We start from the raw sequence: 55,118 nt of genomic DNA, 5'->3' as shown, positions 1-55,118 counted from the left end.
CGTCATCGGCCCGTTCAAGGGCGAGCTGTCGCTGATCGGCGGTCGTGACGGCGGCGGTGGTGGTGGCGGCATGGGCGGCGGCGGCGGCCGCGGCAGCGATGATTACGGCGGCGGTGGTGGCTATGGCGGCGGCGCCCCATCGGGCGGCGGCTTCGGCGGCGGCTCCGCTGGCGGCGGCAAGCGGCCGGGCGCGTTCGACGATGATCTGGACGACGACGTGCCGTTCTGATCGCCGGCCTCAGCCCTTTTTCAGCACCGCAAACGGGCTGCGCGCCGCCACCGCTTCGGCTTCGCTGATCAGGCCGGGCACCTGCACGGCGCTGCGCGGATAGGGATCAAGGCCGAGCGCGAAGGCTTGCGCCGCGATTTCGCCCACATCGACAATATCGCCGATCAGCGGTTCGACATCCAGATCGGCGGAGGCCAGCTCGATCTCGCCGCCGCCCGGCACCTCGAACACCAGCCGCAGATTGATGCGTTCGGTGATCAGGAACGGCACGGGTTCGCCGCTGGCGACGCAGGGCTGGCTGCCTTGGCCATGCACCTGGCCCGTCACGCCGATGCCGGCAGCATCGCGCTTCACTTCCAGCGCGGCATTCAGCACCTCAAGCTCGATAAGGCCAAAGCGCGCCGCCAGCGCCGCCCGCTGCGGCGCGTCGGCTTCCAGCATCAGGCGCTTGGTCGCCGCGCCAATGTCGGTCAGCTTCAGGGCGTGGCTGAATTCGGGCGTATCGGTCATCGTGTCGCTCAGTCGTCCAGGTCAAGAGTGCCGGCGCTGAGCCGGCCAAAGTCGCTTTGGGCCAGGCGCGCCGCGATGCGGCGGGCTTCGGCCTGGGTCCAGGCCAGCGCCGGCGCAGGCACATCGGCGCCGCGATACAGATTACGCTGCAACGCGTCGGCCATGGCGCCGGCATCCGGGCCGGCGCTGCGGTAAGCGCCCAGCCGCCCGCCCAGTGCCGCCATCATGCGGCCCATATGCTTGGGCACGGCCTGGTCGCCGATGCCATCCTGGCGCAGATTGCCTTCCATATCGGTGATGAAGCGATCGGCGAGATCGGCCGACAGCCGCGCCGCCGGATGGCGGGGATTGTCGCCGGTTTCCTGTTCCAGCCGCAGCATCAGCAGGGACAGCACCAGCACCAGCGCATCGAAGCGCCCGTCGAGCGTATCGGGCACGGCGCCCTCGACATACCAGCCGGGCCGCCGCGCCGCGCGCACGACCGCATCATAAAGTTTGTCCACCGGCTCTTCGGAACCGGTGACAAGACGTTTCAGGCTGGCAAAAAGCGACATGGCCAAATCGCCTAGCATAATCGCCCCGGCTGGCATATTGGGCGTGGGGCACGGGTTTGTCGCAGTGGGGGCACGGCCGGCCATCGGTGTGGAGCCATGAATGAAGACGCTGATCCCCTCTGTCCTGTTGATCGCCGCGGCGCTGGCCACCAGCGGCTGTTCGCGCATCAAGGCATCGCAAGGCTATCTGATCGATGAAACCTTGTTCACCTCGATCCTGCCGGGGGTGGACAATCGCGAATCCGTATCCCGCACGCTGGGCCGGCCGACCTTCGCCGCGCAGTTCGATTCGGGCAGCTGGTATTATGTCAGCCGCCTGACCGGCCAATATGCCTTCATCGCGCCCAAGACGCTGGAACAGCAGATTTTGATCATCAATTTCGATGCCGACGGCAATGTGTCCAAGGTGGAACGGCGTGGCATGGAGAAAATCGCCAACATCAACCCGGTGAACGACACCACGCCCACGCTGGGCCGCAACGAAGGCTTCTTCGAAGAATTGTTCGGCAACATCGGCGCTGTTGGTGCCGCCGGCGGCCCGCTGGGTGGCCAGCCAACCGGCCGTGACGGTCCGCGCTGATCGCGCCGGCCGGTGATGTCCGGATGGATGTTGGGCCTGATCGGCCCGATCGCCCTGTTTGCGGGCGCCAGCGCGGCGATGGCGCAAACGGTTGCACCTGAATCAACCCATAAGACCTCGGCCCTGCCCGACACGCTGTCCAGCCTGTGGGCGGCCGACGGACAGACCCGCGACAACCAGGGCCTGGAAACGCTTGGCGATGCGCTGCGCCGCGCCCCCGGCCTGATCGCAAGCGCGGCCCCCGGCAACGGCACCGTGTTGCTGGCGGTGCAACATGGCCGCGCCCGGCCGGGCGTGTCAGTCAGCGGCATCTTGCTGCCCGGCACCGTGCCGATCAACCTGGCGCTTCCCGATCTTGAAGGGCTTCTGGTGGCGCCGCCATCCGGCCTTGATGCCGGCCCGGCGGGTGCGGCGGGGGTGGCGGCGCTGACGCTGCGGCGGCCGGCGGACCGGCTGGCGGGGGCTGGCGAAGTGGCCGCGGGCGCCTTTGGCAGCCGGCGGGCACTGGGCCGCATCGATGTGCCGCTGGCACCCGGCGCACGACTGGGCATCGGCGGCGTCCTCCACCATGATCTGGGCTGGTTGCAGAACACGTCCACCGGCGAACAGCTGAACCGCGGCAAGCGCGGCGGCCTCTGGGCCGCGCTCGATCTCGATCCCGCTCCCGATCTGGCGGTGCGCCTTGATGGCCTGTATCAGCGCAGCGAAGCCGGCAATCTGCCCTCCTTCGCCTGTGACCCGAACGCATCGACGCGCTGTGGTGGGCGTTTTGCCAGCACGGGCCGGCGCAGCGTCAACAGCCTCTCACCCGGCAACCCCGGCTGGGGGCCGATCAGCGCCGATCTCGCCGGCCAGCCGCTGGACCAACGCGCCGATCTGACGCTGGTGGCCGCCGAAGTCGCATGGACGCCGCCGCATGCTTCCGTGCGGTTGACCGCCGGCCTGACCCGGCAAGCCGACCACCTCGGCCTCGATCTGCGCGATGGCCGCCGCGCGGGCACCATCACGCAAGCTGCCGGGCTCGCCAGCGGCGGCTATGGCCTGATCGCGCGCGGCACTGCCAGCGGCCGGCAGGTCGATCTGTCGGCCGGGTTTGAACTGGGTGGGCTCACGCTTTCGTTGGCTGGCGGGCTGCGCAGCGAGGATCTGGCGCGCGATCAGGCCGATACCGATGCCGGCGTGGTGCTGGCCGATCGCGCCATCGGCCAGCGCCGCGATGTGCGTTACGGCGCGGCCGCCGCGCACATCCCCTTGGTCGGTCGGCTGACGCTGGATGCCGGCGTGCGGTTTACCGATCAGCGGCTGGACCTGACCGTGCAGGATCGCCGCCCCGGCTGCGCGCCCTGCCTGCGCTTGGCCGGTGCCGATCGGCAGCAGCAACGCTTCTGGACGCCGGAATTGGCGCTGGGCTGGCAACAGGGGGACGCGCTGTTCTTTGCGCGCTCGGCCCGAACGGCACGGCTGCCCGGCTGGAATTTGCTGGCGCGCAGCACAGCCGAGCTGACCGCCCTGCCGGCCGAAACCGGCTGGCACCACGAAGCCGGCATCAAGATCACCAAGGCTGACCGGCTGATATTGACCGCCAGTGGCTTTGCGGCGCGCACCAGGGCGCTGGCGTCACCGCTGCTCGGCATCGATCCGCTGGCCATGGCCGTCGCCGCTGGACTGCGGCAAGACCTGACCAACGCCGGCATCGACGTGATCGCGCAGGCGCGGCCGCTGGATCGGCTCGACCTGTCAGGCATGCTGACCGTACAGCGCGCGCGTTGGCGCGGCACGGCGCCGGGCGCCGTGTCGGGCGGGGCGCCGTCACGGCCGCTGTTCGCACCAGATGTGACCGCCAGCCTGTCGGCCGCCTGGACGCAGGTGCTGGTGGGCACCGGGGCCAATCTGGTGCCGCGGCTGACCCTGGATTATCGCAGCGCCATGGCGGTGGCCGCCGGCAGCGTGCCGGGCGCACCCGGCGGCATCGCACCGGCCGGCTGGCAGGTGGCCGGCGCGCTCCAGCTGGAGATTCCCGACGGCGGCTGGCTGGTCAGCCTGGAATGCCGCAACTGCCTGGATCGCACGCTGGTTGATGGTGCGGTGGCTGGGCTGGCGACGCTCAATCCGCCGCGCTGGTGGCAGGTTCGGTTCCTTCGGCGATTTTAAAGTTCGAATTGGTTGCAACTATGTCACGCAAGTTGCGTATTGGCAGCACCCCCTGCGTCCGGCGCGATTTTTGGGCTTGCACCAACAGGGTGAAGACCGCTTAGGAAGCAGAATCAGGGTCAACTGATATTATGGCCGCAGCATCGGCCAGCAACGGTGAAGGGGATAAACATGGCGAAAGAAGCCAAGCCCGCGGGCAAGAAGATCGACGCGCTGATGAAGCCATTGACGCCGCAAGGCCCGTTGGCCGCAGTTGTCGGCAGCGAACCCTTGCCGCGTGGCCAGGTTGTCGCAAAGATGTGGGATTATATCCGCAAACACGACCTGCAAAAACCGACCGACAAGCGCGTCATTGTGGCCGACGCCAAGCTGAAGGCAATCTTTGGCAAGGACGAGTGCACGATGTTCGAGATGAACAAATACATCGCGCAATATTTGAAGTAAGCCCCGACTTCGGGACGTTTGTGAAAGGGCGCCGCCGGGCAACGGCGGCGCCCTTTCCATTTATTAATCTTGCAAGCGCCGGAAACGCGCGATGAAGAAGCCATCAAGCCCGCCCGTGACCTGTCCGGGCAGGGTGCGCACCCAGCCATCTGCGGTGGGAATCAACCCCGCCGGCAGCTCGTCCGCCGTGATCAGGTCACGCGGGGCACCGGCGACCACCCGCTCTGCAATGCGTTCGCCTTCGCGGGGATCAAGGCTGCACGTCGCATAGACCAGCCGGCCGCCGGGCTTCAGCCATTGCACCGCCCGGCGCAGCATCGCGGCCTGCAACAGGGTGATCGGCGCCATGTCTGCATCCCCCTTCAGGTGCAGCACATCGGGGTGGCGCCGGAAAATGCCGGTGGCCGAACAGGGCGCGTCGATCAATATATGATCGAACAGCGCCTCCGGCTGCCAGCGCAGGGCATCGGCGACGACCAGCGTGGCATCCAGGCCGGTGCGCGTCAGATTCTCGCGCACCCGCTCCAGCCGCTGCTCCGCCATGTCGAGTGCGGTGACCGCACAGCCACGCGCCGCCAGTTGCAGCGTCTTGCCGCCGGGCGCGGCGCACAAATCGAGCACGCGATCCCCGGCCTGCGCCGGCAACAGCCGCGCCGGCAGGCTGGCGGCGAAATCCTGCACCCACCAGGCGCCCTCGGCAAAGCCCGGCCAGCCAGTGACGCTGCCCTTCAGAGGCGTGCGGACATGGCCTGACGCAAGGCTGATGCCGCCCAGCGCTTCGGCCCAATGCGCGGTCTGGCCGGCGTCTTTCAGGGTGAGATCGGTGGCCGGCTCGTCTGCCATGGCGGCCGCCGCCGCATCGGCCATATCCGCCCCCCAATCATGCGCCCAGCGTATATCAAACGGCGCCGGCAGTTGTGGCCGATCGGGCAGCGTGGCCGGGCGGCGGATCAGGCTGCCCAGCACACCATGCACCAGCCGGCGCGGGCCGCCTTCCACCAACGGCAGCGCGGTGGCGACCACCGCGTGCGGCGGGGTGTTCAGCTTCAGCCAGCCGGCCAGCGCGACCCGCAGCGCATGGCGGGCACGGGCATCGGGCGGCAGGGGCCGCGGCGTGGCGCTGTCGATCAGGGCATCGAGATCGGGCAGCCAGCGCAGCACGGTGAGCGCCAGCGTGCGCGCCAGCGCGCGATCCTGCGGCAAGGGCAGATCGTCGGCCATGTTGGCGGCGGCATCAAAGCTTTGGCCGCGATCCAGCACGGCCTGGCACATCCGCAGCGCGGCACGGCGGGCCGGCACGCCGGAATCGATACGGCCGTTGACGGGGACGACGGGTGGGGGATTGCGACTGTTCATCGCCCGCCCCTTGCCCGAAGTGCGGGCCATTGCCCAGCCCGGCGCACCGGTCAGCGCCGGCGACCGCCGAACATATTGCCGAGGATCCGCGCGTGCGAAACCGGGAACAGGCGCACCAGCCAATCGATGATCCGCGCATCCGGGCCAATCAGCACGCGGGCGCGGCGGCGCGCCATGCCATCGACGATGGCTTGCGCTGCCTGTTCCGGCGTCGTGCGCGCGGCCTTTTCGAAGTCCGCCGCAAAATCCGCATTGGGGTCCTGGCCGGCAAACAGCGCGATGCGCTTGGCTGACTTGGCGACATTCGTCTTGATGCCGCCGGGATGGACGCGGATCACCGCCACGTTCGGATCGGTGATGGCGAGTTCGAGCGCCATGGCTTCGGTCAGGCCGCGCACGGCGAATTTGCTGGCGTTATAGGCGCTTTGCGTGGGGTAGCCCATCATGCCGAACACCGACGAGATGTTGACGATCCAGCCGACGCCGTCCTTGGCCGCCTGCGCACGCACATGCGGCAGCGCGGCACGGCAGCCGGCGACGACGCCGGTGAAATTCACCGCCATCACCTTATCAAAATCCTCGGCCGGGCAATCGGCGAACGGGGCGACCACGGTCATCCCGGCGTTGTTGATGATGCCATCAAGCTTGCCGAAATCGCTGACCGCCGCCGCAATCCAGCCATTCAGCGCGGCGGTGTCGGTCACATCCAGTGTGGTGATGCTGGCCGGGCGGTTGCCGAGCAGGCGTTTCGTCTCCGCCAGGCCATCGGCGTCCTTGTCCGACAGCGCCAGCACCGCGCCACGCTCTGCCAGATTGAGCGCCAATGCCCGCCCGATGCCGCTGCCGGCGCCGGTGATGGCGATCACCTTGTTGTCGAACATTTTCGCCCCCCTGCTTCGCTTCACCCCATTGCCAGCAGCGCAGCCGAAATGGCAACCTCTCGCCATGGACAAGCAACCCACCGATCAGCCCGACCAGAAGCCAGCCGCCCCGCCCCCTCCACCAACTGACAAGGAAGTGGGGGGGCGCGGCGGCCCAGATCCGGTGCGTTACGGCGACTGGGAAAAGGGCGGCATCGCGGTCGATTTCTAGGCCGTCGAACTTGTCGGCCATGTGACATTGTCATAGTCTATCGCCATGGCTCTTCGCGCTTCCAAACCTGTCACCGTCACGCTGGGTGAACTGGCCGAACCGGCCATGGCGCGGGTTGAATCCGGTCGCTACGCCTCGATGAGCGAAGTGGTGCGCGCTGGCCTGCGGGCGCTGGATCGCGAGGAAGCTGCGCTGGATGATCTGATCCGCGCCCGCATATCCGAAGTGAATGCCGGGGCGGGCGATCATGTGCCGCTGGCCGATGGCTTCGCCCAGCTGCGTGCGCGGCTTGCCCGCACGGCCTGATGCAAGTCGATCTCAGTCGGCAGGCGCTGGCCGATCTGGAGCGTATCGGCACCTGGGTCGCCGCCAACGCCGGTGCGGATGTGGCTTTGGCCTATCTTGATCGCATCGAATCGTCCTGTGCCAGCTTGGCGGATTTCCCGCTGCGCGGCACGCCGCGCGATGATCTGGGGCCGGGCGTTCGCACCATCAGCTTTGAAGGGCGGGCGACCATCGCCTATCGGGTGGAAACCGAAATCGTCTTGATCCTCGGCGTCTTTCACGCCGGCCGCCTGCTGGCCGGGCCGCTGTAAAACTCACTCCGCCTTCAACGGCCGTGCCAGCAAGGCGCTGATCGTGTCGCGCACCGGGGCGCCAGTGAGGAGCGCCGCGACGGCGGCGGAGATCGGCATCTCGACGCCGGCGGCACGGGCGGCCTCCACCAGTACCGGGGCGGTCGCTGCGCCTTCGGCCACGGCCGGCCCGGCGAGCAGATCGGCGAGTGGGCGGCCCTGGCCCAGGCCGACGCCGAGCCGGAAATTGCGGCTGTTTTCTGATGAACAGGTGAGCACCAGATCGCCCAGCCCCGACAGGCCGGCCAGGGTTTCAGCACGCGCGCCGCGCGCCACGCCGAAGCGCGTCATTTCGGCAAAGCCGCGCGCGATCATGGCGGCGCGGGCATTGAGACCAAGGCCAGCGCCCTCCACCACCCCGCAGGCGATGGCGAGCACATTCTTCACCGCGCCGCCGATCTCCGCGCCAACCACATCGTCGGACTGGTAAAGCCGGAACTGCGGCCGCGCCATCGCTGCCACCACTGCCGCGCCGATGGCAGCATCGGCGCAGGCGAGCGTGATGGCGCAGGGCTTGCCCATCGCCACTTCGGCCGCAAAGCTGGGGCCCGACAGCACGGCGAGCGGGTTCGGCACCAGATCCCGCGCCACCTCCACCATCAATTTGTGGCTGCCGGCTTCCAGCCCCTTCGCGCACAGCACCAGCGGCGTGGCGGGCGGGATGGCGGCGCTGGCCAATACAGCCCGCAGATGCTGCGCCGGCACGACGATCAGCACCACGTCACACGTCCCCAGATCGGCGAGCGTGCCGGTGGCGGTGATGCCGGCCGGCAGCGCGATGCCGGGCAGGAACAGGCTGTTTTCGCGAGCCGCGTTGATCGCCTCGACCACGTCGGCTTCGCGGGCCCACAATGTCACCGGGCCATTGCCGGCCAAGGTGCTGGCCAAGGCCGTCCCCCAGGCGCCGGCCCCGATGACGCCAAACGTCGTCACGCCTTCACCCCGGCACCGCGCGCCGCTTCGGCCGTGGGATCGAGCGGCCAGCGCGGACGGGCTGGGGCGTGGAGATCATCAATGTCACCCCGTGCCAGCCGTTCCTGCCCGGCCCAGGCGATCATCGCCGCATTGTCGGTGCACAGCCACAGCGGCGGCGCCACAAACGGCAGGCCGTGCGCGTCGGCCAATGTGGACAGCGCGCCGCGAATAGTCTGGTTGGCCGCCACGCCACCGGCCACCACCAGCGCTGTCGCCTGCGGGAACGCCAAGATCGCCCGCGCCGTGCGATCGACCAGGCAATCCGTGGCCGCCTGCTGAAAACTCGCGGCCAGATCGGCGATATCCTGCGCGGATGGTTCGGCAATGCCGGCGCGGGCGCGCAGCACCGCCGATTTCAGGCCGGCGAAGGAAAAATGCGGATCATCGCTGCCCACCAATGGCCGCGGCAGGGCAAAGCGCGCCGGGTTGCCGTCGCGCGCTGCCCGCTCCAGCGCCGGCCCGCCGGGGAAGCCCAGGCCCAAGACCTTGGCCGATTTGTCGAAGGCCTCCCCCACCGCATCGTCGATGGTGGTGGCCAGCCGGCGATAGCGGCCGACGCCTTCCACCCCCAGCAACTGGCAATGCCCGCCCGACACCAGCAGCAACAGATAGGGAAAGCCCAGTGACGCATCGGCGAGGCGAGGGCTGAGCGCATGGCCTTCCAGATGATTGACCGCGATCAACGGCTTGTCGGCGGCCCAGGCCAGCGCCTTGGCGGTGACCAACCCGATCATCACCCCGCCGATCAGCCCCGGCCCGGCGGTGCCGGCGATGGCGTCCACGTCGTTCAACGCAATGCCGGCTTCGGCCAGCACCGCTTCGATCATCGGCGCCAGCCGATCGGCATGGGCGCGCGCGGCGAGTTCCGGCACCACGCCACCGAACGGCCGGTGCGCTTCATCCTGGCTGGCGATGCGCTGTGCCAATATCGTCCGATCACCGCGCACCAGGGCAACGGCGGTTTCATCGCAACTGGATTCAATCCCGAGAACAAGCAGTGCAGACATGGCTCTGACGTAGGGCCGGTCTTGCCAATCGGCAATGCCCGCGCCATCAGCATCGCATGAGCTTCAAGATCGGAACCCGCGGTTCGCCGCTCGCGCTGGCACAGGCGCACATGACTGCCGCAGCGCTGAAAACCGCGCATGGCTGGGCCGACGGCGACGTGGAGATCGTCGTCATCCAGACCACCGGGGACAAGGTGCAGGATCGCGCGCTGGCCGAAATCGGCGGCAAGGCGCTGTGGACCAAGGAACTGGACGCCGCGTTGATCGATGGCCGCATCGATATCGGCGTGCATTCGATGAAGGATGTCGAAACCCAGTTGCGCGACGGCATTGCGCTCGCCGCCATGCTGCCACGCGCCGATGTGCGTGAACGGCTGATCGGCGCAGACAGCATCGCGGCGCTGCCGCCGGGCGCGCGGGTTGGCACCTCCTCCCCGCGTCGCGCCGCGCAGCTGAAAGCGCAGCGCCCGGATATCACCACCGAAATCCTGCGCGGCAATGTCGCCACGCGGCTGGCCAAGGTGGAATCCGGCGCCATCGATGCGACCTTGCTGGCCGCCGCCGGGCTGGATCGACTCGGCCAGCCGGTCGGCAGCCTGATCGAACTCGATGCGATGCTGCCGGCCAGCGCCCAGGGCGCGGTGGGCATCACGGCGCGCGAAGGTGATGCCGAAACCCTGGCGATCCTGGCGCCGATCAACCACCCGGAGACCTTCACCTGCGTGGCGCTGGAACGCGCCTTTCTGGCGGCGCTCGGCGGCACCTGCCATTCCCCGGTGGCGGCGCTGGCGCAGTTCAGCGGTGACAGCATCCGCTTCCGCGCGCAGGTCCTGGCCGAAGACGGCAGCGAGGTGCAGGACGGTGGCTTCAGCGCCCGACCGGACGAAGCCCACGCGCACGCTGCGGCGCTGGCCGCCGAATTGCTGGGCCGCGCCGGCCCGGCCTTGCGCGGACTGTTCCACCCGCCCGGCGCCTGATGCGCGTGCTTGTCGTCCGCCCCCAGCCTGGCGCGGCGGCGACAGCGGCGCGCGTGGCGGCGCTTGGCCATGTGCCACTGATCCACCCGCTGCTGGCCACGCAAGCGGCGGCCTGGACGCTGCCCGCCACTCTGCCCGATGCCGTCGTCCTGACCAGCGCCGCAGCGGTGCGGCTGGCCGGCCGGCAGGCGCAACCGTTGCAGCATCTGCCCGCCCTGTGTGTCGGCACTGCGACCGCCGATGCCGCGCGTGCTGCCGGCTGGGTGGATGTGCAGGCCGGGCCGGGCACGGTGCAGGCGCTGATCGATGCTACTATCGCCGGCCCGCACCGCCATCTGCTGCACCTGGCCGGCGAAGACCGCACCGAAACGCAGCTGCCGCCCGGCCTCACCCTTGACGAGATAATCGTCTACCGCGCCGTACTGCAACCGCTGCCGCTGCTGCCGGGTGCGACGGCCGTGCTGCTGCATTCGCCGCGCACCGCCCGGCATTTTGCCGCGCAATGGGATCGACTGGGCGGCCAGCGCACGGACATCGCCGTGCATGCCATCAGCGCCGCAACCCTGGCCGCCGCCGGCCCGGGCTGGCGTGCCACCCATATTGCCGCCCACCCTGACGATTCCGCCCTGCTGGCGACGCTGCCCAAAGCCGGCTAGGGTGGTGGCATGAACGAGCCGTTCGACCGGGGTGACATCAACGAGGCCAGCCTGGCCGCGACCGAGCGGCTGCGCGCCCGGTTGATGTCGCAGCCCGTCACCAGCGCCCGCCCGTCACAGCGCAGCGCATTGCCCTGGGCGCTGGCCGCCGCGCTGTTCGCCTTTGCCGCCGGCATCATCGCCAATCCCTGGTTCGAAGAGGCGGTGCGCGGCCGGCTGCCGTTCGTACCGGCGCCGGCAGCAATCGCCGATCCCGCCACGGCGGCCCTTGCCGCGCGGCTGAAGACGCTGGAAGCCCGGACGCAAACCGCGGCCACTGGCGCGCCTGTGGTCGCCGCCGAACGCCTGGCCGCCACCGAAGCCCGCGTCGATAGCAGCACCGATCAGATCGAGCGGGACGCGCAGCGCATCGACGCGCTGACCGCGCAGGTCAGCCAACTGGCCGCCCGGCTGGCGGTGGAGGAGGCGCGCGACGCCAATCTGATCACCGCCGTCAAGGCCAGCGCCGATCGCGCCGAAGCCATGTTGACCGTGCTGTTGTTGCGCCGGGCGGTGGCGGCCGGCCGGCCGCTCGATGCGTTGCTGCCCGCCACGCGCCGGTTGTTCGAACCGCGTCATGCCGATGCGGTGGCCGCGCTGGCCGCGGTGTCGGCGCAGCCGGTCACACAGGCGCGGCTGGCCCGCGATCTGGCCGGGCTGGCCGATCAGGCGCGCAGCGATGCGCGGCCCAATTGGTGGCAGGCCCTGATGGAACGGACGCAGGCGGCATTTTCCGGTGCGAGCACCGGCAGCCCGGTGGCGCAGGCCCGCGCCGCGATGGCGCGCGGTGATCTGGCTGGCGCGGCCGCGCGGCTGCGGGCCAGCCCCGCCGCCCGCGCCGAACCGCTGGTGCGCACCTGGTTGGCCGACACCGATCGGCTGCGCGCCGCCGAAGCCGCGTTGGCCGAACTGGAAGGTGCGGCGGCCGAAACTGTACCGGCCCCGCTGGTTGAACCGGCCGCCCCGCCAGCACCCGGCGCCAATCCTTGAGCCAAGCCGCCCCACCGCCGCCCCGGGCTTCTGCCGGCTGGGTGATCGCCCAGGCCGGGCGCGATCCCTATATCATCCTGGTGTCCATCTATATTTTTGCGCCGTGGTTTGTGGCCAATGTGGTCGGCGATCCGGTGGCCGGGCAGGCGTTGATCGCGCAGATCGGCAAATGGGGCGGCTGGGCGGTGATGGCGACGATGCCGGTGCTGGGCGCGGCGGTCGATCGGCTGGGGCCACGCAAGCCATTCCTGGCGCTGGTGGCAGCCGTGATGACCTGCCTGGCCGCCAGCCTGTGGTTCGTGGTGCCGAAAGACAGCGGCCTCGATGGCCTGGGTGTGGCCTGGGTGATGTTCGTCGGCACCAGCATGACCTGGCTGCTGGCGGCGCATGAAACCCTGCACAATGCGCTGCTGGTGCCGGCGGCCGGGATCTCCGGCGCAGCGCGGGCCAGCGGGCTCGGTTTGGCGATGGGCAATGCCACCGGCGTGGTGATGCTGGTGGCGCTGCTGTTCGGCTTTGCCTTGCCCGGCACGGTCGATTGGGCGTTCCTGCCGGCGCAACCCTTGTTCGGGCTTGATCCGGCGCTGGGCGAACCCTCGCGCTTGACCGGACCGATTGCGGCGGTGCTGATGGCGGTGGGGATCGTGCCGCTGTTGCTGTGGTCGCCGGATCGGCCGCGCACCCAGGCCACAATCGGTGCGGCGCTGGTGGGCGGCGCCGGCGATCTGCTGCGCCTGTTCCGCGAGGTGCGCGGCAATGCCAATCCCCTGCTCTATCTGCTGGCGCGGATGCTGTTCACCGATGGGTTGACGGCGATCCTGTTGTTTGGCGGCGTGTTTGCGGCGGGCGTGATGCAATGGGGCACGCTGGAAATGCTGGGCTATGCCGTCACGCTCAGCACGGCGGCGGTGGCCGGCGGGCTGCTGGCCGGCCGGCTGGATACGTGGCTGGGTCCACGCCCGGCCTTGATGGCCGAACTGACGGTGCTGATCATCATGGAGGCAGCGTTGCTGGGCAGCGGCCGCGCGCGCATCCTGTATCAGACGGTGGAACCGATCCGCCTGTGGGATGCGCCGATCTTTGCCACGCTGCCGGAACTGGTGTTCCTGGGCCTGGGCTGCGGCCTCGCCATCACGGTGACCGCCGCCTATGCCTCGTCGCGCACCTTGATGACCCGGCTGGTGCCGCCGGAACGGCTGGGAGCGTTTTTCGGCCTGTATGCGCTGTCGGGTTCGGCGACCATGTGGCTGGGGCCGCTGCTGGTGGAATATGCGACACGCGCCGGAGGCAGCCAGGCAGCGGGGTTCATCCCCGTGATCGGCCTGCTGGCGGTGGGGTTGCTGCTGGTGGGCTTCGTGCGTGGCGGCGGGCGGCTGCGCAGCGAGGTCTGACTGCGATTGCCAGCGCCGCGCATGTGGACCACGATGGCCGCGCCGCCACCGGATGATCGCCCATGCCAAAGCCTGCCCCCATCGACACCGACCGGCTGCGCCAACTGCGGGAGCGCCGCGCCGAAGACCGCAAGCAGCCGCAGGCAACCGCCGCCCCGCTCACGCTGGGCCAGCGGGTGGCGGACCAGGTGGCGATCGTCATGGGATCGTGGCGGTTCATCGTCATCCAGTCGGTGGTGCTGGCGATCTGGGTGACCCTGAATGTCGCGGCCTGGCTGGGCCATTGGGATCCCTATCCGTTCATCCTGCTCAATCTCGTCCTGTCGTTCCAGGCCGCCTATGCCGCGCCGATCATCATGATGAGCCAGAACCGGCAGCAGGATATCGACCGCCGCGACGCCGCCAGTGATTATGAGATCAACGTGAAGGCGGAGCTGGAGATCGAACTGCTCCACGAAAAGATCGACGCGCTGCGCGAACAGGAAGTGGTGATGCTGACCAGGGCCGTGCAGGAGCTGACGCAGTTGCTGCACGCCGCCGGCCATCTGCCGCCGGGCAAGGCCCAGGCTTAACCCTCGATCTTCTCGCGGGCATAGGTGCCCCACATCTCGCCGCGCAGGATATAGCCGGATTTGCCATCCTTGCTCACCCGGCACCACATGTCTTCGCACAGGGTGATCGTCACCACCGCGCCCGGCGCGATGCGCCAGGCGATACGGCTGTTCACATCGGGGGCGACATACATCAGGCGCACCTGATCCTTGATGATGCCGGTGCGCTGCCCGGTCAGCAGCGCCTTTTGCATCCAGCCGATTTCACCATCGGGGTCGCGCACCTGGCGCCAGATTTCATATTCCTTCAGGATTTCCATGGGCAGGCCGGGGCGGCGATATTCCCATTTGATCGGGAAACGGTCGCCGGGGCCGCTGCGCATCATGGCCTTGCCGCGCTTGATCGAAACAAAGCGCGGCTTCGGCAGATCGGTGGTGCCGTCGGCAAAATCCGTGGCCACGGCGGGCACGGCAAAAAAGGCCAGCAAGGCGGCCACAGGCAACAGGCGCAGCATGGCTTTCTCTTGACCGTTAGGCCGCCCGCGCGCAAGCCTTGGCATATCGCCAACGCTCCTGAATTCGGGTTCCCTTCATGCCGAACACGCCGCGCCCCAAGGTCATCGTCACCCGCCGTCTGCCGCAGGCCGTGGAAACCCGCATGGCCGAATTGTTCGATGTGGAGCTGAACCTGACCGACACGCCGTTCAGCCAGGATCAACTGGCCGATGCCGCGCGGCGCTGCGATGTGCTGGTGCCCACAGTGACCGATCATCTGGATGCCGCGGTGTTCGAAGCCGGCCGCGAAGGCGGCAAGCTGAAGCTGTGCGCCAATTTCGGCGTGGGCGTCGATCATCTCGATCTGCACGCCGCGCGCGGCGCCAAGGTGATCGTGACCAACACGCCCGGCGTGCTGACCGACGACACCGCCGACATGGTGATGGCGCTGATCCTCTCCGTCCCGCGCCGGTTGGGCGAAGGCGAGAAACTGGTGCGCGTCGGCGAATGGGGGGGCTGGTCGCCCACCGGCATGCTGGGCCACCGCATCACCGGCAAACGGCTGGGTATCGTCGGCATGGGCCGCATCGGCAGCGCGGTGGCACGCCGGGCGCGGGCCTTTGGCCTGACCGTGCATTATCACAACCGCACCCGCCTGCCGGCCAGTGCCGAGGCCGAGATGGAAGCGACCTGGTGGGCCGATCTGGATGCGATGCTGGCCCGTGTGGACATCATCACCATCAACTGCCCGCACACGCCCGACACCCACCACCTGATCGACGCGCGCCGCTTCGCGCTGATGCAGAAAAGCGCCTACCTGATCAACGCGGCGCGCGGCGAGATCATCGATGAAAATGCCCTGTGCGAAGCGCTGGAGCGCGGCCAGATCGCCGGCGCCGGGCTGGATGTGTTCGAACATGAACCGGCCGTCGATCCGCGCCTGCTGGAACTGCCCGGCGTCGTGGTGCTGCCGCACATGGGCAGCGCGACGTTCGAAGGCCGCCAGGCCATGGGTGAGAAGGTGATCACGAATATCCGGGTGTGGGTGGATGGGCATCGCCCGCCGGATATTGTGCTTGAGGGGTGGGCATAAGGCGGCCGACGTCTATCGCGCAGCGATAGCGGCGGACTCGCCGCATGCCGGCCGGGCTGGCGGCTGGCCCTCAGGCCAGTCGAACAGCTTCGACGGCGTGGCTCCGCCACGCTCTTTCTTGCTTTTCCTTGAAAACGCTCAAACGGACTCGGCGGCTTTGCCGCCGGCCGTGCGCGACAAGCGCTCATTTGGCCGTTCCCACCCCCAGCCCCTCCCGCAAGCGGGAGGGGAGCGTTTGGCGCTTGCCAGTCTACGCTGCTCCCAACCAAGGAGCCGCCCCCATGAAAGCCATCCGCCTTCGCCACCCCGCCGGCATCGACAATCTGCGCCATGAGGACATGGCCAGCCCCGGCGATCCCGGCCCCGGCCAGATCAAGGTGCGCATCCGCGCCAGCAGCCTGAATTACCACGACTATATCGTCGTCGTCGGCGGCATCCCCACCCCCGATGGCCGCATTCCGATGAGCGACGGCGCCGGCGATGTGCTGGCCGTGGGCGAAGGCGTCACCGAATTCCGCCCCGGTGACATGGTGGTCTCCACCTTCTTCCCCAACTGGCTCGATGGCCTGCCGTCGATGGGCGGCTTCGCGGCGGTGCCGGGTGACGGCGCCGATGGCTATGCCGCCGAGGAAGTGGTCGGCCCGGCGACGAATTTCACCCACGCGCCGTTCGGATACAGCCACGCCGAAGCCGCCACCCTCACCTGCGCCGGCCTCACCGCGTGGCGGGCGCTGGTGACCGAAGGCCAGATCAAGGCCGGCGATGTCGTGCTGGTGCAGGGCACCGGCGGCGTCTCCATCTTTGCGCTGCAATTCGCGAAAGCCATGGGCGCGACGGTGATCGCCACCAGCAGCAGCGACGAGAAACTGGCCCGGCTGCAAGCCATGGGCGCGGACCATGTCATCAATTACAAGACGACCCCCGGCTGGGGCGCCGAAGCGATGCGCATCACCCACGGAAGCGGTGTCGATCATGTCGTCGAGATCGGCGGCGCCGGCACCCTGCCCGAATCGATCATCGCCAGCCGCATCGGCGGCCACATCAGCCTGATCGGCGTGCTGGCCGGCTTTGCCGGGCCGGTGCCCACCGTGCAATTGATGGCCAAGCAGATCCGCCTGATCGGCATCACCGTCGGCACCCGCCGGCAACAGCAGGACATGATCCGCGCCATCAACCAGAACGGCATCCGCCCGGTGATCGATTCGCAGTTCCCGCTCGCCGAACTCGGCGCCGCCTTCCGCCACCAGGAATCGGCCCGGCATTTCGGCAAGATCTGCGTCGATATCTGATCGCCTGTATCGATTGCGGCGTTTCGGGCGAACAGGAGAGGCCCCTGTTGAAGAAAGCCCTCCGATGCGCCGCCTCACCGTCCTGTTCGCCGCCCTGTCCATCTTCGCCACGCCCGCGCTGGCGGCAGATGCCGCGCACCCCAATGTGATCGAATTGTTCCAGAGCCAGGGCTGCTCATCCTGCCCGCCCGCCAATGAAAATGTGATGGCGCTGGCCGATCGGCCCGATCTGTTGGTGCTCAGCTTCAACGTCACCTACTGGGACCGGCTCGGCTGGAAGGATGTCTATGCCAAGCCGGAATTCACCCAGCGCCAATATGCCTACCGCGATGGCCTGCGCCACGACAATGTCTGGACCCCGCAAACCGTGATCAACGGCCGCGTGGACGTGACCGGCATCCGCGCCGCCGAACTGCGCGGCGCGGTAACGGCCGGCGTGCGCACCGAAGCCATGCCGACCCTGACCGAAAAGGCCGGCCGCATCGAACTGGGTGCCGGCGCCGGCAAGGCGGACGTGTGGCTGGTGCGCTATGATCCAAAGATCGTCCAGGTGCCGGTCCGCGCCGGCGAAAATGCCGGCCGCACCCTGCCGCACCGCAATGTCGTGCACGATCTGGTCAAGCTTGGCGCGTGGTCGGGCAGTGCCGCGCATTGGGCGCGCCCGGCGGCGGTGCCGGGCTTGGCCGAAGCCGTGCTGGTGCAGCGCCCCGGCGGCGGGGCGATCCTGACGGCGCTGCGGCTCCCTTGATCCTCCCCTTCCAGGGGAGGTGCAGAGCGAAGCGAGGCGGAGGGGTGGCGCGCTGCGAAGCATGGGCGCCGTCTGCGGGCACGGGCGTCACCCCTCCGTCACCCTGCGGGCGCCACATCCCCTTGCAGGGGAGGAACAGATTCACTCGCCCGTGCGCAGCCGTTCCACCAGTTGCTTCACTGTCGGGATGAAGCCGTTCGAATACCAAGGATCGCTGGAAAAGCGGTAGGCGCTGTGCCCGGCAAACGCGAGATTCTGTTCCGGGTCGCCGCCGTGGGCGATATCCTGCAGGGTCTTCTGGATGCAGAAGCTGCGCGGATCAGCCAGCCGCCCGGTGCTGTTGGTGTCGGTATCTTTCCAGGCCGAAAAGCCGCAGTGCGACAGGCAGCCCATGCAGTCCGCCTGATCCTTGCGGATGGTGGCGCGTTCGGCCGGGGTTACGAACACCAGCGTGTTGTCCGGCGTTTTCAGCGCTTCGGTAAAGCCCGCGCCGTGCCATTCGCGCGCGTGCAGCAGATCGCCGCCGGTGACGAAAAAGCGTTTGCTGCCCACGCCGACATCCAGCGCAAACTGGTGATCGCCGGTCGCCGTGGTGGAAAAGGCGATTTGCCGTTCACTGCGCGCTTCCAGCGCACGCAGGTAGGGGTTGCGGATGGCCGACGAATAGAACCCGGTCGGCGAGAATTTGTGCAGCAGGATATCGCCTTCGTTCAGGTGCAGCAGGCGTTCCTTCCACGCCTGCGGGATCGGGCTTTCCTGGGTGAGCAAAGGCCGCGTGCCGAACTGGAACACCACCTGGCCCAGTTCGGGATTGTCGAACCAGTTGGCCCACTCATCGAGCCGCCAGACGCCGCCGGCCATGACGATCGGCACCGATTCGGAGACGCCAAGCTCGCGCATAGTGGCGCGCAGTTCGGCGACGCGCGGATACGGATCCTGGGGTGCGCGCGGGTCTTCGGCGTTTGAAAGCCCGTTGTGGCCGCCCGCCAGCCACGGATCTTCATAGACCACCGCGCCAAGCCATTCGGCCGCCTTGGAATAGGCGCGTTTCCACAGCGCCCGGAAGGCGCGGGCGGATGAGATAATGGGGTAGTAATGCACGCCATATTGGGCGGCGATTTCGGAAAGCTTGTAGGGCATGCCCGCCCCGCAGGTGACCCCGTTGACCAGGCCCTTCGTGCCTTCCAGCACGCCATGCAGGATGCGCTGTGCCCCGCCCATTTCCCACAACACGTTGATGTTGATGGCACCGATGCCGCGTTGCAGTTCGGATGAAGCGATTTCATAGGCGCGCTGCACCTGCGCGATGCCGCCCGCGATGCCATAGTGCACCAGTTCCTCGTGGCGGTCGCGGCGCGTGGCGGCGCGATAGATTTGCGGCACGATGTTGCCATCGTCATCATAGCTGTCGGCGTTGACCGCACTGACCGTGCCGACGCCGCCGGCCAGCGCCCAGGCGCCCGACGAGGCGTGGTTGGTGGCGGAAACGCCCTTGCCGCCTTCCACCAGCGGCCACACTTCGCGGCCACCCATCACCAGCGATTTCACGCCCGACAACATTCTGACCCAATCTGTAACCACCGGTTTTGTTCCGGCGAAACCAGTCTTTCGGCAGATTTGTGGCAAAGCGCAAGCAGCGCGCGCGCCAACGGCGTTTTGGCGCGCTCATCGTTCGGCGGCCTTTTCGCCGCGCCGGCAATCGGGCATGGCGCGGCATGGCCAATTCGCCCCCACAAGATGCCGCCCCCGATACCGCAAATCCGGTGTCCGATCCCACCACGCTGCGCCGCCTTTATGGCCGGCGGCAGGGCCATGCGCTGCGGGCCGGCCAGGCGGCGTTGTTTGCCGATCTGTTGCCGCACATCGCCGTGCCCGGCACTGGCCCGCTGACCGCGACCGGCCTGTTTGGTGATGATCGCCCGCTGTGGCTGGAAATCGGTTTCGGCAAGGGCGAACATATGGCAGCGCAAGCCGCCGCCCACCCGCACGTCGGCCTGATCGGTGCCGAACCCTTCGTCGATGGCGTGGTCGGCGCCTTGATGGCGGTGCGCGATGACGGCCTGGCCAATGTGCGCATCCATCACGGCGATGCCTTGGATGTGCTGGAACGGCTGGCGCCGGCCAGCGTGGATCGTGTGTTTCTGCTGCATCCCGATCCGTGGCCCAAGGCCCGCCACGCCAAGCGCCGCTTCATGAACCCCGGCCCGATCGACCTTATCGCCCGCGTGCTCAAGCCCGGCGGCGAGTATCGTTTTGGCACGGATCATCCGATCTATTGCCAATGGGCGCTGATGCAGATGGCCAAGCGCCGCGATTTTCACTGGCTGATCGACGGGCCGGCGGATTTCCAGGTGCGGCCCGATGATTGGCCGCAAACCCGCTATGAAGCCAAGGCACGCCGGCTGGGCCACGAAGTGTGGTATTTCCGCTGGCAGCGCGCCTGACAGGCCTGCGGCACGGCAGGCATTGACCGCAGCGCGGCATTTCGCCTAGGCCTTTGACCGGTGAGCACCTATCTCGACTTCGAAAAGCCGATCGCCCAGATCGCACAGCGCGCCGCCGATTATCGCGCCGGCGGCGATGAAGCCGGCGCGCGCCATGCCGATGGCGCGGCGCGGCGGTTGCTGGCCGAAACCTATGCCCGCCTGACGCCCTGGCAGAAAACGCTGGTGGCCCGCCATCCGCTGCGCCCGCATTTTTCCGACATGGTGAAGGCGCTGGTCGAAGATTTCCTGCCGCTGGCCGGCGATCGCGCCTTTGGTGAGGATTCGGCGATCATCGGCGGCATCGGGCGGCTGCGCGGCCAGAATGTGCCGGTGATGGTGATCGGCCACGAAAAGGGCCGCGATACCGCTGCGCGCGTGCGGCACAATTTCGGCATGGGCCGGCCCGAAGGCTATCGCAAGGCGGCGCGTCTGGTCGAACTCGCCGGGCGCTTCAATGTGCCGGTGGTGACCATCGTGGACAGCGCCGGCGCTTATCCGGGCGTCGATGGCGAAGCGCGCGGCCAGGCCGAAGCCATTGCCCGCGCCACATCCGCGTTTCTGGCGGCACCCGTGCCGATCATCGCAGCGATTACTGGCGAAGGCATGTCGGGCGGCGCCATCGGCATCGCTGCGGCCGACCGGGTGATCATGATGGAACATGCGGTCTATGCGGTGATTTCACCCGAAGCCTGCGCCTCGATCCTGTTCCGCAATGCCGAAAAAGAAGCCAACCGCGCTGCCGATACCGCCGAAGCGATGCGGGTGAGCGCCGCCGAGTGCAAGGGCCTGGGCGTGGTGGACAGCATCGTCGCCGAACCGCTGGGCGGGGCGCACCGCGATCCGGCCGCGGCCATTGCCTCGCTGACCATGGCGATCGCCGCCGAATTGCAGCCCTTGCTGGCGCAGCGCCCGGCCGAACTGGTGGCGCAGCGCCGGGCCAAGTATTTGGGCATGGGCCGCCAGCTCTGATCGGTTGCTGGCGCGGTGACCCGGCTTTGGGGTAACACGGCCCCATGAACCGCATCCGCCACCTGCTCTGTGCTGCCCTGCTGCTGGGCGCTGCCGCCCCGGCGCTGGCGCAGGCCCCGCCCGGCCTGACCGAAAGCGAACGCCGCGAAGGCGCCCAGGCCCATCCGCAGATCTTGCAGCAGTTCGGCGGCGCGATGAGCGGCCCGGTGGCGGCTTATGTACGCGGTGTCGGGCAGAAGATCGCCGTGCAATCGGGCGGCGGCGCGCGGGCGCAGGATTACAACGTCACCTTGCTCAACAGCAATGTGAACAACGCCTTCGCCATCCCCGGCGGCTATGTCTATATCACCCGCCAGTTGCTGGCGCTGATGAATGACGAAGCCGAACTGGCCTTCGTCATGGGGCATGAAGTGGCGCATGTGTCCGCCCGCCATGGCCAGAAACGGCAGACGCGATCGGCGCTGTCGGGGATTTTGGCCGGATTGGCCGGGGCCATCACCGGATCGGATCTGATCGGGCGCGGCGCAAACCTCGTCGCCGGGCTGACCACGCTGGGCTACAGCCGCGATCAGGAACGCGAGGCCGACAGCCTGGGCGTGCGCTATCTCACCAGGGCTGGCTATGATCCGCTCGGCAGTGTGGACAGCCTGGCGGCGCTGGGCGCACAAACCGCGTTGGAGGCACGACTGAAGGGCCAGGGCGGCGCCGAACCGTCGAAATGGCTTTCCACCCACCCGGCCAATGATGAACGGGTGGCGCGCATTCGCGGCGAGGCCCAGGCGCTGCTGCCCAAGGCGGGGGCGCGGGCCAGCAACCGCGATGCGTTTCTGAATGCCATCGATGGCCTGGCCTATGATGATGATCCGGCCGAAGGCGTCGTGCAGGGCGGCAGTTTCCGCCATGGCGGGCTGCAATTGGCACTGGCTGCGCCGGCGGGCTTTGTGCTGAACAATGGTGCGGAGGCCCTGACCGGGCGGGGGCCGAATGGCGCCAATTTCGAACTGCGCGCCGCCGATGCCCGCACCGGCGATCTCAATGCGGTCGCCGCGGCGCGCTGGCAGCAACTGGGCGTGCGCGCGCCGGCAATGCAGACCACAAGGATCAACGGGCTGGACGCCGTGACCAGCAGCATCCGCGCCAACACCAACCAGGGCCCGGTGGATGCGACGCTCACCGTCTATCGCTGGACGCCGCAACTGGCCTTCACGCTGATCGCCATTGCGCCGCAGGGCCAGGCAGCGGCCATCGCGCCGGTCGCCGCCGGCGTCCGCAAGCTGAGCGCCCAGGAAATCGCCGCGATTCGCACCCGCCGCATCCAGGTGGTGCGGGTGGCGGCGGGCGATACGGTGCAGGGCCTCGCCGCCCGCATGGCCTATGACGATGATCGGTTGGCGCGGTTCCTGACGCTTAACCAGTTGGCCAGCAACGCGAAGCTGCAGGCTGGCGATCGGGTCAAGCTGGTTGTGTGGCGTTGATGCGGCTGGTGCATGTGGTGGCGGCCGCCCTGGTCGCCGGCGATGGCCCTAATGCTGGCTGCGTGTTGCTGGCGCAGCGCCCGGAGGGCAAGTCCATGGCCGGGCTGTGGGAATTTCCCGGCGGCAAGCTGGAGCCCGGCGAGACTCCCGAAGCGGCGCTGGCGCGCGAACTTGAGGAAGAGCTTGGCATCATCGCCGGGCCGCTGGAACCGTTCACCTTCGTCAGCCATAATTATGCGGATTTCCATCTGGTGATGCTGCTCTATTGGTGCCGGGCCTGGGCGGGCGAGCCGGTGGGGCGCGACGGCCAGGCGCTGCGCTGGGAACGGCCCGCAGCGATGGCGAACTTGCCGATGCCGCCCGCCGATGTGCCGTTGGTCGCGGCACTGGTGCAAACGCTGGCAAGTTGACGGCATGCACAAGGTTGCACCTGTGTGACAGGGCGGCTATGCGGCGGCGGCCATGCGGCGGTGACTGGGCGACAGCGAGGGGCGTGCGACATGAAAATCCTGGCTGGCAACGGCAACCCGGAACTGGCCAAGGCCATCGCCGCCTATCTGGAAATCCCGCTGACGCACGCATCGGTGCGCCGCTTTGCCGACGAGGAAATCTTCGTCGAAATCCATGAGAATGTGCGCGGCGAAGATGTGTTCGTGGTGCAGCCCACCGCGGCGCCGGCCAACGACAATCTGATGGAATTGCTGATCTGCATCGATGCGCTGAAACGCGCGTCGGCCCGGCGCATCACGGCGGTGATCCCCTATTTCGGCTATGCCCGGCAGGATCGCAAATCCGGATCGCGCACACCGATTTCGGCCAAGCTGGTGGCCAATCTGATCACCATGGCCGGCGCCGATCGCGTGCTCAGCCTCGATCTGCATGCCGGGCAGATCCAGGGCTTTTTCGATATCCCCACCGACAATCTGTTCGGCGCGCCGGTGATGGCCGCCGATATATTGTCGCGCATGCCGCTGGCCGATCTGATGGTCGTCTCGCCCGACGTGGGCGGCGTGGTGCGGGCGCGCGCTCTGGCCAAGCGGTTGGGCAATGCGCCGCTGGCCATCGTGGACAAGCGCCGCGAGCGGCCGGGCGAATCAGAGGTGATGAATATCATCGGCGATGTGCGCGGCCGGCGCTGCATATTGGTCGATGATATCGTCGATTCGGCCGGCACGCTGTGCAACGCGGCCGCCGCGCTGATCCAGGCCGGGGCGGCCGGCGTCACCGCCTATGTCAGCCACGGCGTGTTGTCGGGCGGCGCAGTGGCGCGGGTCGATGCGTCGGCGCTGTCGGAACTGGTGGTGACCGATTCGATCGCCCCCACGCCGGCGGTGCGCGCCTCCAACCGGGTGCGGCTGATCACCATCGCGCCGCTGCTCGCCGAAGCCATGCGGCGCACGGCCGAGGAAAGCTCGGTCTCGTCGCTGTTCGACTGAGTTCAGTTGCCCGTCGAGCGGTTCCGGATCGTGCCATCGGGCAGATAGACCTTCTCCGGCGTCACATATTCACCCTTGGGCGTGCAGATGCCGCCCGGATCCTGGGCGCGCATCTTGGCGCAGAATTCGGTATCGGGGCGCGGTTGCGCCTGCGCGCCTGCTGGAACAGCGGCAATCGACAGGGCGATCAGGGTGCCAGCGCCGAGCGCGGCAAGGAAAGCGGTCTTGTTCATGCCATCAGAATAGCGCGCAAACGCTTGCGTGGCCATGAACAAGCTGGCTATTCGCAGGCGTGGACCTTCGCCCGCCCCCCATGGCCCGATTGCAGCTGTCCGGCGCTGCGCTGGTGGCCAATTGGCAGGATTTTGCCGCTGCGGTCGGCCCGGCCGATTGCGGCGCTGCGATCAAGGCCGATGCTTATGGCTTGGGCGCCCGCGATGTGATGCTGCGGCTCGCTGCCGCCGGCTGCCGGACCTTCTATGTCGCGCACTGGCATGAGGTGCCGCCGCTGTTGCCGCTGCCCGCTGGCGTGACGCTGTCGGTGCTGCATGGCGTGACTGCGGCCGAATTGCCGGCAGCGCTGTTACTGCCGGCCCGCCCCGTGCTGATGACCCCCGCGCAGGCGGCCCTGTGGCGGCAGACCGGGCGGCCGGCCGAAGCCATGATCGATACCGGCATGCACCGGCTCGGCCTGGCGCCTTCCGAGGCCGCCGCCGCGCTGGCCGGCATCGAGATTGCGGTGCTGCACAGCCATCTCGCCTGCGCCGATGAGCGCGCGCATCCGATGAACGCAGCGCAGCGCAGCGCCTTTGCGGCCGTTGCGGCGCAGGTACCGGCTGGCGCCCGCGCGCTGGCCAATTCGGCCGGGGTGGCGCTGGGGCGGGATTATCATTTCGATCGGGTGCGGCCCGGCATCGGCCTGTTCGGCGGCGGCGTGCTGCCCGGTGGCCGGCCGTCGCGCCCGGTTGCCACCATGGCCGCGCGCATCCTGCAACTGCAGGGCGTGCCGGCCGGCGGCAGCGTGGGCTATGCCGCCGCCTTCACGGCGACACGGCCCAGCCGGATTGCCACCGTGGCGCTGGGCTATGCCGATGGCTACGCGCGCGGGCTGTCCGGTACCGGCTGGGCACTGGCCGGCGATGTGCGCTGCCCGGTGGCAGGGCGGGTCTCCATGGATTTGTGCAGCTTTGACGTCACCGACGCCGCCGGCCTGGCCGAAGGCGACTGGCTCGATATTCCGTTCGATCCGGAAACCGTAGCCGCATTGGCCGGGCGCACCAGTTATGAATTGCTGGTGGCCCTGGGCCAGCGCTTTGATCGGCTGTGGGCATGATCGGCCTGTTCGCCGCCATCGGCGCGCCGGTGCTCGCGGCCCTTGCCGCCATCGGCCGATTGGCGCGCTTTGCCGCCGCTGCATTGGCGGCGCTGCTGCGGCCGCCCTGGTATCCGGGGCAACTGGCGCAGCAGATGCTGATCATCGGCTGGCTGTCGCTGCCGGTGGTGGGGTTGACGGCGATCTTCACCGGCTCCGCGCTGGCGCAGCAGATCTTCATCGGCGGCAGCCGCTTCAACGCCGCTGCAACCGTGCCGGCGGTGACGGTGATCGGCGTGGTGCGCGAGCTGGGGCCGGTGCTGGGCGGGCTGATGGTCGCCGGGCGAGTGGCGTCGGCCATGGCCGCCGAACTGGGCACGATGCGCGTCACCGAACAGATCGACGCGCTGGTCACGCTGCGCACCGATCCGTTCCGCTGGCTGGTGGCGCCGCGGTTGGCTGCCGCCGTGCTGGTGATGCCGGCGCTGGTGCTGGTCTCCAACGCGCTGGGCGTGATGGGTGGCTGGCTGCTGGCGACGCAGCGGCTGGGCTTCAACAGCGCGCAATATCTCGCCACCACCGCGCGCTATCTGCAGATCGATGATGTCGTCTCCAGCCTGGTCAAGGCGGCAGTGTTCGGATTCTTCATCGCGCTGATGGGCTGTTATCACGGCTATCACAGCGGCGGCGGCGCAGCTGGCGTCGGGCGGGCGACCACCAATGCCGTGGTGTCCAGCTTCATCCTGATCCTGCTGTCCAATCTGATCATCACCGTGATCGTGTTCGGATCATGACGCCCACAATCGAACTTTCCGGCGTCGCCAAGCGCTTCGGCAGCCGCCAGGTGCTGGCCGGGGTCGATCTTGCGGTCGCGCCCGGCACCAGCCTGGTGATCATCGGCGGATCAGGCACCGGCAAATCGGTGCTGTTGAAATCCATCCTGGGCCTGATCCCCATCGATGCCGGATCGATTCGCGTCGAAGGCCAGGCGGTCGCTGGGCTGCGCGGCGCGGCGCTGGCCGCCCACCGCACCCGCATTGGCATGTTGTTCCAGGGTGGCGCGCTGTTCGATTCGCTCAGCGTCTGGCGCAATGTCAGCTTTGCCCTGGGCGGCAGCGCGGCCAGCCGCCGCGCCGTGGCCATCGACAATCTGGCACGTGTCGGCCTGGGCGCCGAAGTCGCCGATCTCAAGCCGTCGGAGCTGTCGGGCGGCATGCTGAAGCGCGTGGCGCTGGCCCGCGCCATTGCCGCGCGCCCGCCGATCCTCTTCTTCGATGAGCCCACCACCGGCCTCGATCCGATCAACGCGGCAAAAATCAACAATCTGATCCGCACCCTTGTTCAGGATTTGAAAATAACCGCGCTCACGATTACGCATGATATGGCAAGCGTTAGGGTTATCGCAGACAGGGTCGCAATGTTGCACGGGGGACGGATCATCTGGCAGGGGCCGCTGGCCGCACTCGATGGGTGCGACAACGCCCATGTGCGCCAGTTCGTGACCGGCAGCGCGGATGGCCCGATCGGCGGCCCGGTCGGCGGAACTGCCGCACCATGACAGCCCCCTATGCCCAGAGCGCCGGCGCCGCCGAGCTTGCCGCGCTGCTGTTGCGCGTGGCCGACGGCGACGCCCACGCCTTCCAGCAATTTTATGATCGCACCAGTGCAAAACTATTCGGCATCACCCTGCGTATATTGATCGAGCGGCAAGAAGCCGAAGATGTGTTGCAGGAGGTTTATGTGTCTGTGTGGCGCAAGGCGGCCACGTTCGACCCGGCCCGGGCCAGCCCGATCACCTGGGTGGCAACGATTGCGCGCAACCGCGCCATCGATCGGCTGCGCGCCCGTCCGGCCCGCGCCCATGTTCCTGTCGAAGCCGCTCATGATCTTGCCGACGACGGCCCTGCCCCCGATGCGGCGCTGATGTCCAGCCAGGATGCCAGGCGTCTGCACGAGGCGCTTTCTGCGCTGGAACCGCGCCATGCCGCTGCAATTCGCGCCTGCTATTTCGAAGGCGTAACCTACGAAGAACTTGCCGTTCGCGAGGCAGTGCCAGTGGGCACCTTGAAAAGCTGGGTCCGCCGCGGCTTGATTCGCATGCGCGGTCATCTGGAAGGCAGCGAGGCATGAGCACGACCCCGCCCAGTGGCGGCCGCGACAATGGCCTTGCCGGTTTGACCGAAGCCGAAGCCCTGGCCATGGACTATGCGCTGGGCGCCATGGGCCGTGCCGAGCGCAAGGCCGCCGAAGTGCGGCTGGCCAGCGATGCCGCGTTCCGCGAAGCCGTGGCGCGCTGGCAGGCGCTGCTCGGTCCGCTTGATGAAGCCACCGCGCCAGTGACACCGCCGGCATCGCTGTGGCAGGCGGTCGCGGCCGATGTGCATCCAGCGCGACAATCCTCAATGTCCGCAGCGGCGCCGGCCGCGCGCCGCGCCGGCTGGTGGCACAATCTGGCGCTGTGGCGCGCCGTGGGCATTGGTGGCCCGGTATTGGCAGCGATCACGGTCGCCTTGCTGGCCATGCCGCCCGCGGCCGTGGTCGCGCCCGCAGCCGTCAACGCCGGCCCCGAACTGGTGGCAACGCTGGCCGATGCCGATGGCCGGCCGCTGCTGGCGGCGGCCTATGATCCCGCCAATGGGGCCGTACGCTTTGCCCCCGTGGCGCAGGGCGGCGCCGATCAGGCCGGCAAGGTACCCGAACTGTGGGTGATCGAAGGCCAGGCCGCACCCAAATCGCTGGGCGTGATCGATATCTCGGCCGGCAGCAGCCATAGCATCCCGCGCGAACGGCTGGCCGGGTTGAAGCCCGGTTCGATCCTGGCGATCTCCATCGAACCGGTCGGCGGGTCGCGCACCGGGGCACCGACCGGTCCGATCATCGCCACCGGCGCACTGTCTGCCGCCTGAGCGCGGCACCGCCGGTCATGGCGCGCTTTGACGCTGCGACATTCGTTGATGCCGCCTATGGCGCCGCCCGCGCGTAGATGCAGCGGCTCGCTGATGCTCAGCGCGGCCTGTTATTGATGGAGCCCCCCATGTTTTCTCGCATTTCGCTGCGCGCCGCGCTGTTCGCTGTTGCCGCTGCTGGCTTGGTTGCCGCGCCGGCTGCCTATGCCCAACCCGCCAAGGACATCGTTGATACCGCCGCCGGCAATGCCGATTTCGGCACGCTGGTTGCCGCTGTGCAGGCCGCCGGCCTGGTTGACACGCTGAAGAGCAAGGGTCCGTTTACCGTGTTCGCCCCCACAAACGCCGCCTTCGCCAAGCTGCCGGCCGGTACCATGCCGACTCTGCTGAAGCCGGAAAACAAGGGCACGCTCACCGCTGTGCTCACCTACCATGTTGTTGCGGGCAAGCTGATGGCCGCCGATGTGGTCGCCGCGATCAAGGCTGGCGGCGGCAAGGCCGTGGTCACCACCGTTCAGGGCGGCAAGCTGACCGCAACGCTGATGGGCAGCACCGTCATGTTGACCGATGCCAAGGGCGGCATGAGCCACATCCGGGCCACCGACATCGCCACCAGCAACGGCGTCATTCACGTCATCGATACGGTGGTGATGCCGTAATCGGCATCCCGACAGGATCAAGAACGGGGGCCGGCGGCAACGTCGGCCCCTTTTTCGTGCCGGAACGGCGCTTGCGGCCTATTCGGCCGCCAGGACCTCGGCTGCGGCTTCGGCCTGTTGCAGCGCCCACATTTCGGCATAGGCGCCGCCGCGCGCCAGCAACGTTTCATGGCGGCCGCGTTCGATGATGCGGCCGCGATCCAGCACCAAGATTTCATCGGCATCGGTGATGGTGGACAGGCGGTGCGCGATGACGATGGTGGTGCGGCCCTGGCTGACGCCGCCCAGCGCCTCCTGAATGCTGGCTTCGGTGGCACTGTCGAGCGCGCTGGTCGCCTCATCGAGGATCAATATGGCCGGATTCTTCAGGATGGTGCGGGCGATGGCGACACGCTGCTTTTCGCCGCCGGACAGTTTCAGGCCGCGCTCCCCCACCTGCGTTTGATAGCCATCGGGCAAGCCCAGGATGAAATCGTGGATGGCCGCACCGCGGGCCGCCGCGATGATCTCGGCCTCGCTCGCATCGGGCCGGCCATAGGCAATGTTGTAGCGGATGCTGTCGTTGAACAGCACCGTATCCTGGGGCACAATGCCGATGGCGCGGCGCAACGACGTTTGGGTGACGCGCGCGATATCCTGCCCGTCGATGCTCACCCGCCCGCCCTGGATATCGTAGAAGCGATAGAGGATGCGGCTGAGCGTCGATTTGCCGGCGCCCGAATGGCCGACCACCGCCAGCTTGGCGCCCGGCGGCACATCGAACGACACTTCGTGCAAGATCTGCCGGCGCGGATCATAGCCGAAATTGACCGCATCAAAGCTTATATGCCCGCCCTGCACCACCAGCGGCGCGGCATCTTGCGCATCGGCGATTTCCGGCGCCGTATCGGTCAGGCGGAACATCGCATCCATGTCGATCAGGCCCTGGCGGATTTCGCGATAGACCATGCCGAGCATGTCGAGCGGCCGGAACAGTTGCAGCAGCAGGCCGTTGACGAAGGCGATGTCGCCCACGGTGAAACGGCCCTGGTTCCAGCCCCACACCACATAGGCCAGCGCGCTGCCCATCAGGATGTTGGTGATCAGGCTCTGGCCGACGTTCAGCCAGGCCAGCGATACTTCGGATTTGGTGGCGGCATCGGTGTAACGCTTGATCGCCTTGCCATAATTGTCATTCTCATGGGCTTCGGCGTTGAAATATTTGACCGTTTCATAATTCAGCAAACTGTCCACCGCCCGCGCCGTCGCGCGCTGGTCGCTTTCCACCATTTCGCGGCGCAGCGCGGCGCGCCAATCGGTGATGCGCTGGGTATAGACGATATAGACCACCACCATCACCAGCGTCGCCACCACCAGTTCGACGCCAAAGCCGCGCCAGAACAGCAGGCACACCGCGGTCAGCTCGATCACGGTGGGGAAGATGTTGAACAGCAGGAAATAGAGCATGGTATCGATGCTCTTGGTGCCGCGTTCGATCAGCCGGGTCAGCGCGCCGGTGCGGCGTTCGAGATGAAAGCGCAGCGACAGTTGATGGATGTGGGTGAACACATCCAAGGACAGGTGCCGCGCCGCTTCCTGGCCGACGCGTTCGAACACGGCATTGCGCAGATTGTCGAACAGCACGCCGGAAAAGCGCGCCAGCGCATAGGAAGCGACCAGCGCGGCGGCAACCATCACGCCATCAGGGGCCTTTGCCGCCATGGCATCCAGCGCCAGCTTCAGCGTGTAGGGCATCGCCAGCGTGATGCCCTTGCCCAACAGCACCAGCAGCATCGCCGCAACCACGCGCAGTTTCAGGTCGCTGCGCCCTACCGGCCACAAATAAGGCAGGAAGCGCCGCAACGTCCGGAAATCGGCATCGCCTTTTTGGGGGTTTGGCGGAGCGGCCATGGATTGCATGCCGGTGCATATGGGCCTGACGGGCGGGTGGCACAATGGGGCCTATTCTCCCACCCCCAGCCCCTCCCGCAAGCGGGAGGGGAGACGTTCGGGCCTGGCGGGACGCCCGTTCCAGCCGCACAATCTGCTCCCCTCCCGCTTGCGGGAGGGGCTGGCGGTGGGCTTGCCCCTGCGCCCCCTTGCGCCCATGGTGCCCCGATGTCCCGCCCGCCGCGCCGCCCCGCCCCTGGCCTGCCCGACCGGCAAGCCATCCTCGATTTCATCGCCACCCAGAAAACCAGCGTCGGCAAGCGCGAGATCGCCAAGGCGTTCGGCCTGCACGCGCAAGACAAGATCGCGCTGAAATCCCTGCTGAAAGAGATGATGGAGGCCGGCGAGCTGGAAACCGGACCGGGGCGAAATCTGCATAAAGGTGGCGGCCTGCCCAAGGTGACGGTGCTGCGCGTCGCCGACATCGCCGATGGCCAGGCCATTGCCGTGCCCGACCGCTGGGAACATCCCGGCCCGCCGCCCCGCCTGCGCGTGATCGAGGGCCGCAAGCGGGGTGCCTTTGGCCTCGGCGATCGTTTCCTGGCCCGCATCGAGGAACAGGGTGGCGGTATGCTGGCCTTCCCGATGAAGGCGCTGGCCAAATCCGAGGAGTATATCCTCGGCATCCTGCGCCGCGAGCCTTTGGGCTGGCGGCTGGTGCCGGTGGACAAGAAGGCGCGGAGCGACCTCGCCATCAGCGACCCCGGCGAGGCGCAACCCGGCGATCTGGTGCTGGCCGAGCCCAGCGGCCGCCCACCGCGCGTGACGGGGCGCGTTGTCGAAGTGTTGGGCGACCCCTTCCTGCCGCGTGCCTTCAGCCTGATCGCCATCCACGCCAAGGGTATTCCGCACCGTTTTGATGAATCGACGCTGGCGGAAGCCGACCGTATCGCCGAGCAGCCACTGGGGCCGCGCGAAGATCTGCGCGCGCTGCCGTTCCTGACCATCGACCCCTCCGACGCGCGCGACCATGATGATGCCGTGTGGGCCGCGCCCGATCCCGAAAACAAAGCCCAGTTTCGCGCCATCGTCGCCATTGCCGATGTGTCCTTCTACGTCCGCCCCGGCTCCTCGCTCGACCGTTCGGCGCGCAGCCGCGGCAACAGTGTCTATTTCCCCGATCGCGTGGTGCCGATGCTGCCGGAAGTCCTCTCCGCCCACGCCTGCAGCCTGGTGGCCAATGAAGACCGCGCGGTGATGGCCTGCCACCTGCACATCGATAGCGACGGCAAATTGCTGAGCTGGCGCTTCACCCGCGCCGTCATCCGCTGCGTCGCCAACATCGCCTATGAAGAGGCGCAGGCCACCATGGACGCCGGCGCGGGCGACTATCTGCCCGTGCTGCAACCGCTGTGGGATTGCTGGGCCGCGCTGAAACACGCGCGCGACCACCGCGAACCGCTGGCGCTGGAATTGCCCGAAAAGCGCGTGGTGCTCGACGAACAGGGCCGCATCGCCGGCATCCCGGTGCGCGAACATCTCGCCGCCCACCAGGTGATCGAGGATTACATGATCGCCGCCAATGTCGCCGCCGCGCGCGCGCTGGAGAAGAAGAAGGCCGCCTGCATCTTCCGCTGCCACGAAGCCCCCAGCCGCGAGAAGCTGATCACGCTCAAGGATTATCTCGAAACGCTGGGCCAGAATCTCGCCATGGGCCAGGTCGCCCGCCCCGCCATCTTCAACCGCATCCTCGCCCGCGCCAAGGACGGCGAGCATTACGAGGAAGTCTCCCAACAGGTGCTGCGCACGCAGACGCAAGCCTATTACACGCCGGACAATGTCGGCCACTTCGGCCTGGCGCTGGGCAGCTATGCCCACTTCACCTCGCCGATCCGCCGCTATGCCGATCTGGTCGTGCACCGCAGCCTCGCCGCCGCCTACCGGCTGGGCGATGGCGGCTTGCACGCCGAAGAAGACAAGACCCTCAGCAAGACCGCCGATCACATCAGCATGACCGAGCGCCGTGCCATGGAGGCCGAACGCGACACCATCGATCGCTATGTCGCCTCCTACCTCTCCACCATGGTCGGCGATGTGCTGAAAACCCGCATCACCGGCGTCGCCAAGTTCGGCTTCTTCGCCACGGTCGAGGGCCTCGGCGGGGACGGGCTGGTGCCGGTCTCCACCCTCGGCGCCGAACGCTTCGTGTTCGATGAAGACGCCCGCGTGCTGGAAGGCGTTGAATCCGGCACGCGCTATGCCGTCGGCCAGCGGCTGGAACTGCGCCTGGTGGAAGCCAGCCCGATCACCGGCGCACTGCGCTACGAACTGCCCGAAGCCGGCAGCAGCGCCGGCCCGCGCAGGGACCGCACCCGCCCGCGCGGCGGCTTCACCCCCCGCCCCGGCCAATCCCGCGTGCCGCCGGGCGTGCGGCGGGGGCGGCGTTGATTGCACGCGCCGGCCATGCCATCTGAACAGCAATTGCGCATGAAATGGGGACGCCACACATGAAGAACCTGCTGCTCGCCGGACTGTTGTTGGCCACCGCCCATCCGGCGCTGGCCCAAACCGCCGCCAAATCCCCCCGCGACGCCATGATTGCCGAAGCCGACGCCGCCACCGCCCGCGCGCCGGTCGAGGAACAAGCCGCCGTCTCCAAAGGCAGCGTCACCGTGAAGGGCAAGGCGATCGCCTACACCGCCACCGCCGGTACGCTCACCATCCGCGACGACAATGCCCGGCCCACCGGCAGTATCTTCTACACCGCCTACACAACCGGCGAACCGGGCCGGCCCGTCACCTTCTTCTACAACGGCGGCCCCGGCTCGGCGACGATCTGGCTGCACATGGGCAGCTTCGGCCCCGTCCGCGTGAAAACCGACAAGCCCGCCTATGTGCCGCCGCAGGATTATGCCGTCGGCCCCAACCCGTGGACCCTGCTCGACAAGACCGACATCGTCTTCATCGATGCCCCCGGCGCCGGCTGGTCACGGCCGCTGGGTGACAAGAGCTTCCGCGATTTCAACGGCGTCGATCAGGATGGCGATGCCTTCGCGCGGGCCATCATCCGCTATGTGAACAAGAACAACCGCTGGAAAGCGCCGAAATTCCTGTTCGGCGAAAGCTACGGCACGCTGCGCTCCGGCGTGCTGGCGCGGATGCTCGAAGAACGTGGCCTGTCGCTGAACGGCGTCGCCTTGCTCTCCACCATCATGAACTATGGCGTGCGCCAGGCCGGATACGACCAGAATTACCTCACCCTCTTCCCCGGCTATGCCGCCACCGCCTGGTATCACGGCACCCTGCCCGGCGCGAAACCCGCCAATATCGACGCCTTCGTGAACGACGTCCGCGCCTGGACGCTCGGCCCCTACGCCGCCGCCCTGATGAAGGGCAGCAACCTTTCCGACGCCGAAACCGACGCCATCGCCGCGAAAATGCACGCCTACACCGGCCTGCCCATCGATTTCCTCAAACGGGCCAACCTGCGCGTGGACCTGGCGCATTTCCAGACCGAACTGCTGCGCCCCCGCGGGGTCTCCATCGGCCGGCTCGACACCCGCTACACGCTGCCACCCACCGATCTGAACGCCGACAGCCCCGACGAAGACCCCGCCAGCACCGCCATCACCGGCGCCTATTTCAGCGCCTTCCAGGATTATGCGGTAAAAACGCTGGGCATCAAAACCGACCTCCCCTACCGCCTCACCGCCCGCGAACCCGGCTGGAACTGGGACTGGACCCACCGCCCCCCACGCGGCGGCGCCCAAACCACCCCCAACACCGCCGTCGATCTCGCCCACACCATGCGCGCCAACCCGAAGCTGAAAGTCCTCTTCCTCAACGGCTACTACGACATGGCCACCCCCTTCTTCGGCGCCGAATTCGACGCCAGCCACATGGCCCTGCCTTTGGAGATTAGGAAGAATATCAAGTTCACCTACTACCAGTCCGGCCACATGATCTATCTGTCGGAGTCGGAACTGGCGAAGCTGCGCGATGATGTGGCGGCTTGGTATGATGAGGCTGTGAAGTAGTGTCGCTTGCATCAAGATGACATCAGAAAAACTCGTTCCGGCTGAGCTTTTCGAAGCTGGTTAACATTGGTCGTAAGATAAATTAAAAGTGGCCTCCGGCGGGCAGGGCCTGAGGCCCTGCACCCACTCTAGTTTGGTGCAGCTCTCTTCCCCCACTTCTCCCCTTGCAAGAAAAATTCGACTTACGCTGCAAGGGGCCCAATGGAGCTCCTAATCGAGGATTATTACTTCAACAGCTTTGCAATACGTCCTGCGAGCGCTCCTCAAACTCACCTCATCGGAAAGGTGGTAGGCCTACGCCTCAACACCTTCTGCACATGCTCCACAACGGGTTTGATGACGAAGCGAGCGCAACTCCATTGCAGTATTCTCTGCTAAGTTCGTCTAGGTTTGATACCGTACTGAGCTGCGAGTTCGATCATACTTCTTGTTTCTGTCTCGCAATATAATAAGATACGTCTATTAATGTCATTTTTCTGACGCGATTGCTCATCTGTCAGAGTTGTCCGCTTACGCCAGTAATCGAGATAATCCATCTCTTCCGAAATCGATATCACACCTCTCTCACGAAACATTTCAAGCGCAGCTGGATTTAGAGATCGATCAATGTCAGTTTTGACCCGTTTAATTGCGCCAAACACCCGATTAGAAAACAAGCGCAGAAAACGTTTCACGCATACATTTCCAACTTCCGTCGTTCTCCCATTCTTGATATTCTTAATAACACAAATTTGATTGATCGGGGAATGTTCGCACTCGCATGCGCGCTCATTATGATCATTATAAACAAAGAATAGGCGCCATTCAGCCTTCGCTTCATCCCAGTCGCTGGAGTTGCTCAAACTTAAGATTGCACCTCTGAACTTCGCTTCGTTGTGTCCACCACCAGTCATCGTGCGCTCCTAAAGCTGGCCAACCAAACGGGGGCAGGGCTGGCACTCATGGAGATAGAGTGCTAACACAAGAACAAACAGCGGTCAAACCTTCGGTTCATAGGTGTATTTTTCTATTAGCGATCGAAAGATTGGAAGCCGACAGCGCAGGGCTCGCCATTTGCTTCATAAGTATGATAGAAATGCGTGTTTCTGGAGCCGAACCATGTCCACCATCGAACGCATGACCGTGACCATGCCCGCCGAAATGGCGGCCACCCTGCGACAATCTGTGGCGGGCGGCGAATATGCGTCCACCAGCGAAGTTGTGCGCGAGGCGCTGCGCGATTGGATGCGCAGCCGCGATGCGGACCAGCGCGACCTGGCGGCCTTGCGGCAGGCCATCAGCGAAGGCGACGATAGCGGCACTGGCATCCCCGCCGCCGAGGTGTTTGCGGAGCTTCGCCAGATCATCGCCGATCGCCGCGCCCGCGGGTGAAGCGGCTCGTCTTTTCGCCGGCCGCGCGCGCCGACCTCGTCGCCATCGCGCGCTACATCGCCGAAGACAATCCCGACCGCGCGATCAGCTTCGTTGCTGAACTTGAAGCCAAGGCACATCAGGCCGCCGAACGGCCCGCAAGCTTTCCGGCCCGCGATGATGTGAGCCCCGGCTTGCGCGCCGCCAAGCACGGCCGCTACCTGCTGTTCTTCCGCGAAAGTCCGGAAGAGGTGCGTATCGTGCGCGTGCTGCACGGTGCCCGCGACCTGCCGAGGACGATGAGGATGGACGCCTAACGCGAGGCGTGGATTTTCAGCGACAGCATAGGCTCCCACGCGCCCAACATGTCGGTCAGCAGATAGCGAAACGAAACGCCAGCGATGCGCCGTTGCCCTTCGGCGGGCTGTGCGCCAGCTCGGCGTGCAACGCGTCCGCGACTTCCCGCAGCGCCGCACAACAGGTTGGCATGGCATGGCCGGGGCCGGGATAGGCGCCGACGGCGCGATGCACGTCGCCGGCGGACAGGGTCAGTGAGGTTTTGCCCGTCTGCCGGGCATGGGCCAGTTGCCGTTCGATTTCGGTCTTGAACATCTGCTTGTTCAAAGCGGGGCGCGGCTTGGCCGGCGCTTCGGCTTCGGCAGCATCCTCCAGCGCCCAGCGCGGCGCATCCAGCGCGGCAGCGAGCCTTGATCGTGTGGCGGGCGTGCCGTGGCCCTTGCCGGCTTCGATCCGGTTGACCCAGACCTGGGAGAGGCCGGCGCGGCGGGCCAGTTCGGTTTGGGTCAGCCCGCGGTGGCGGCGCCAGGCGGCCAGTGGGGAGAGGCCTTGCCTGATCATCAGCGCCACGACCTCACCCGGCACCGCGCCGTCCTGCGCGATGCTCGCCAGGCCGGCGCGGCCGGCGATGATGTCCTCGGCATCTTCGGCCAGCAAGGCGAGCCGCTCATAGTCGGCCGCGGTCAGCACCACCATTTCGGTGCCATCAGGGGCCTGAAAACGCTGGGGTTGGTGGTTCATCGTCCGTCCTCATTCATAAACGCTGCCGCGGCTGGCGATGCGGATGATGGCCAGCACCTGGCAATCGCGATACACCACCCGCCAATCACCCACGCGCAGCCGCATCAAATCATCGCCGCCGGCCAACCGCTTGATGTTGTTGGCCAACGCTTCCGGCGCTGTCGCCAATTGTTCGATCTTGGTGACAATCCGCGTGGCCGTGGCCTGGTCCATCCTCGACAGGCTTTTCAGGGCGTCCCGGCTATACGCGATGGGCTTGACCATACACGTGTTTATAGCGTTTTGTTATAAACATCAACCCCGAGGTGTTGGCACCATAGCTGTCCTACACGGGCAAAGCCTGTCATCATGGCGATGTCGGTTGATTTTGTGCGGCGGAATTGAGTTGATCAATGAAAACAAGGCTGAATACCGCCGGATTCGTCCAATGCGTCAAAACTGCAACGGCGCATGGGGTGGCGAAAACCACCGACAGATATTGGCACATCATGTGCCGGAAAAGCTGAAAAAGCGGAACCTTTGTAACTTTGTAAATAACATTCTTGGGAATTTGGGGTCAGACGCCTGTGCTCACCCGGCGCGCGCGGAGGCAGCCAAGCCCCGGATCAAGTCCGTGACGAGTGAATATCGGCGGCAAGCGCGCCTGAAAACTGATGGGTGCAGGGATGAGTCCCTGCCCGCCGGAGGCAACTTTTCTATTCTAACCTGATCGAAAGATAATCCCCCGGCGCCATCGCTTCCAGCCAGTGGAAGAGCGTTTCGCGGTCCTGGGCGACGCAGCCTTCGGTGGGGCGGCCGTCGGGTTGGCGGACGTGCCAGAAGATGGCGCTGCCGAGGCCGGGGGTGGGGGGCGCGTCGTTGTGGGCGAGGATGAGGATGAGGTCGTAGGCGTGGTCGTCGCGCCAGAGGGTTTCGGCGCTGAAGGTGTGGGGCATGAAGACGGGGCGGTTGTAGGCGGGGTCGTTGGGGTCGTCGCTCCAGCCATCCGACGGCCGCAGCCAGCGCCAGGGCAGCGCGGTGCGCGGGGTGGGCAGGCGGTCGGGGCGCAGGAGTGCGGCGCGGATGGGCCAGAGGCCGAGCGGGGTTTTGCCGTCGCCTTCGCGTTTGTCGGCGGCGGCTACCCAACCGCCTTTGCCGAAGCTGGCGGGGTGGGTTTGGCCCAGCGCGGTGATGGTGCCGGCGGCGGGGTTGGCGTGGAAGATGGTCATGGGGTTCTCGTGTTTCCGCGCTGGCTACCCCTCTCCCGGGCCGCGCTCTGCGCGTCTCTCGACCTCTCCCCCAAGGGGAGAGGTGAAGGTTAGAGCAGATGGCCTTGGCGGTCGCGTTTGGTGGCGAGGTAGGCGGCGTTGTGGGGGTTGGGGGGGAGATCGTGGGGGACGCGATCGACCGCCAGGCCGTGGACGGCGAGGCCGGCGACTTTGAGCGGGTTGTTGGTGAGCAGGGTGACGCTGCCGACATTCAGCGCCCGCAGCATGGCGGCGGCGAGGCTGAAATCGCGCTCGTCGGGTTCGAAGCCGAGGCGGGTGTTGGCGTCCACCGTGTCCCAACCCTGATCCTGCAGGGCATAGGCGCGCAATTTGTTGAGCAGGCCGATGCCGCGGCCTTCCTGTTGCAGATAGAGGAGGATGCCGCCGTACGGATTGCCGGCGATGGCAGCGATGGCAGCGTGGAGCTGAGGCCCGCAATCGCATTTCAGGCTGCCCAGCACATCGCCGGTCAGGCACGCCGAGTGCAGCCGGGCCAGAACCGGCCGATCGGTGGCGGGGCTGCCGATCACCAGTGCCAGATGCTCCGGGCCGCCATCGGCCGGGCGGAAGGCGACGACTTCGGTGTCTTCCGCCGCCGCCAGCGGCAGGCGCGCGCGGCTGGAGAGGCGGACGCGGGCCATCGCCGGTGGCAGGGCGAGCACGGCATCGGCCGGGCAAGTGAGGGCGACATCAACGCCGGCCAGCGGGGCCGCATAGACGGCGGGAATCAGGCCGGCATGTTTGGCCAGCGCGATGGCGGCGCGCGCCGATTCGGTGTCGGCGGCCAGTGCGCGGGTGCGGAACGGGCCTTTGAACGGGGTGGCGAGATCGAGCACCGGATCGGCGACGGCGCGGCTGCCGGGCAGATCGAGCCAATCGGGCCGGTCCACCCACACCGGTTCGGGATCGGCGGCAGCAGCAGCAATCTGGTTGGCCAAGTTGAGCACGGCGGCGCGGCGCGCGGTGATGACCAGGCCGGCGCGCGATGCGGTTTCCAGCGCCGCCAGCGAATCGGCATCCGCCAGTTCGGCAGAAAGGATGGCCAATGATCCCACACCAACGATCCGCCCGCGGCGCAGGGCATCGCTGGCGGCTTCGGCAAGATAGGCCGGCGCGATGCTCACAGATCGAGCGTGACGATCTGCGGGATATGGTCGGACGGCTTGCCCCAGTCGCGGGCATCGCGCACCGCTTCGAAGCCCGTCACCGCCGGCGCCAGCACCGGCGAGCACCAGACATGATCGAGCCGCCGGCCGCGATCAGAGGCGCGCCAATCATTGTTGCGATAGCTCCACCAGGTGAAGAATTTCTCCGGTTCGGGGACGAAACGGCGAGCGACATCCACCCAATCGTGGCTTTGCTGGAACGCGGCGAGCGCCGCGACCTCGATGGGGGTGTGCGAGACAACATCGAGCAGCGCCTTGTGGTTCCACACATCGCATTCCAAGGGCGCGATGTTGAAATCGCCGACGATGACGGTGGGTTCGGCCAGGGTTTGCGACCAGCGCGTCATGCGATCCAGAAAATCGAGTTTCTGGCCGAATTTCGGGTTGACCGTGCGATCGGCGACATCGCCGCCGGCCGGCACATAGACATTTTCCACCAGCAGCCCGCCTGGCAGACGCACTCCGATGTGGCGCGCTTCGCCATTGTCCTGCCAGTCATAGCGCCAGGCGCCGTCGAGCGGCACGCGGCTGAGGGTGGCGACGCCGTGATGCATGCGCTGCCCGTTCAGGAAACGGTGATCATAGCCCATGGCTTCGAACAATTTGTGGGGGAACACATCGTTGGCGACCTTGGTTTCCTGGAGGCACAGGATATCGGGTGCGTGGTCGCGCAGGAATTGTTCGACAATGTCGATGCGGGCGCGAACGCTGTTGATGTTCCAGGTGGCGATGCGAAGGGCCATGGCCAGCGTTTAGGCGATGCCGCGCGGTTCGTCACCTGCCAACAAAAACCCCTGATGCCGGGGGTGTGGCACCAGGGGTTCCTGTCTGCGCTCGTCACGCAAGCAGAACGACTGAGTTACGTGTCCCTTCCGGTCAACAGGGGGGCAAACCCGAAAGGCGACGTGTCGTCTGCTGAAACGCTTATGGCTGATTCGACCTTGCCGAACCATGAACGGGACGGGCCTTCATGGTTCATTTTGGTGTGAGGTTCAGCGCACCGCATCGCGGCGGGGATCGGCAAAACCGAACGACACCCCGTTCAGGCTGGCGTTGTAGCGGACATTGGCCAGCCGCACTTCGCTGCGGCCGCCTTGCGCATCCAGCGCCGTCCAGCCAGCCAAGGCCAGGCCGCCCGGTGCGCCCGCTGCGCGCGTGAAACGAATCGACAAAGTGCCGAATTCCGGCCGTTTCGGATCGCGCGCTGCCACCTCAACCAGATCGGCATTGTCGGTGGTGATGCGGGCGATCGGTGCCAGATCCGGTTCGGCGGCGAGCAGGATCTGCAACGGCGTGCGGCGCACCGGCCATTGGCTGACCTGTTTCACCTCGTAATCGACGAACGACAGGGTGCGGCCATCTGCAACCAGCAGCATCCTGGCCGTATCATACTGGAACCGCACCTTGCCGGGGCGCGCCAGCCACAATTTGCCGGCAAGCACGCGGCCATCGGCGCCGGCCTGAGTGAAATCGGCGGCCAGGCTGGTGGTGCCTTTCAGCGAGGCTGCGATTTCGGCCAGGCTGGTGGCGGGAGCGGGGGTGGCCAGCAGGGCGGCGGTGATCAGGGCAAATATCTTCATGGCGCAGCCTTATCGGGCCACGGCTTCACCCGCCATGAATGAAAATCAGGCTGCCGCGCCCAGATAGCCCAGTTGCGCGGCCTTGAAGATCGTCTGGCTGCGGTTGACGGCGTTCAATTTCTCGCCGGCATTCTGGATGTGGAAGCGCACGGTGGCATGGCTGCGCGACAGGATCAGGCTGATTTCCTTGTCGGTCTTGCCGATGCTGGCCCAACGCAGGCATTCGACCTCGCGCTTGGTGAGCTGGCAATCGCACGGCAGCCAGCGACGGGTACGATGCGCCTTGACATAACCAGCGACGAATCGGTGCGACAGCAGCGCGAATTCATCGGCAAAGGCGTCATATTCCGCCGAAAGATCGGCCCGGAGCGGATCGCGCGACAAGAAACACACTGCACCGATCTGGCCGAATGGCAGATGCACCGGCACGACGATGGCCGCCTTGGTCAGCGCGCGCTTCTCGAAATTCTCCAGGCTCATTTCATCGAGATAAGGGTTGGGCTGGCGCGTGCGGAACCCCTCGGCGTTGGCCCAGAACACTTCGGATTCATAACGGCAGGCCCGCGGCAGCGGCGACGACAGCGCCAACTTGCTGTCTTTCCACCAATGCTCGTTCTCGGCTGTCCAGCCATAGACATCGGCCGCCAGCACATTGCCCTCGGCATCCTCCATCGGCGCCTTGGAGGCGATATTATCGGTCATCACGATGTGCAGGCCGCTGCAACCAAGCGCGATATCGCGCAGGGCCTCAGCGGCATGGCGAACATCGCCCATGCAACGGATGGAAACGGCGGCAAGATTGGCATGCAGGTCCACGGCATCACTCCCCAGTGCGTTCGAATCGGAGGGGCCGCCTCGATGGGCACGTGATTTCCACGCTCCCTCCCAATTTCGATCGGGAACTAATCACAGGCAGACGGTGTCTGCAATGGGCTTTGACATTCAAGGTTGCTTGAAGTCGGGCCGTCGCAAATTGCGGCACGCTATGGTTGTTCAGATGCTTGCAACCATCGCCGGCTTTGCTAGGCTATGCAGCACCGGGGGGACTAGGCGTGCAATGGCATCGAACAGGCGTTGGCCAGGGGGCATCTGGCACGCAGTTTCAGCGGATGCTGCGCGCCGTTGCCTTGCTGATCCTTCTGAGCTTCACCGTCGGCCGGCCCGCGCTGGCCGCCGGGCATGACCGTGCCCCGCACCAGGGCGTCGCCAGCTGCGCCGGCTCCACCTGCCATGGCCGGCAGGAAGCCACCGGGCCGCGGGTGCGCCAGAATGAAGTGATGAGCTGGAGCGACCCGGCCAGCCTGACCGGCGTGCACAGCCGCGCCTGGCGGGTGCTGGAACAGCCGCGCGCCCAGGCCATCGGCCGGCGGTTGGGCATCGCCAATGTGACGACCAGCCCGGAATGCATCAATTGCCACGGCGATCCGGCGCCGGTGCGCGGGCCCAAATGGCAGCAATCCGATGGTGTGGGCTGTGAGGCCTGCCATGGCGGATCGACGAGCTGGCTGGCCAGCCATGCCAGCGTGAAGGCAAGCCACGCCGACAATGTGGCCAAGGGCATGTGGGCGATGAACGATCCGCGGGTGCGCGCCCGCGTCTGCCTCGATTGCCATTTCGGTTCCGACAAGCCGGGCCAGTTCGTGTTTCACCGCATCATGGCCGCCGGCCACCCGCGCATCGCCTTTGAACTCGATCTGTTCACCAGCCTGCAACGCCACCATGATGAGGATGAAGATTATCGCACCCGCAAGGGTGTCGCTGGCGGCGTGAAGACCTGGGCGGTGGGCCAAGCGCTGGCGGTGGAGCGCGCACTGGCGCTGCTGCCGATGGTGCCGGCCGGCATGGCGGGGGCGGATTATTATTTCTATGATTGCCGCAGCTGCCATCGCAGCTTCAGCGACGATCCGGCGGCAACCCTCCAGGCGCGCACCAACGGTTGGCGGCCGATTCCGCCGGGTCAGCCGGTGTGGAACGATGAACAGATGATCATGCTGATGGCCGCGGCGCGGGTGGCGGCCCCCGATCTGGCGCGCAGTTTCGATGCGCAATCGCGCGCCTTCCATTCCGCCATGGCCGGGGATCGTACTGCGGCCATGAAGGCGGCGGCGACCCTGAAAACCACGGCGGTGGCTTTGGCCCGGCGGATGGCCACGGCCAGCTTTGATCGAGCGCAAAGCTTTGCGCTGATCAAGGCCGTGCTGGTCGGCAATGCGCCGGCCTATACCGATTATCAGGGCGGCGTGCAGGCAGTGATGGCCGCCGACACGCTGCTTGGCGCGCTGGTGGCCGCCGGGCAGGTCGATCGCGCGGCGGCACTGGCGCTGCGGCCCGATCTGGACCGGGCCTATGCCCTGGCGCGCGACGCGAATCGCTGGGATGCCGTGGCCTTCCGCGCCACGCTGGCCCAGGTGGCCAACCGGGTTCAGGCGTTGCAATGAGAGCGATTGGGCAATGACGGCGGCTGGGCAATGATGGCGCGCGCGCGGATCGCCGGCGGCGTGGCGGCGCTGGCGCTGCTGCTGGCCGGTTGCGGTGGCAGCAGCGCGCCGCCCAGCCCGGTGGCGGGCGGCGGTGTTGGCGGTGTGACGCCCACCCCGACGGCGCCCTCGGTGCCAGCCAGCGTGTTCACCCGGCCTGCCGCCGAAGCGTTGACCGTGACCGACGTGCAATCGATCATCGCCCGCGCCGCAGCCGAAGCCAGCGCCCGCGGCTTGCCTGCGGTGATCGCGGTGGTGGATCGGGTCGGCAATGTGCTGGCGGTGTATCGCATGGCCGGCGCCCGCGCGACGGCGACCACCCGCGCCAACGCCACTGGTGCCAATATCGATGCACAAGGCGTGACGGTGCCCGCTGAGCTTGCCGCCATCGCCAAGGCGATCACCGGCGCCTATCTGTCGTCGGGCGGCAATGCCTTTTCGACGCGCACCGCATCGATGATCGTGCAGCCGCATTTTCCACCCTCGGCGCGCACCGTCGGGCTTGAATCCGGGCCACTTTATGGCGTGCAGTTTTCGCAACTGCCCTGTTCCGATCTGGTGGCGCGCTTTGGCGTGGGCAGCCCGTTCATCGGCCCCAAGCGCTCACCGCTCGGGCTGGCTGCCGATCCGGGCGGCTTCCCGCTATACAAGAATGGCGTGGCGGTGGGCGGGGTCGGCATCATGGCCGATGGCGATTATGGCTTTGATGCCGAGGTCGTCGATGTCGATAGCGACGATGAGGAACATATCGCCCTGGCCGCCACGGCGGGCCATGCCGCGCCCGAAGCCATCCGCGCCGAGCGGATTTCGGTCGATGGCACGCTGCTGCGCTACAGCGATGCCATTGCCAGCGGATTCAAGAGCAATCCGGCCAGCCCTCCGGCGTTTTCCGGCTTGACCGGCGCGCTGGTGGCGGTGGGCGGATTCAACGCGGCCAGCATTATCGCCGGCACTGCCTATGGCAGCGAGGCCAGCGGCGTGCGCCCGGCCACATTGGCCGAGTTCAACCATCCCGATGCCTATCTTCTGTCGGACGGCGCCGGCACCAACCGCTATCCGGTGCGCGCCGCCACCGATGCCGGCGATGTCGCGCAGCCGATCACCGCGGCCGAAGCCCGCGCCGTGCTGGAAGAGGCGTTCGCGATCATGTCCCGCGCCCGCGCCCAGATCCGCCAGCCGCTGGACAGCCGCGCGCAGGTGTCGATCAGCGTGGTGGACACACGCGGTGCCGTGCTGGGCCTGGTGCGCTCCCCCGACGCGCCGGTGTTCGGCATCGATGTCAGCTTGCAGAAGGCCCGCACGGCGGCGTTTTTCTCGAATCCCCGCGCTGCCGCCGATCTGGGCGCGGTGACCACGGCGGCCGGGGCAGCCGATGCCAATGTCCGCGATTTCGTGGCGCGCACGAATAGCTTCTTTGGCAACAATGGCTTCCTCACCGGGGCGGTGGGGGTGAGCAACCGTGCCATCGGCAATATTGCCCGCCCCTATTTCCCTGATGGCGAAGCCGGCCGGCCGCCCGGCGCGCTGTCGCGGGACATCAAGGGCTGGTCGCCGTTTTCGACCGGGCTGCAATCGGCGCTGATCATCCAGAATCTGGTGCAGGTGCTGGGCGGCGGCGATCCGCGACAATGTACCTTCCTGCCGAACACGCCGGGCGGGCAGAATCGGCTGGCCAACGGCATCCAGATCTTCCCCGGCGCCGTGCCGATCTATCGCGGCAATGTGCTGGTCGGTGCCATCGGCGTATCGGGCGACGGCATCGATCAGGATGACATGATCAGCTTCCTCGGCGCGTCCAATGCCGGGCTGCGGCTGTCGGGTGCCATCGGCCTGCCGCCGGCCTCGATCCGATCCGATCAGGTGGAGGTACCCCTGGCTGGCGGTGTGCGGGCGCGTCTGCGCTTTGTCGGCTGCCCGTTCGCGCCCTTTGTCGATACCGCCGAAAACAATGTCTGCCAGGCGCGCTGAGATGGCGGGCCGCCGCCTCCTGCTGCTGGCGCTGCTGGCGAGCGCCGCGCCGGTGCAGGCCAAGATGTTCGGCAAATGGTTTGATTGCTATGCCAAGATCGCCCCGCCCAAGGATCGCCTGCCGGCCGAGGCGGAATCGATGCCGGTCGATCCCGACGCCGAAGCCCTGCCCGGCCGGCGCGTACCCGGCCCCGGCGGCGCGCAGACATGGGACCCGATCGTCCAGGCCAATGATGGCGCGGTGGCCTGGCCGAAACAGGGCGATTTCCCGTCCGATCACCTGCCGGTGCCCGATCGCTGGCGACTGATCGAAACGCTGGGGTTGGTCAAGTCGAACTGGAAAGACCCGTATAATCAGAACACGTTGAAGGGCGACCGGCCGATCTGCGGCACCCACGATCTGTTCGTGCAGCTTGCGGCAATCTCCGACACGCTGGCCGAACCGCGCAGCTTCCCGATCCCGGTGGGCGTGCAGACCACGCAGCGGCCGGGCAACAACGACGTGTTCGGCCGGCAATATAGCGAAGTGTTCGCGCAGACCTTCATCCTGGGCGCCGCGCTGATCAAGGGCAGCACCAATTTCAAGCCGCCCGAATATGAGCTGCGCGCCGCCATCGCCTTCAATTTCAACCATGTCGATGTGCCGGAACGCCGGGTGCTGTCGGTGTTGCCGTCGCGGCGCAGCTTGCGGTCGGATGCGTTTGTCGGGGTGCAGGAACTCTTCTTCGATTATCACCTGCGCAACACGTCGGATCGTTATGATTTCGATTCGATCCGCTTCGGCATCCAACCCTTCTCAAGCGATTTCCGCGGCTTCCTGTTTCAGGACAATCAGCTCGGCATCCGGCTGTTCGGCAATCGCGACAACAACCGGTTTCAATACAACCTTGCCGCGTTCCTGCGGCTGGAGAAGGACAGCAACAGCGGCCTGAACGCCATCCTGCGCCGCCCGCGCGAGGATTATGTGCTGGTCGCCAATCTGTATCGCCAGGATCTGCCGCTGCCGGGCCTGACCAGCCAAGTCAGCGTGACGTGGAACATCAACCGCGAGCGGGATGATGTGCAGGTGGACACCAACGGCTTTCCCGTGCGGCCAGCGCTGGTCGGCACGCTCAGGGGCCGCGCCTATGATGTCGTGTATCTGGGCTACAATGCCGATGGCCATATCGGCCGGCTGAACCTGACCTTCAGCGCCACGCATGCGACAGGCAGCAACCGCAACAATATCTTCACCGACCGGCGCGCCAAGATCAACAGCTGGTTCGTGGCGTTCGAGCCCAGCTATGATCGCGGCTGGGTGCGGTTTCGCGGCTCGGCGCTCTATGCGTCGGGCGATTCCAACCCGCATGACGATATCGACAGCGGCTATGCGGCGATCTTTGAAAATCCGCAGTTCGCCGGCGCCGACACGAGTTACTGGGTGCGGCAGACCATTCCGTTTGCTGGCGGCGGCCGGGTGATTTCGGTGAACAGCCGCAACGGCATTTTGAACGATTTGCGATCGTCAAAGGAACAGGGCCAGGCCAATTTCACCAATCCCGGCACCATGTTGCTGGGGGCGGGCGCGGATTTTGATGTGCTGCCTGAACTGCGCGTGTCCGGCAATGTGAACCATCTGTGGTTTGCCACCACCGCCACCTTGCAGGCGCTGCGGGTCGAAGGCTCCATCCCCAAGGATATCGGCTGGGATGTGTCGGCGGCGGCCACCTATCGCCCGCATTTCAATCAGAATCTGGTGTTTCGCCTGTCCGGCGCTACGCTGAAGCCCGGCGCGGGTTTCCGCGATCTGTTCACCAACTCTGCCCGCACCGGCCATTATTATTCGGTGCTGTTCAACGCTGTGCTGGCTTATTGATGATGTGGAAGCGCCTGGCCCTTTTGTTGCTGATCCCGCTGGTCGGGGTTGCCATCGCATCCGAAGGCGAACTGCCGGTGGAGCGCGACTACGCCCGCGTGCGTGCCGCGCCCGCGCCGAAATGGCAGGTGCAGGCCGATGCGGATGCGAAATCGGCCGGTTGCATCAGCTGCCATACCGCCAGCGACGAAGCGACGATGCACGCGCCGAAATCCGTCGTGCTGGGCTGCACCGATTGCCATGGTGGTGACCCGAAGGTGGTCGCGTCCGCCACGCTGGCCGCAACCGACCGCAATTACATCAAGCTGCGCGACGAAGCCCATGTGCTGCCGCGCTTCCCCGAAGCCTGGCATTTCCCGTCCTCGGCAAACCCGAAGCGCAGTTACACATTGCTCAATCGCGAAACGCCGGAGTTCGTCCGCTTTGTGAACCCGTCCGATTATCGCGCCGCCCGCGATGCCTGCGGCGCCTGCCATATCGAGATCATCGAACGCGCCGAGCGCAGCCTGATGGCCACCGGCGCCATGCTGTTCGGCGGCGCCTCGTACAACAATGGCATCCTGCCCTACAAAAACTATGTGCTGGGCGAGGCGTATGTGCGCCCCGGCCAGGCCAGCGCGCTGCTCGGCGCGTGGAACGGCGATGCATCGGGCCACGGCGACGTCGGCACGAAACATGATGCTGGTGGGCATGATACCGGCCATGCCCCCGAAGCCGGCCATGAAGCCGCCGCCGGTGGGCATGGCGCCGCCGCTGGCGGCCATCATGATGAAAGCCTGCCGGCGCTGGTGTGGGCCCCCGGCAATGGCGGCACCGCCATCGGCAGCCTCACTGCTGCCGAAAAAGCGCGCGGCAGCCTGCCGTTCCTGGCACCGCTGCCGGCCTGGCAGGTGACCCCGCCCGGCGACATTTTCCGCGTGTTCGAACGCGGCGGGCGCAACATCAACCCGAATTTCCCCGAAATCGGCCTGCCCAACAGCCTGGGCGCCATCCAGCGTCTGGAAGAGCCCGGCCGGCCCGACATCCGCCAATCCAACCGCGGCCCCGGCACCGGGCTGCGCATCGCCGTGCCGGTGATCAACATCCACAAGACGCGCCTGAATGATCCCTTCACCTGGTTCATGGGCACCAATGATCAGCCCGGCGATTATCGCACCTCTGGCTGCGGTTCCTGCCATGTCGTCTATGCCAATGATCGCGAGATCAGGCACAGCAGCGTCTATGCCGCGGCGGGGCGCGACGGGCAGAGCCAGAGCGCCGACCCGACGATCAGCAAGACCGAAAGCGGCCACCCGCTCAAGCACAGCTTCACGCGGGCCATGCCGTCGTCCCTGTGCATGAATTGCCACATGCACCAGCCCAACATGTTCGTGAACACCTACTATGGCTACACGATGTGGGATTATGAAAGCGATGCGCCGCGCATGTGGCCGGGCGCCGAAAATCCCTATCCCAAGCCGCCGGGCATGAGAGAAGACGAATATCAGCGGCTGTTCAAGCGCCAGCGTTATCCAACCGCCGCCGAAGTGCGCGAAACCAATGATCGCAACCCGGAAGGCGCCGCAGCGCGCGGCAGCTGGAGCGACGTGGATTTCCTGCGCACCGTCAACGATCGCAACGGCCTGATGAAGGACACGCAGATGGCCGATTATCACGGCCACGGCTGGAATTTCCGCGCCGTCTACAAGCGCGACCGCGAAGGCAATCTGCTCGATGCCGGCGGCAACATGGCGACCTGGGGCACCGACACCGCGCACATCATCAGCCCCGATGATCCCGAAAAATTCCGCAAGGCCGGCACCCCTCAGTTCGTGAAGCCCGCGGCCGTGCCCGGCCCCGGCCAACCCGGCAAGGCCGTGCACATGATGGACATCCACACCGAAGTCGGCATGCAGTGCGCCGATTGCCATTTCGCGCAGGACAGCCACGGCAATGGCTTCATCCACGGCGAAGTCGCCAACAGTGTCGAGATCGGCTGCAAGGATTGCCACGGCACTGCCGATCGCTATCCGACGCTGCGCACCTCCAACCTGGCCGCGCCGCCGGCCGGCACCGATCTGTCGTTCATCCGCAATCCCGATGGCCGGCTGCGGTTTGAATGGAGCCAGGACAGCGCCGGCCGCCGCGTGCTGTTGCAGCGTTCGGCCAGCGACCCCAGTCTCGTCTGGCGGGTGAAGCTGGTGAAGGACAGCGTCAATCGCGACCATCCGGAGTTCAACGCCAAGGCGGCGCGCGCCAAGCTGGTCGGTACGCTGGCCAGTACGGGCGGCAAGATGAATTTCGGCCCCGGCGTGGGGGAACGCGCCCACAAGGATGACAACATGGCCTGTTTCAGCTGCCACACCAGCTGGACCACCAGCTGCGGCGGCTGCCACCTGCCGATCGAAGCCAACTGGAAATCCAAGACCAACAAATATGAGGAACAGGAGACCCGCAACTACGCCACCTACAACCCGCAGGTGGCGCGCGACGAGATGTTCCAGCTGGGCCGCCACCAGACCAGCAAGGGCAGCATCATTGCGCCGATCCGCTCATCCTCGGCGCTGATCCTCACCTCCACCAACATCAACCGCGAACGCCTCTATGTACAGCAGACGCCGATCGCTGCGTCGGGATTTTCGTCCCAAGCGTTCGCGCCGCATTTCCCGCACACGGTGCGCACCCAGGAAACCAAGACCTGCACCGATTGCCATGTCAGCGAGGCTGATGACAACAATGCCATCCTTGCCCAGTTGACGCTGCAAGGTACCAATTTCGTCAATTTCGTCGGCATGCACGCCTTTTTCGGGCTGGATCGCGGTGTCGAAGCCGTCCGCGTCACCGAATTCGGCGAGCCCCAGGCGGTGTTCGGTTCCTACCTGCACCGTTATGCCTATCCCGATTTCTGGAAGCTGCATGTCGAACGCAACAAGCGCGAGTTGATCAACTGGACCCGCGGCAAGATCTTCGACAAGCGCTTTTCCGGCGAGACCCACCCGACCGAAGACATCCGCAACATCACGCAAGCCACGTCCGGCGAAGTGCGCTGCATCCAGAACCGCGGCGAATATCTCTATGTTGCCGAAGGCCGCGGCGGTTTTGTCGCCTATGACATTGCCAATCTGTCGAACAAGGGTGTTTCCGAACGCATCGTCAAATCGCCCTTCTCGGCGCTGGGCCATGATGCCCAGGTGAAAACCAGCAATGCCACCTGCATGGCCATCGCCACCACACAGTCCATCTCCGTGGCGCGCAACGACAAGATCGTTGGCGAACAGAACGCCCGCGCCAGAGGCGAGCCGCTGGCCGATCCGCTCGCCGGCTACAACCAGGAGCAGAAGATGCACGAGATCTACCGCTATGCGGTGGTGACCGACAGCGTCGAGGGCCTGGTGCTGGTGGATGTGGACACGCTGGCCGATGGCGAGCCGCGCAACAATTTCCTGAAGCGCACGGTGCTCGACGGCGGCAAGACCGCGTGGAATCCGGACGGCGTGCTGACCGGCGCCCGCCACATCACGCTGGCCGGCCATATGGCCTATGTCACCACGCCGCGCAGCCTGGTGGTGATCGATCTGGACAATCCCAAGGCGCCCAAGCTGGCATCGGTGCTGCCGCTCACCGACGCCCGCGCCAGTGCGGTGCAGTTCCGTTATCTGTGGGTGACCACCGCCAAGGGCCTGGAACTGTTCGACATCGCCGATCTGGCCAAACCCGTGCACCGCCCGGACGCGACCTTCGCCATTGCCGACGCGCGCAAATTCTATCTGGCGCGCACCTATGCCTATGTCGCGGCCAAGGGCGACGGCTTGATCATCATCGATGTGAAGAAGCCGCTGACGCCGCAGCTCTATCAGCGCTTCACCGCCGACGGCACGCTGAATGATGCCGAGGATGTGGTGGTGGCCAGCACCAATGCCACGCTGTTCGCCTATGTGGCCGATGGCCGGAATGGCGTGAAGGTGCTGCAACTGACCAGCCCGGACAGCCAGCCGGCTTTCTATGGCTTCTCGCCGCGGCCCAAACCGGAACTGATTGCCTTTGCCCGTACCGGCCGCCCGGCGCTGGCCGTGTCCAAGGGGCTGGACCGTGACCGCGCTGTCGATGAAACCGGCGGCCAGATCGCCATCCTCGGCCGCCTGGGATCGCGCCCGTTCAACCGCAAGGAAGCGGAGCGCTTCTTCGTCGGGGAAAATGGCCAGCCCTATCGCGTGACCGACCGGGTGGACATGAGTGCCTGGTCACCGCTGCGATGAGCCTGGCGGTTGCCCGGCATTGTCGGGGTGGCGCCAGCGGAACAGCATGTAGGTGACGACCAGCACCAGCGCCCACAACGAGACGTTCTGTAACAGCCGCGTCGCCACAAAGAGCCAGCCATCCTGCAACTGGAGATAGCCGGCCACCACCGGGGACCGCTGCGCAGCCGGGATCGCCGTCATGGCGGCCAGTGCCAGCGCCTTCACATTGGCAGCGTGCAGCATCAGCCCGGACAGGGTGAGCATGCCAATCAGGTAGAAGCCATAGGCCGCCAGCCGGAACCCGATCTGTACACGGTGAAGGAAGTAGAAGATCGCCACGATCATGGCGAAATTGATGGTGATGACCTGGGCAAAATAGGCCCCGTACTGGTCATGTACCTGCTGCACCAGATTGAACAACTCTGCCTGCGTCATGCGGGCAGATTATGGCGAAGGCGGCCATCCTGCAACATGGCCACGGTCATGCCTGGGCCTTACGGCGCCACCAGCGGGAAATCGCCCTTGGGCGGCTGGAACAGCCCCATGAAGCGTTGCAGCACCGCCAGGTCGCCGCGCACCTGCAACTGCCCCGCCGCCATCAGTTCAGGCGCCTTCACCGCGCCGCCGATCAGGCCGATCAGCGCGCGGCGCGGCACCACCAGCGTCGCCTGCGCCGCATCGGTCGCGCCCAATTCGTGCAGCATCACGCCATTGCCCACCGTCACCAGATGGCGTTCCTTGGTGTCCGGTATCTCGAAGGCGATGGTCATCGGCGCGATGGCCCGTTCCGGCACCACCCGCACGCTCATCGAATCGAGCAGCATCGCCACCGACAGATTGGCGGCAATGCCCGCCGCATTGGCGACCGGGCTGGGCTTGATGCCCTGTTCCAGTTCCTGCGCGCCGGTCAGGTAAAAGTCCCGCCACGGCGCGGCTTCGGCGCGCCAGGCCAGTTGCCGATACACACCGGCCAAGGACGATTTCGCGGCCGGCGTGTCCGGCGCGGCGCGCACCAGATGCGACAGCAAGGTCGCCGCCCAGCGGTCATCGCCCTTGGCGGCTGCGGCCTTGCCGGCGGCCAACACCTTGGCCGGCCCGCCCATCTGCGCCACCAACCGCCGCGCCAATTCGGCACGCGGCAGCGGATCGAGATTGGCCGGGTCGCCATCGAATGCGCCCAGATAGCGTTGATAGACGGCGCGGGCGTTGAATTTCAGATTGCCATAATTGGGCCGGTTGAACCACGCCTTGGCCAGCGGTGCCGGCAACTGGATCGCCTCGCCGATCTCCACCGCATTCAGGCCCTGATTCATCAAGCGAACGCTTTCGTTGTGCACGAAGGCATAGGCTTGCGCGTGGCGCAGCAGATAATCGTTGATCTCCGGCTTGCCCCAGCGCGGCCAGAAATGGCTGGTGAACAGCACATCGGCATCAGCCCCCCAGCGCCGCCGCGCCGTCACCAGATAATCGGCCCAGCCCTTGGCATCGCGCACCAGCGCACCGCGCGGGGTGAGCAGATTGTGCAGCGACGCATTGGCGTTTTCGGCCAGGCACAGCGCGTGCCACGCCGGCAGATAGAAGTTCATTTCGGCCGGCGCTTCGGTGTTCGGCGTCAACTGGAACTGAAACTCCACCCCGTCGATCACCCGCCGGTCATTGCCCGCCGTGATGCTGTCGGTTGGCGGAATCAGGCCATAGGTGCCGGGCGTGCCCATCGCCGCCAACCCGGACGAGACATGCCCCGTCGCCCCGCGCGGCAAGGTGGTGCCGAACATATAGGTCGCGCGGCGCAGCATGGCTGGGCCGGCGATGACATTTTCCGACACCGCATGTTCCAGAAAGCCATCGGGCGCGATGATCGCCGTCTTGCCGGTGGCCACGTCGGCCGCGGTGGTCACGCCGAGCACGCCGCCGAAATGATCGACATGGCTGTGCGTGTAGATCACCGCCACCACCGGCCGCGGGCCTAATTTTTCCGTCACCAGCGCCATCGCGGCACGCGCTGATTCAGCACCGGTGAGCGGATCGACAATGATCCAGCCGGTCGTGCCGCGGATCACGGTCATGTTGGCCAGATCAAGGCCGCGCACCTGCCAGATGCCATCGGCCACCTGGAACAGGCCGTGCTTCGCGCCAAGCACCGCGTTGCGCCAAAGGCTGGGGTTGACCGTGGCCGGCGCCGCGCCGCTGAACTGCGCTTCATCGGCGAGATCGCGCAGCACGTTGCCGGCGGCGTCCCTGATCTTGCCGTCAGCGATGGTGCCAAGATAGCCGCGGCTGGCGAAATCGAAATCCTGCGCGTCCGACCAATCCAACGTGGCCGCCAGCGCTTCATTATCCGCCCGAACCTGCGGACTCGCCGGCGGGTTGGCGGTTGGCGGTGCGGCAGCGGCGGATGCGAGCAGCAAGGCGATGAGATGCGGTGTCATGGCGCAAGGCTACGCCCGCGCTGGCGCCTGCTCAACTGTGAATACGGACAATCATGCTCTGGCTGGCCGTGGCCATCAGCGTGCCATCCTGGGCAAACAGATGCACGCGGCCATGGGCAAAGCCGGCATGCACGGCGTGGATGCGCATGTCGGCCAGCACCCAATCGGTCGGCACGACATTCATGAAGCGTATGGTGTTATCGAGGCTGTTGCCGCCGGCGTGCGCGCCAAGCGCATTGCCGACGCCCGACGGCAGGAAATCCGCCATCACCGCCAACGCCAGCCGATCGATGGGCGTGCCCGGATCGCTGGGACGCACCCACAATCGGCCGATGCCATCGGGCGATGGCGGCGCGCTGCCGCGCTCGGCGCCAAAGCTGCCATGGGCGACGCGCCGATCGAAATGACTGTTGAGATCATCGGGATCACGGTTCCAGCGGATCACCATGTGCGGGCAATCCTGCGGTGGCGGCACGTCCGGCATTTCCGCCCATTGCTGATGCGGATGGTCTGGCCGGCTGCCCAGCGCGGCATTGACGGTGATGATTTCCTGGTTGCCCGCCCGCGTGATGACGCGAGCCTGGCTGGTCTGCTTGCCAGCCACCGGCACGATCACCTCCAGATCAAGATCGGTGCCGGGTCGGGCGTAGGACAGATATTGCGCCGCCGCCCACACCGTCGGGCGGCCGGCGTGCGCTTCCACCGCGGCCAGCGCGCTGGCCAGGCCCATGCCGCCAAACATGAACATCGTGTCGGGCGGGCCGACGCACAAAGGCTTGGTGACGGTAAGGCGATAATGGCCTGGCGAGTCGCCGGGGGTAATGGGGATCATGCCGCCCCGATAACGGCGCGGATGCGCGCCGTGAAGGCCGGATCGGGG

Annotated in this window: 56 protein-coding genes (1 of these 56 cut by a window edge); 35 read left to right on the top strand and 21 right to left on the bottom strand. The window is 66.6% G+C overall.

The features are described from left to right. Positions 1-229: the 3' end of a single-stranded DNA-binding protein gene (gene ssb / locus AC6UUM_RS03065; RefSeq protein WP_500803883.1), read on the top strand. It extends 302 nt beyond the left edge of the window; the window shows 229 of its 531 coding nt (coding positions 303-531); its start codon lies beyond the left edge, outside the window; the stop codon is at positions 227-229. Between the two features lie 9 nt (positions 230-238). On the opposite strand, the gene AC6UUM_RS03060 is transcribed toward ssb, so the two are convergent. Continuing rightward, a complete protein-coding gene (locus AC6UUM_RS03060; protein WP_500803882.1) occupies positions 239-739 on the bottom strand; it encodes a YceD family protein in 501 nt (166 codons plus the stop codon). 8 nt (positions 740-747) lie between these two features. After that, on the bottom strand, positions 748-1,293 hold the full coding sequence (locus tag AC6UUM_RS03055) for a ubiquinol-cytochrome C chaperone family protein (protein WP_500803881.1): 546 nt from the start codon (positions 1,291-1,293) through the stop codon (positions 748-750). 100 nt (positions 1,294-1,393) lie between these two features. On the opposite strand from AC6UUM_RS03055, the gene AC6UUM_RS03050 reads away from it, so the two are divergent. The 3 genes from AC6UUM_RS03050 (at position 1,394) to AC6UUM_RS03040 (ending at position 4,468) form a co-directional block, all read left to right on the top strand. Beyond that, positions 1,394-1,873 carry an outer membrane protein assembly factor BamE gene (locus AC6UUM_RS03050; protein ID WP_500803880.1) on the top strand — a complete coding sequence of 160 codons (480 nt, stop codon included), beginning with the start codon at positions 1,394-1,396 and terminating at the stop codon, positions 1,871-1,873. A gap of 15 nt (positions 1,874-1,888) precedes the next feature. Further along, positions 1,889-4,024: a TonB-dependent receptor domain-containing protein gene (locus tag AC6UUM_RS03045; RefSeq protein WP_500803879.1), complete on the top strand. Its 2,136-nt coding sequence runs from the start codon at positions 1,889-1,891 to the stop codon at positions 4,022-4,024. A 171-nt stretch (positions 4,025-4,195) separates the two neighbouring features. Beyond that, positions 4,196-4,468: an SWIB/MDM2 domain-containing protein gene (locus AC6UUM_RS03040; protein ID WP_500803878.1), complete on the top strand. Its 273-nt coding sequence runs from the start codon at positions 4,196-4,198 to the stop codon at positions 4,466-4,468. Between the two features lie 63 nt (positions 4,469-4,531). On the opposite strand, the gene AC6UUM_RS03035 is transcribed toward AC6UUM_RS03040, so the two are convergent. Together AC6UUM_RS03035 and AC6UUM_RS03030 are read right to left on the bottom strand one after the other, a co-directional pair. After that, the gene (locus tag AC6UUM_RS03035) at positions 4,532-5,824 is read right to left on the bottom strand and encodes an RsmB/NOP family class I SAM-dependent RNA methyltransferase (protein WP_500803877.1); all 1,293 of its coding nucleotides are present in this window, start codon (positions 5,822-5,824) and stop codon (positions 4,532-4,534) included. 50 nt (positions 5,825-5,874) lie between these two features. After that, positions 5,875-6,705, bottom strand: coding sequence for an SDR family NAD(P)-dependent oxidoreductase (locus tag AC6UUM_RS03030; protein WP_500803876.1), 831 nt, complete (start codon positions 6,703-6,705; stop codon positions 5,875-5,877). A 64-nt stretch (positions 6,706-6,769) separates the two neighbouring features. On the opposite strand from AC6UUM_RS03030, the gene AC6UUM_RS03025 reads away from it, so the two are divergent. From AC6UUM_RS03025 to AC6UUM_RS03015, 3 genes are read left to right on the top strand one after another with little or no spacing between them, the layout of a single operon-like run. Continuing rightward, positions 6,770-6,916: a DUF1674 domain-containing protein gene (locus tag AC6UUM_RS03025; protein ID WP_500803875.1), complete on the top strand. Its 147-nt coding sequence runs from the start codon at positions 6,770-6,772 to the stop codon at positions 6,914-6,916. 45 nt (positions 6,917-6,961) lie between these two features. Beyond that, a complete protein-coding gene (locus AC6UUM_RS03020; RefSeq protein WP_500803874.1) occupies positions 6,962-7,222 on the top strand; it encodes a ribbon-helix-helix domain-containing protein in 261 nt (86 codons plus the stop codon). Further along, a complete protein-coding gene (locus tag AC6UUM_RS03015; protein ID WP_500803873.1) occupies positions 7,222-7,512 on the top strand; it encodes a type II toxin-antitoxin system RelE/ParE family toxin in 291 nt (96 codons plus the stop codon). The genes AC6UUM_RS03020 and AC6UUM_RS03015 overlap by 1 nt, the downstream gene beginning before the upstream one ends. A 3-nt stretch (positions 7,513-7,515) precedes the next feature. On the opposite strand, the gene AC6UUM_RS03010 is transcribed toward AC6UUM_RS03015, so the two are convergent. Both AC6UUM_RS03010 and tsaD read right to left on the bottom strand, forming a co-directional pair. After that, positions 7,516-8,484, bottom strand: a complete 969-nt coding sequence (locus AC6UUM_RS03010; protein WP_500803872.1) for an NAD(P)H-dependent glycerol-3-phosphate dehydrogenase — start codon at positions 8,482-8,484, stop codon at positions 7,516-7,518. After that, a complete protein-coding gene (gene tsaD / locus AC6UUM_RS03005) occupies positions 8,481-9,533 on the bottom strand; it encodes a tRNA (adenosine(37)-N6)-threonylcarbamoyltransferase complex transferase subunit TsaD (RefSeq protein WP_500803871.1) in 1,053 nt (350 codons plus the stop codon). Before tsaD ends, AC6UUM_RS03010 begins: the two co-directional genes overlap by 4 nt. 56 nt (positions 9,534-9,589) lie before the next feature. Between tsaD and hemC the strand changes: the two genes are divergently transcribed. The 5 genes from hemC to AC6UUM_RS02980 all read left to right on the top strand — a co-directional run bounded on the left by hemC (position 9,590) and on the right by AC6UUM_RS02980 (position 14,158). Next, positions 9,590-10,510 (top strand): hydroxymethylbilane synthase, encoded by a 921-nt coding sequence (hemC, locus tag AC6UUM_RS03000; protein ID WP_500803870.1) that lies wholly within the window; start codon positions 9,590-9,592, stop codon positions 10,508-10,510. Continuing rightward, positions 10,510-11,166 (top strand): uroporphyrinogen-III synthase, encoded by a 657-nt coding sequence (locus tag AC6UUM_RS02995; RefSeq protein ID WP_500803869.1) that lies wholly within the window; start codon positions 10,510-10,512, stop codon positions 11,164-11,166. Before hemC ends, AC6UUM_RS02995 begins: the two co-directional genes overlap by 1 nt. Before the next feature lie 9 nt (positions 11,167-11,175). Continuing rightward, complete coding sequence (locus tag AC6UUM_RS02990; RefSeq protein ID WP_500803868.1) at positions 11,176-12,195, top strand: hypothetical protein; 1,020 nt, start codon at positions 11,176-11,178, stop codon at positions 12,193-12,195. Further along, the gene (locus AC6UUM_RS02985) at positions 12,192-13,586 is read left to right on the top strand and encodes an MFS transporter (RefSeq protein ID WP_500803867.1); all 1,395 of its coding nucleotides are present in this window, start codon (positions 12,192-12,194) and stop codon (positions 13,584-13,586) included. Before AC6UUM_RS02990 ends, AC6UUM_RS02985 begins: the two co-directional genes overlap by 4 nt. Before the next feature lie 62 nt (positions 13,587-13,648). Then, positions 13,649-14,158 (top strand): DUF1003 domain-containing protein, encoded by a 510-nt coding sequence (locus AC6UUM_RS02980; protein WP_500803866.1) that lies wholly within the window; start codon positions 13,649-13,651, stop codon positions 14,156-14,158. Here AC6UUM_RS02980 and AC6UUM_RS02975 read toward each other — a convergent pair. After that, positions 14,155-14,652, bottom strand: a complete 498-nt coding sequence (locus tag AC6UUM_RS02975) for an SH3 domain-containing protein (protein WP_500803865.1) — start codon at positions 14,650-14,652, stop codon at positions 14,155-14,157. The genes AC6UUM_RS02980 and AC6UUM_RS02975 overlap by 4 nt on opposite strands. A 77-nt stretch (positions 14,653-14,729) precedes the next feature. On the opposite strand from AC6UUM_RS02975, the gene AC6UUM_RS02970 reads away from it, so the two are divergent. The 3 genes from AC6UUM_RS02970 (at position 14,730) to AC6UUM_RS02960 (ending at position 17,762) form a co-directional block, all read left to right on the top strand. Continuing rightward, positions 14,730-15,725 carry a 2-hydroxyacid dehydrogenase gene (locus tag AC6UUM_RS02970; RefSeq protein ID WP_500803864.1) on the top strand — a complete coding sequence of 332 codons (996 nt, stop codon included), beginning with the start codon at positions 14,730-14,732 and terminating at the stop codon, positions 15,723-15,725. Between the two features lie 281 nt (positions 15,726-16,006). Next, entirely contained in the window at positions 16,007-17,014 is a 1,008-nt protein-coding gene (locus AC6UUM_RS02965) for a zinc-dependent alcohol dehydrogenase family protein (RefSeq protein ID WP_500803863.1), read from the top strand. A 64-nt stretch (positions 17,015-17,078) separates the two neighbouring features. Continuing rightward, the gene (locus tag AC6UUM_RS02960) at positions 17,079-17,762 is read left to right on the top strand and encodes a DUF1223 domain-containing protein (protein ID WP_500803862.1); all 684 of its coding nucleotides are present in this window, start codon (positions 17,079-17,081) and stop codon (positions 17,760-17,762) included. A gap of 141 nt (positions 17,763-17,903) precedes the next feature. Here AC6UUM_RS02960 and AC6UUM_RS02955 read toward each other — a convergent pair whose 3' ends face one another. Continuing rightward, on the bottom strand, positions 17,904-19,322 hold the full coding sequence (locus AC6UUM_RS02955; RefSeq protein WP_500803861.1) for an NAD(P)H-dependent flavin oxidoreductase: 1,419 nt from the start codon (positions 19,320-19,322) through the stop codon (positions 17,904-17,906). A 203-nt stretch (positions 19,323-19,525) separates the two neighbouring features. Between AC6UUM_RS02955 and trmB the strand changes: the two genes are divergently transcribed. From trmB to AC6UUM_RS02930, 5 genes are all read left to right on the top strand, one after another. Then, positions 19,526-20,206 carry a tRNA (guanosine(46)-N7)-methyltransferase TrmB gene (gene trmB, locus AC6UUM_RS02950; protein WP_500804891.1) on the top strand — a complete coding sequence of 227 codons (681 nt, stop codon included), beginning with the start codon at positions 19,526-19,528 and terminating at the stop codon, positions 20,204-20,206. A 60-nt stretch (positions 20,207-20,266) separates the two neighbouring features. Then, positions 20,267-21,217, top strand: coding sequence for an acetyl-CoA carboxylase carboxyltransferase subunit alpha (locus AC6UUM_RS02945; protein WP_500803860.1), 951 nt, complete (start codon positions 20,267-20,269; stop codon positions 21,215-21,217). A gap of 44 nt (positions 21,218-21,261) precedes the next feature. Beyond that, positions 21,262-22,692, top strand: coding sequence for a M48 family metalloprotease (locus AC6UUM_RS02940; RefSeq protein WP_500803859.1), 1,431 nt, complete (start codon positions 21,262-21,264; stop codon positions 22,690-22,692). After that, complete coding sequence (mutT, locus tag AC6UUM_RS02935; protein ID WP_500803858.1) at positions 22,692-23,102, top strand: 8-oxo-dGTP diphosphatase MutT; 411 nt, start codon at positions 22,692-22,694, stop codon at positions 23,100-23,102. Before AC6UUM_RS02940 ends, mutT begins: the two co-directional genes overlap by 1 nt. A 90-nt stretch (positions 23,103-23,192) precedes the next feature. Continuing rightward, a complete protein-coding gene (locus AC6UUM_RS02930; RefSeq protein WP_500803857.1) occupies positions 23,193-24,128 on the top strand; it encodes a ribose-phosphate pyrophosphokinase in 936 nt (311 codons plus the stop codon). A 2-nt stretch (positions 24,129-24,130) separates the two neighbouring features. On the opposite strand, the gene AC6UUM_RS02925 is transcribed toward AC6UUM_RS02930, so the two are convergent. Further along, positions 24,131-24,361, bottom strand: a complete 231-nt coding sequence (locus tag AC6UUM_RS02925; RefSeq protein ID WP_500803856.1) for a hypothetical protein — start codon at positions 24,359-24,361, stop codon at positions 24,131-24,133. An 80-nt stretch (positions 24,362-24,441) separates the two neighbouring features. Between AC6UUM_RS02925 and AC6UUM_RS02920 the strand changes: the two genes are divergently transcribed. The 6 genes from AC6UUM_RS02920 to AC6UUM_RS02895 all read left to right on the top strand — a co-directional run bounded on the left by AC6UUM_RS02920 (position 24,442) and on the right by AC6UUM_RS02895 (position 29,005). Then, entirely contained in the window at positions 24,442-25,461 is a 1,020-nt protein-coding gene (locus AC6UUM_RS02920; RefSeq protein ID WP_500803855.1) for an alanine racemase, read from the top strand. Then, positions 25,458-26,234: an MlaE family ABC transporter permease gene (locus AC6UUM_RS02915; protein WP_500804890.1), complete on the top strand. Its 777-nt coding sequence runs from the start codon at positions 25,458-25,460 to the stop codon at positions 26,232-26,234. Before AC6UUM_RS02920 ends, AC6UUM_RS02915 begins: the two co-directional genes overlap by 4 nt. Continuing rightward, entirely contained in the window at positions 26,231-26,998 is a 768-nt protein-coding gene (locus AC6UUM_RS02910; RefSeq protein WP_500803854.1) for an ABC transporter ATP-binding protein, read from the top strand. The genes AC6UUM_RS02915 and AC6UUM_RS02910 overlap by 4 nt, the downstream gene beginning before the upstream one ends. Beyond that, positions 26,995-27,570, top strand: coding sequence for a sigma-70 family RNA polymerase sigma factor (locus tag AC6UUM_RS02905; RefSeq protein WP_500803853.1), 576 nt, complete (start codon positions 26,995-26,997; stop codon positions 27,568-27,570). The genes AC6UUM_RS02910 and AC6UUM_RS02905 overlap by 4 nt, the downstream gene beginning before the upstream one ends. Beyond that, positions 27,567-28,346 carry an anti-sigma factor gene (locus AC6UUM_RS02900; protein WP_500803852.1) on the top strand — a complete coding sequence of 260 codons (780 nt, stop codon included), beginning with the start codon at positions 27,567-27,569 and terminating at the stop codon, positions 28,344-28,346. The genes AC6UUM_RS02905 and AC6UUM_RS02900 overlap by 4 nt, the downstream gene beginning before the upstream one ends. Before the next feature lie 128 nt (positions 28,347-28,474). Continuing rightward, positions 28,475-29,005 (top strand): fasciclin domain-containing protein, encoded by a 531-nt coding sequence (locus tag AC6UUM_RS02895; RefSeq protein ID WP_500803851.1) that lies wholly within the window; start codon positions 28,475-28,477, stop codon positions 29,003-29,005. A gap of 78 nt (positions 29,006-29,083) precedes the next feature. Here the strand turns inward: AC6UUM_RS02895 and AC6UUM_RS02890 are convergent, their stop codons facing one another. Beyond that, entirely contained in the window at positions 29,084-30,904 is a 1,821-nt protein-coding gene (locus tag AC6UUM_RS02890) for an ABCB family ABC transporter ATP-binding protein/permease (RefSeq protein WP_500803850.1), read from the bottom strand. A gap of 198 nt (positions 30,905-31,102) precedes the next feature. Here AC6UUM_RS02890 and AC6UUM_RS02885 point away from each other — a divergent pair, with 198 nt between their 5' ends. Both AC6UUM_RS02885 and AC6UUM_RS02880 read left to right on the top strand, forming a co-directional pair. Then, positions 31,103-33,322: a ribonuclease R family protein gene (locus tag AC6UUM_RS02885; RefSeq protein ID WP_500803849.1), complete on the top strand. Its 2,220-nt coding sequence runs from the start codon at positions 31,103-31,105 to the stop codon at positions 33,320-33,322. Positions 33,323-33,381: 59 nt separating this feature from the next. Next, entirely contained in the window at positions 33,382-34,911 is a 1,530-nt protein-coding gene (locus tag AC6UUM_RS02880) for a S10 family peptidase (RefSeq protein WP_500803848.1), read from the top strand. A gap of 374 nt (positions 34,912-35,285) precedes the next feature. Here the strand turns inward: AC6UUM_RS02880 and AC6UUM_RS02875 are convergent, their stop codons facing one another. After that, positions 35,286-35,804, bottom strand: coding sequence for a hypothetical protein (locus AC6UUM_RS02875; RefSeq protein ID WP_500803847.1), 519 nt, complete (start codon positions 35,802-35,804; stop codon positions 35,286-35,288). Between the two features lie 205 nt (positions 35,805-36,009). On the opposite strand from AC6UUM_RS02875, the gene AC6UUM_RS02870 reads away from it, so the two are divergent. Together AC6UUM_RS02870 and AC6UUM_RS02865 are read left to right on the top strand one after the other, a co-directional pair. Further along, on the top strand, positions 36,010-36,282 hold the full coding sequence (locus tag AC6UUM_RS02870) for a type II toxin-antitoxin system ParD family antitoxin (RefSeq protein WP_500803846.1): 273 nt from the start codon (positions 36,010-36,012) through the stop codon (positions 36,280-36,282). Continuing rightward, positions 36,279-36,578, top strand: a complete 300-nt coding sequence (locus tag AC6UUM_RS02865; protein ID WP_500803845.1) for a type II toxin-antitoxin system RelE/ParE family toxin — start codon at positions 36,279-36,281, stop codon at positions 36,576-36,578. Before AC6UUM_RS02870 ends, AC6UUM_RS02865 begins: the two co-directional genes overlap by 4 nt. A 55-nt stretch (positions 36,579-36,633) precedes the next feature. On the opposite strand, the gene AC6UUM_RS02860 is transcribed toward AC6UUM_RS02865, so the two are convergent. Together AC6UUM_RS02860 and AC6UUM_RS02855 are read right to left on the bottom strand one after the other, a co-directional pair. Then, positions 36,634-37,299: a helix-turn-helix domain-containing protein gene (locus AC6UUM_RS02860; protein WP_500803844.1), complete on the bottom strand. Its 666-nt coding sequence runs from the start codon at positions 37,297-37,299 to the stop codon at positions 36,634-36,636. A gap of 9 nt (positions 37,300-37,308) precedes the next feature. Next, positions 37,309-37,563 (bottom strand): type II toxin-antitoxin system RelE family toxin, encoded by a 255-nt coding sequence (locus AC6UUM_RS02855; RefSeq protein WP_500803843.1) that lies wholly within the window; start codon positions 37,561-37,563, stop codon positions 37,309-37,311. A gap of 121 nt (positions 37,564-37,684) precedes the next feature. Here AC6UUM_RS02855 and AC6UUM_RS02850 point away from each other — a divergent pair, with 121 nt between their 5' ends. Further along, a complete protein-coding gene (locus AC6UUM_RS02850; RefSeq protein WP_500803842.1) occupies positions 37,685-38,008 on the top strand; it encodes a hypothetical protein in 324 nt (107 codons plus the stop codon). Here the strand turns inward: AC6UUM_RS02850 and AC6UUM_RS02845 are convergent. From AC6UUM_RS02845 to AC6UUM_RS02825, 5 genes are all read right to left on the bottom strand, one after another. Next, entirely contained in the window at positions 37,995-38,507 is a 513-nt protein-coding gene (locus tag AC6UUM_RS02845) for a L,D-transpeptidase family protein (protein ID WP_500803841.1), read from the bottom strand. The two genes, AC6UUM_RS02850 and AC6UUM_RS02845, sit on opposite strands and share 14 nt — an antisense overlap. A gap of 89 nt (positions 38,508-38,596) precedes the next feature. Next, positions 38,597-39,670, bottom strand: a complete 1,074-nt coding sequence (locus AC6UUM_RS02840) for a GTP cyclohydrolase II (protein WP_500803840.1) — start codon at positions 39,668-39,670, stop codon at positions 38,597-38,599. After that, the gene (locus tag AC6UUM_RS02835) at positions 39,667-40,461 is read right to left on the bottom strand and encodes an exodeoxyribonuclease III (protein WP_500804889.1); all 795 of its coding nucleotides are present in this window, start codon (positions 40,459-40,461) and stop codon (positions 39,667-39,669) included. The genes AC6UUM_RS02840 and AC6UUM_RS02835 overlap by 4 nt, the downstream gene beginning before the upstream one ends. A 243-nt stretch (positions 40,462-40,704) precedes the next feature. Further along, complete coding sequence (locus AC6UUM_RS02830; RefSeq protein ID WP_500803839.1) at positions 40,705-41,292, bottom strand: outer membrane lipoprotein carrier protein LolA; 588 nt, start codon at positions 41,290-41,292, stop codon at positions 40,705-40,707. 45 nt (positions 41,293-41,337) lie between these two features. Then, entirely contained in the window at positions 41,338-42,108 is a 771-nt protein-coding gene (locus tag AC6UUM_RS02825) for a helix-turn-helix transcriptional regulator (protein ID WP_500803838.1), read from the bottom strand. Between the two features lie 293 nt (positions 42,109-42,401). Between AC6UUM_RS02825 and AC6UUM_RS02820 the strand changes: the two genes are divergently transcribed. From AC6UUM_RS02820 to AC6UUM_RS02805, 4 genes are read left to right on the top strand one after another with little or no spacing between them, the layout of a single operon-like run. After that, positions 42,402-43,730: a multiheme c-type cytochrome gene (locus AC6UUM_RS02820; RefSeq protein ID WP_500803837.1), complete on the top strand. Its 1,329-nt coding sequence runs from the start codon at positions 42,402-42,404 to the stop codon at positions 43,728-43,730. Positions 43,731-43,760: 30 nt separating this feature from the next. Beyond that, positions 43,761-45,737, top strand: coding sequence for a heme-binding protein (locus tag AC6UUM_RS02815; protein WP_500803836.1), 1,977 nt, complete (start codon positions 43,761-43,763; stop codon positions 45,735-45,737). 1 nt (position 45,738) lies between these two features. After that, entirely contained in the window at positions 45,739-47,592 is a 1,854-nt protein-coding gene (locus AC6UUM_RS02810; RefSeq protein WP_500803835.1) for a hypothetical protein, read from the top strand. 2 nt (positions 47,593-47,594) lie between these two features. After that, positions 47,595-51,827, top strand: a complete 4,233-nt coding sequence (locus tag AC6UUM_RS02805) for a hypothetical protein (protein ID WP_500804888.1) — start codon at positions 47,595-47,597, stop codon at positions 51,825-51,827. Here AC6UUM_RS02805 and AC6UUM_RS02800 read toward each other — a convergent pair. From AC6UUM_RS02800 to AC6UUM_RS02790, 3 genes are read right to left on the bottom strand one after another with little or no spacing between them, the layout of a single operon-like run. Further along, on the bottom strand, positions 51,813-52,244 hold the full coding sequence (locus AC6UUM_RS02800; RefSeq protein ID WP_500803834.1) for a hypothetical protein: 432 nt from the start codon (positions 52,242-52,244) through the stop codon (positions 51,813-51,815). The two genes, AC6UUM_RS02805 and AC6UUM_RS02800, sit on opposite strands and share 15 nt — an antisense overlap. 59 nt (positions 52,245-52,303) lie before the next feature. Further along, positions 52,304-54,238 (bottom strand): alkyl/aryl-sulfatase, encoded by a 1,935-nt coding sequence (locus tag AC6UUM_RS02795; RefSeq protein ID WP_500803833.1) that lies wholly within the window; start codon positions 54,236-54,238, stop codon positions 52,304-52,306. Positions 54,239-54,269: 31 nt separating this feature from the next. Continuing rightward, positions 54,270-55,070 carry an acyl-CoA thioesterase gene (locus AC6UUM_RS02790; protein ID WP_500803832.1) on the bottom strand — a complete coding sequence of 267 codons (801 nt, stop codon included), beginning with the start codon at positions 55,068-55,070 and terminating at the stop codon, positions 54,270-54,272. Between the last annotated feature and the right edge of the window lie 48 nt (positions 55,071-55,118).

The sequence above is a fragment of the Sandarakinorhabdus sp. genome, from assembly GCF_987265915.1.
The sequence above is the reverse complement of the archived record's forward strand: the minus strand, read 5'-3'. Positions and strand labels throughout refer to the sequence as shown.

Coding starts and splice junctions, on each gene's coding strand:
- AC6UUM_RS03060 (WP_500803882.1), bottom strand. CDS start 739: ATGACCGATACGCCCGAATTCAGCCACGCCCTGAAGCTGACCGACATT.
- AC6UUM_RS03055 (WP_500803881.1), bottom strand. CDS start 1,293: ATGTCGCTTTTTGCCAGCCTGAAACGTCTTGTCACCGGTTCCGAAGAG.
- AC6UUM_RS03050 (WP_500803880.1), top strand. CDS start 1,394: ATGAAGACGCTGATCCCCTCTGTCCTGTTGATCGCCGCGGCGCTGGCC.
- AC6UUM_RS03045 (WP_500803879.1), top strand. CDS start 1,889: ATGTCCGGATGGATGTTGGGCCTGATCGGCCCGATCGCCCTGTTTGCG.
- AC6UUM_RS03040 (WP_500803878.1), top strand. CDS start 4,196: ATGGCGAAAGAAGCCAAGCCCGCGGGCAAGAAGATCGACGCGCTGATG.
- AC6UUM_RS03035 (WP_500803877.1), bottom strand. CDS start 5,824: ATGAACAGTCGCAATCCCCCACCCGTCGTCCCCGTCAACGGCCGTATC.
- AC6UUM_RS03030 (WP_500803876.1), bottom strand. CDS start 6,705: ATGTTCGACAACAAGGTGATCGCCATCACCGGCGCCGGCAGCGGCATC.
- AC6UUM_RS03025 (WP_500803875.1), top strand. CDS start 6,770: ATGGACAAGCAACCCACCGATCAGCCCGACCAGAAGCCAGCCGCCCCG.
- AC6UUM_RS03020 (WP_500803874.1), top strand. CDS start 6,962: ATGGCTCTTCGCGCTTCCAAACCTGTCACCGTCACGCTGGGTGAACTG.
- AC6UUM_RS03015 (WP_500803873.1), top strand. CDS start 7,222: ATGCAAGTCGATCTCAGTCGGCAGGCGCTGGCCGATCTGGAGCGTATC.
- tsaD (WP_500803871.1), bottom strand. CDS start 9,533: ATGTCTGCACTGCTTGTTCTCGGGATTGAATCCAGTTGCGATGAAACC.
- hemC (WP_500803870.1), top strand. CDS start 9,590: ATGAGCTTCAAGATCGGAACCCGCGGTTCGCCGCTCGCGCTGGCACAG.
- AC6UUM_RS02995 (WP_500803869.1), top strand. CDS start 10,510: ATGCGCGTGCTTGTCGTCCGCCCCCAGCCTGGCGCGGCGGCGACAGCG.
- AC6UUM_RS02990 (WP_500803868.1), top strand. CDS start 11,176: ATGAACGAGCCGTTCGACCGGGGTGACATCAACGAGGCCAGCCTGGCC.
- AC6UUM_RS02980 (WP_500803866.1), top strand. CDS start 13,649: ATGCCAAAGCCTGCCCCCATCGACACCGACCGGCTGCGCCAACTGCGG.
- AC6UUM_RS02975 (WP_500803865.1), bottom strand. CDS start 14,652: ATGCTGCGCCTGTTGCCTGTGGCCGCCTTGCTGGCCTTTTTTGCCGTG.
- AC6UUM_RS02970 (WP_500803864.1), top strand. CDS start 14,730: ATGCCGAACACGCCGCGCCCCAAGGTCATCGTCACCCGCCGTCTGCCG.
- AC6UUM_RS02965 (WP_500803863.1), top strand. CDS start 16,007: ATGAAAGCCATCCGCCTTCGCCACCCCGCCGGCATCGACAATCTGCGC.
- AC6UUM_RS02960 (WP_500803862.1), top strand. CDS start 17,079: ATGCGCCGCCTCACCGTCCTGTTCGCCGCCCTGTCCATCTTCGCCACG.
- AC6UUM_RS02955 (WP_500803861.1), bottom strand. CDS start 19,322: ATGTTGTCGGGCGTGAAATCGCTGGTGATGGGTGGCCGCGAAGTGTGG.
- AC6UUM_RS02940 (WP_500803859.1), top strand. CDS start 21,262: ATGAACCGCATCCGCCACCTGCTCTGTGCTGCCCTGCTGCTGGGCGCT.
- mutT (WP_500803858.1), top strand. CDS start 22,692: ATGCGGCTGGTGCATGTGGTGGCGGCCGCCCTGGTCGCCGGCGATGGC.
- AC6UUM_RS02930 (WP_500803857.1), top strand. CDS start 23,193: ATGAAAATCCTGGCTGGCAACGGCAACCCGGAACTGGCCAAGGCCATC.
- AC6UUM_RS02925 (WP_500803856.1), bottom strand. CDS start 24,361: ATGAACAAGACCGCTTTCCTTGCCGCGCTCGGCGCTGGCACCCTGATC.
- AC6UUM_RS02920 (WP_500803855.1), top strand. CDS start 24,442: ATGGCCCGATTGCAGCTGTCCGGCGCTGCGCTGGTGGCCAATTGGCAG.
- AC6UUM_RS02915 (WP_500804890.1), top strand. CDS start 25,458: ATGATCGGCCTGTTCGCCGCCATCGGCGCGCCGGTGCTCGCGGCCCTT.
- AC6UUM_RS02910 (WP_500803854.1), top strand. CDS start 26,231: ATGACGCCCACAATCGAACTTTCCGGCGTCGCCAAGCGCTTCGGCAGC.
- AC6UUM_RS02905 (WP_500803853.1), top strand. CDS start 26,995: ATGACAGCCCCCTATGCCCAGAGCGCCGGCGCCGCCGAGCTTGCCGCG.
- AC6UUM_RS02900 (WP_500803852.1), top strand. CDS start 27,567: ATGAGCACGACCCCGCCCAGTGGCGGCCGCGACAATGGCCTTGCCGGT.
- AC6UUM_RS02895 (WP_500803851.1), top strand. CDS start 28,475: ATGTTTTCTCGCATTTCGCTGCGCGCCGCGCTGTTCGCTGTTGCCGCT.
- AC6UUM_RS02890 (WP_500803850.1), bottom strand. CDS start 30,904: ATGCAATCCATGGCCGCTCCGCCAAACCCCCAAAAAGGCGATGCCGAT.
- AC6UUM_RS02885 (WP_500803849.1), top strand. CDS start 31,103: ATGTCCCGCCCGCCGCGCCGCCCCGCCCCTGGCCTGCCCGACCGGCAA.
- AC6UUM_RS02880 (WP_500803848.1), top strand. CDS start 33,382: ATGAAGAACCTGCTGCTCGCCGGACTGTTGTTGGCCACCGCCCATCCG.
- AC6UUM_RS02875 (WP_500803847.1), bottom strand. CDS start 35,804: ATGACTGGTGGTGGACACAACGAAGCGAAGTTCAGAGGTGCAATCTTA.
- AC6UUM_RS02870 (WP_500803846.1), top strand. CDS start 36,010: ATGTCCACCATCGAACGCATGACCGTGACCATGCCCGCCGAAATGGCG.
- AC6UUM_RS02860 (WP_500803844.1), bottom strand. CDS start 37,299: ATGAACCACCAACCCCAGCGTTTTCAGGCCCCTGATGGCACCGAAATG.
- AC6UUM_RS02855 (WP_500803843.1), bottom strand. CDS start 37,563: ATGGTCAAGCCCATCGCGTATAGCCGGGACGCCCTGAAAAGCCTGTCG.
- AC6UUM_RS02845 (WP_500803841.1), bottom strand. CDS start 38,507: ATGACCATCTTCCACGCCAACCCCGCCGCCGGCACCATCACCGCGCTG.
- AC6UUM_RS02830 (WP_500803839.1), bottom strand. CDS start 41,292: ATGAAGATATTTGCCCTGATCACCGCCGCCCTGCTGGCCACCCCCGCT.
- AC6UUM_RS02820 (WP_500803837.1), top strand. CDS start 42,402: ATGCTGCGCGCCGTTGCCTTGCTGATCCTTCTGAGCTTCACCGTCGGC.
- AC6UUM_RS02815 (WP_500803836.1), top strand. CDS start 43,761: ATGATGGCGCGCGCGCGGATCGCCGGCGGCGTGGCGGCGCTGGCGCTG.
- AC6UUM_RS02810 (WP_500803835.1), top strand. CDS start 45,739: ATGGCGGGCCGCCGCCTCCTGCTGCTGGCGCTGCTGGCGAGCGCCGCG.
- AC6UUM_RS02805 (WP_500804888.1), top strand. CDS start 47,595: ATGTGGAAGCGCCTGGCCCTTTTGTTGCTGATCCCGCTGGTCGGGGTT.
- AC6UUM_RS02800 (WP_500803834.1), bottom strand. CDS start 52,244: ATGACGCAGGCAGAGTTGTTCAATCTGGTGCAGCAGGTACATGACCAG.
- AC6UUM_RS02795 (WP_500803833.1), bottom strand. CDS start 54,238: ATGACACCGCATCTCATCGCCTTGCTGCTCGCATCCGCCGCTGCCGCA.
- AC6UUM_RS02790 (WP_500803832.1), bottom strand. CDS start 55,070: ATGATCCCCATTACCCCCGGCGACTCGCCAGGCCATTATCGCCTTACC.